Source organism: Modestobacter sp. KNN46-3 (assembly GCF_011039295.1).
The window spans coordinates 1-40,771 of record NZ_JAAKGN010000030.1 but is presented as its reverse complement, the minus strand read 5'-3'; the positions used below and the strand labels follow the sequence as shown (position 1 = coordinate 40,771).

The following is a 40,771-nucleotide window of genomic DNA, read 5'->3' as shown; positions in this document are numbered from 1 at the left end:
GACCGGGACCTGCAGCTCCCCGGTGAGCTCGGAGGTGGCGCGGGCGGTCTGCAGCGCGTCCTCGTCGGGCGTCACCGACGCCGTCGCGGTCAGCCGGTCGAGGTCGGCGTCGAGATCCAGGCCGGCCGTCCGGTACAGGGCCTCCACCTGCGCCCGCTCGTCGGCGTGCTCCAGCAATGTGCGGTAGTCGACGCCTGCGTTCCAGGACGGGTTGCCGCCCACCGTGTTCTCGATGTCGACCCGCGCCGGGTAGGTGAAGCCGAGTGCGGACGTGAACTGGGCGACCTGTGCGTCGACCTGCGCCTGGTGGTCCCGGGGACCGGGCTCGGCCTCACCCGGGGCCCAGCGCGGCAGGTGGTACAGCGCGGCGGCGAGCGCGATCCGCGCCCTGCCCGCGGGATCGTCCTGCGCGGCCACGACGGCGTCGGTGAGGGTGCTCGCCGCCGCGTTGACGGCGGCGAGGTCGCCCTCGTAGTCGGCCAGGCGCACGTCGGTGCCCGGTGGCACGAGCAACTGGGCGATCGCATGGGCCCCGTCGAGCTGGTAGTTCAGCAGGTCGACCCCGCCGTGCATGAGCCCGCAGGTCGGCAGCGCACCGTCGACCGGGGTGCCCGGGAGCTCGGCCAGCTGGCCGGTCACCAGGCCGCCCATGGAGGTCCCGACGGCGAGCACCCGCGACGGGTCACCGACGGCCGCGGCGAACGCCTCCAGCGTCTGCAGCTGGTCCTCGGCGGCGGTGTCCAGCGTCCAGCCGCTGCGCTCGTAGGAGGAGCCGACCAGGGCGTACCCCCGGTCCAGGAGGGCCTGCCGGGTCGCGTCGTCCGGGGCGTTCTGGGCGGTGTGCGGGATGGGGGCGAAGCTGGGCCGGTAGCCGTGGCTGTACAGGAGCACGGTCCCGTTCCAGTCGGCCGGGACATCGGCGACCCACGCGGTGGCGCCGTCGTCGACCGTTCCCTCGACGTGCCGCGGGCCCGGGGGCTCTGCGGCAGCGGCGGGTGAGGCGGCGGCGAACGAGAGGGCCAGGGCGCAGGCGAGGCCAGGGACGACGGATCGAGGGGACATCAGGATCCTCACGGTCGGGACTCGGGATGCCGGAGACGCTAGGCCCGCCCTTGACGAGCGTCAACGAATCACCGAGCTTTTTCGTGAGCCACGCCACTCGCCCGGTCATCGCCTGGCGCGTGCGTCCTCCACGAGCGCGGCGAAGGCTGTTCCCGCCCGCGCTTCCAGGGCCTCGGAGGCGCTGCGGTACACAGCCGCCGACCGGCGGCCGGGCCAGTCCTCGCCCAGGTACCGCTCGGGCAGCACCGGGTCGACCCGCAGCAGACGGATCCAGTGGGCACCGAGGAGGACGAACATGGCCAGCGGATCGCTCTCCCGCGGAGCGGGCCGCTCCCACCGGCGAAGGAACTCCTCGTGCTCCCAGCGCAGCGCGTCGACGTCCCAGGCCCGCCGGACGTAGCGGGCGACGTCCGTGCCAGGGGCGGGCGAGGCGAGGAACCCGTCGACCTGCAGCTCATCCACCTCGGCGCCCACGGCGACGACCCGGTCTAGGTCGACGCGGCCCGGCGCCACCCACAGCCCGTCGCGCAGGCAGCCGAAGCCGGCCCAGGTCAGCCGCGACCGCAGCCGGTTCCGGACGTCCCGCCGCGTCTCCGGCAGGGAGAAGCTGAGCAGCGTCCAGTCGCTGCTCACCTGGTGGAACGGTTCGGCCGCCCGCACCCGCTCCCGCCCATCCCGCAGGAGCCTCCGCGAGGTGTCGGTGAGGCCGTAGCTGGCCACCCTCCCGTCCTGGTGGCGGGTCAGCAGACCGCGCTCGGTGAGCCGGGTCAGCACCGATCGGGTGGCGTCGCCGCTGACGCCCAGGGACCCGAGCACGTCGAGGAAGACCCGGGTGGGCAGGGGGTCCTCGTAGGTGTCGAGGATGAGCGCGCCCCCCAGTGCCAGCAGGAGGTCCTGCGGCTTGAAGCGCACCTCGGCTGCGCGGTCTGTCATCTGCCCTCCTGCACCCGGTCCACGGCGCGCCCACACTGCCAGGTCGGCTCAGGGGCGGCCGCGGGGGTTCGCCCTCGTGCCTGCGCGGGGTCCGGCCGGCCCGGGAGGACCCGATGTCCTGGTCGGGAGCCGGTCGGTCCGGCCGGTCACTGGCCGGGAGGACGACCAGGGACGCCGGTGGACCTGCGCAGGATGAGCTCGGAGGGCACCACCAGTTCCGGGGCGTGGTCCCGGGGCTGCTCCATCGAGTTCAGCAGGATCTCCACCGCCGCCCGCCCGACGTCGGCGTGCGCACCGCCGAGCGTGGTCAGGGTCGGCGTGCACAGGTCGGCGGCGAAGATGTCGTCGAACCCGGCCACGCTCACGTCCGCCGGCACCTGGACACCCCGGTCGGCCAGCCGCCGCAGCACCCCGATGGCCAACAGGTCGTTGTGCGCGATGGCCGCGGTCGCGCCGGTGGTCAGCGCTGCATCGGCAGCCGCGCCCCCGCTCGCCACGGTGGGGGCGAAGGGGCCCATCCGCTGCGCGCGCAGACCCAGCTCCGCCGCGGCTCCGCGGATGGCCGCCCAGCGGCTCGCCGCCATCCAGGAGCTGCGCGGGCCGGCGAGGTAGACGACCGAGCTGTGCCCGAGGGACGCCAGGTGGCCGACCATCTGCCGGCACCCCTCGGCGTGCTCCAGGACGACGCTGGCCAGACCGGGCACCCGGCGGTTGACCACGACCACCCGGTGGCCGGCCGCCAGCTGCACCAGGTCCTCCTCCGGCTGACGGCTGGCGGCGAGCAGGAAGCCGTCGACCGACCGGGTCAGCCGGTGGATCTGCTCCAGCTCGATCCGCGGCGACTCCTCCGCGTTGACCAGCACGAGCGTGTAGCCGGAGGCCTTGGCCCGCATCTCCGCGCCCCGGATGAGCTCGAAGAAGTGCGGGTTGGTGATGTCCGAGACCACCATCGCCACGGTCCGGGTCCGGCGGGACACCAGCGCCCGGGCGTGCGGGTTGGGCTGGTAACCCAGCCGGCGGGCCACCTCGAGGACGTGCTCCCGGGTCACCGCCCCGACCCGGTCGGGGTTGCTGAAGGCCCGCGACACCGTGGAGGTCGCGACGCCGGCGGCCTGGGCGACGTCGTAGATCGTCGAGCTCTTCATCTGCACATCACGGTCAGGTTACGAGAGCTTGGCAACCGGTGGCAACCGTTTGCCGTGTGCTGCGCCCGCTTCGTACGGTCCCCCGGTGCTGTGACGGGCAGCACAGAGGCGGAGAGAGGTTGGCGATGACCGGAGCTCACGGCGGGACCACCGCCCGGCGCAGACCGGCGTGGATCTCGGTGATCACGAAGGTGGAGCTCGGGCTGGCCGCGACGGCGCTGGCGGTGCTGTTCCTGCTCGTGCTCGTGCAGGCCGCCCAGCGCTACCTGCCGGTCAGCGGCTGGTCGTGGACCGGCGAGCTGGCGCGGTTCTGCCTGGTGTGGGTCACGTTCACGGTGGCCGGGGTGCTCGTCACCACCGACTCCCACATCGCGCTGCAGCTGGTCGACAACGTGAAGAACCCGAAGGTCGTCCGGTTCGTGCGGGTCCTGGCCAGTGCGATCGTCGCCGTCATCGGCGCCGGCTTCGCGGCGGAGGCGTGGGAGCTGATGTCCTCGCAGGGGCAGCTCAAGTCGCCGTCCCTGCGCATGCCGCTGACCTTCCTTTACCTCTTCCCCTTCCTCGGCTTCCTCAGCACCGCCATCCGGGGCGCCGTGGCCGCGGTGGTCTTCGCCGTCCGCGGTGTGCCGGCTCCGGTCGGGACGACGGAGGTGCGGCCGGCATGAGCCTCCTGCTGCTGACCATCGCGATCGTCGTCCTGCTCTTCATCCGGGTCCCGGTGGCGTTCGCCTTCCTGGGCCCCTCGCTGGCCTACATGCTGCTCACCGGGCAGTCGCTCGGCCTCAGCCTCCGGCTGATCGTCAACGCGACGGCGAGCTTCCCGCTGCTGGCCGTGCCGCTGTTCATCCTGCTCGGCGTCATCGCCAACCGGGGCGGCATCGCCGACCGGCTGTTCGACTTCGCCCTGGCGCTGCTGGGCCGGGTGCGCGGTGGCCTGGGGTACGTGAGCGTCGGCGTGAGCCTCGGCTTCTCCTGGATGAGCGGTTCGGCGGTGGCCGACGCCGCTGCCCTCGGCAAGATCCAGATCCCGGCCATGGTGCGCAACGGCTACCCGCTCCGCTTCGGGTTGGGCGTCACCGGCGCGGCCTCGCTGATCGCCCCGGTGATGCCGCCGAGCATCCCCGCGGTCATCTTCGCCGGGCTGGCGGCGGTCTCGACCGGTGGGCTGTTCGCCGCCTCGGTCGTGCCGGCGCTGCTGATGGCCTTCGGCCTGTGCGTCGTCGTGTTCTTCCTCGTGCGGAAGCAGCCGGACATCATCCGGACCGACTTCTCGATGCGCCAGCTGGTCGTCACCGGACGACGGGTGATCGGCCCGATCCTCGCCCCGGTGATCATCCTGGGCGGCATCCTGGGCGGCTTCTTCACGCCCACCGAGGCCGCCGCCGTCGGCGTCGCCTACATGCTGCTGCTCTGCCTGGCCTACCGGAGCCTGAAGGTCCGGGAACTGCCCAAGGTGCTCACCGAGACCGTGACGACGACCGGGGCGATCATGCTGATCGTCTCCTCCGCGTCGCTGCTCGGCTACATCCTGGCCCGCGAGCGGGTCCCCCAACTGCTGGCCGAGAACGTCTTCGGGTTCACCGAGAACGCCACGGTCTTCCTGCTGATGACCGCCGTCCTCATGCTCATCCTGGGCACGGTGGTGGACCCGACCGCCGTCCTGGTGCTGGTGGTGCCGATCCTGCTGCCGATCAGCGCGAGCTTCGGCGTCGACCCGATCGTGCTCGGCGTGCTGATGATCGTCGCGCTGATGATCGGGCTGCTCACCCCGCCGGTCGGCACCGTGCTCTACGTGCTCAGCTCGGTGGCCGAGACGAAGGTCAGCGAGGTCTTCCGCGGGTGCCTGCCGTTCATCATCCCGCTCCTGGTCATCCTGGGCCTGATCATCGCCTTCCCCGACGCGGTCCTCTGGCTGCCGGGGGTGCTGGGCCTGTGACCGGCTCCCCGCCACCCAGCCCCGCTCCCCGTCGGTCCTTCCTCGCCGGGCTCCTCGGTCAGGGCATCGGGCCGTCGCTCTCCCCCGAGCTGCACGAACGGGAGGGCGCACGCCAGGGCCTGCGCTACACCTACAAGACCGTCGAGCTGCCGGACGACGCCCTGCAGCCGGACCGCCTGCGGGCCCTCTTGCGCGCCGCGGTCGAGCTCGGCTTCGACGGGCTCAACGTCACCCACCCGGTCAAGCAGGTGATGGCCCCGCTGGTCGACGAGCTGGCTCCGGAGGCCGCCGCCATCGGTGCGATCAACACGATCGTGATCGAGGACGGTCGCACCCGGGGTCACAACACCGACGTGACCGGCTTCGGCGCCGCCCTGCAGGCCGGGCTGCCCGGGGTCCCGCTCGATCGGGTCGTCCTGATCGGTGCGGGCGGTGCGGGGGGCGCCGTCGCGCACGCCCTCGTCAGCCAGGGCGTCGAGCAGCTGTCGGTGGTGGACCGCGACGCGGTACGCGCCGAGCAGCTGATCGGCGCGCTGGCGGCAGCCGGCAGCCGGGTGCCGGCGGCGGTCTTCCCGCCGGAGGAGCTGCCGGGCCTGCTCGCCGACGCCTCGGGTCTGGTCAACGCCACCCCGATGGGGATGGCGGCCCACCCCGGCACCCCGGTGCCCGTCGACCTGCTGCGCGCCGACCTCTGGGTCGCCGACATCGTCTACCGCCCGCTGCTGACCCAGCTCGTGCGGGAGGCGACCGCCCGCGGGTGCCGGGTGATGACCGGAGCCGGGATGGCCGTCAACCAGGCGGCCGACTCCTTCGAGCTGTTCCTCGGCCGTGCCGCGACCCGACCGGCCATGTTCGCCGACTTCGACCAGCTCGTCGCCGCCGAGATCGACGGCGACGCCCCGACGCCCGACCCCGCACGACCGCTCGACCAGACCCGCCCGACCGAGCACTGAGAATCCCAACGAAGGGAAAGACCATGCCCAACCGTCCCCTCCCCAAGCGCCCGTTCCTCGCGGCCTCCGCCCTGCTCCCGCTCCTGCTCGCCACCGCCTGTGGCGGCGACGACGCCGGCGGCGGGGACGCCGGCGGTGGCGGCGGCGAGGTGGAGCTGACCCTCGCGCACAGCTACACCGAGGCGCAGCCGCAGCACCGGTGCGGTGCGCAGGTCATCGCCGACGAGGTCGAGGCCGCCGACGTCGGTGTGACCGTGGAGCTCTTCCCGAGCAGTCAGCTCGGTGGTGACGCCGACCGCATCCAGTCGGTGATCTCCGGTGACATCGACCTCGACATCCAGGGCGCCTCGGCGCTCGGGGCGGTCTACGAGCCGATGAGCGTCGTCGACGCGGCCTACGCCTTCGAGGACGGCGAGCACCTCGCCCGGTTCTTCGGCAGCGACGCCTCCGACGAGCTGACCCAGGGGTTCGCCGACTCCACCGGCGCCAGCGTGCTCGGTGCCTGGTCCGCCGGCGCCCGGCACTTCACCGCCGGCCAGCCGATCCGGGAGCCCGCCGACCTGGACGGCCTGCGGATGCGGTTCCCCAACTCGCCGCAGTACCTGATGAACGCCCGCGCCCTGGGTGCGGACCCGACCGAGGTGGCCTACGAGGAGCTGTACCTGGCTCTGCAGCAGGGCATCGTCGACGGTCAGGAGAACCCGATCGTCAACATCGACGCCCAGAACCTCGGCGAGGTGCAGGACTACCTGAGCCTGTCCGCCCACCAGGAGAACTCGAACCTGGTCATCGCCGGCCCGGGGGTCGAGGAGCTGTCCGACGAGCAGCGGGAGGCGCTCGACGCCGCGGTCGCGGCAGCCGTCGAGCAGGTGCCCGAGTGCGTCGCGGAGGACGAGCAGCAGGTCCTCGACGAGTGGACCTCCGGCGGCGAGTTCGAGGTCGTGGAGGACGTCGACGTCGACGCCTTCCGCAGCCAGGCCGAGGAGTACCTGCGGGCCAACCTGAGCGAGGAGCAGCTCAGCGTCTACGAGGCCATCCGCGACTCGGCCGAGTGACCGACCCTCTCCGCACCGACCCCCGGGGCGACTCCGCACAGGAGCGCCCCGGGGCGGTGGTGCAGACCTTCCGAGGCCCGGTGCACCCCGACCAGCTCGGGACGACCCTGGTGCACGAGCACGTCTTCGTCGGCAGCCCGGAGCTGGACCTCAACCACCCGCACCCGGAGTGGGAGCCGGACACCGCCGTCGACCGGGCCGTCACCGCTCTGACCCGGCTGCGCGACCTCGGCGTCCGCACGGTGGTCGACCTGACCGTGCTGGGCCTCGGCCGGGACGTCGCCCGGCTGGTGCCCGTGGCCGAACGCGCCCCGGTGCACCTGATCGCCTCGACCGGCTACTACACCGCCAACGTGCTGCCGCCCTTCTTCCGCACCCACGGGCCGGGGCTGCTGGTCGACGGCCCCGACCCGCTCATCGAGTTCTTCCTGCACGACATCGAGGAGGGCATCGCCGGCACCGCTGTGCGGGCCGGGATGCTCAAGGTCGTCACCGACGAGGAGGGCATCACCGAGGACGTCGCCCGGGTGATGACCGCCGCCGCGGTGGCCGCCCAGCAGACCGGCGTCCCGATCACCACGCACAGCCGGCCGGCGCTGCGCAACGGGCTGGACCAGCAGGCGTTTCTGCAGAAGCGCGGCGTGCCGCTCGACCGCGTGGTCATCGGCCACTCCGGGGACACCGAGGACCTGACCTACCTCCGGGTGCTCATGGACGCCGGCTCGACCATCGGCATGGACAGGTTCGGCATGGAGCACGTCCTGCCCGACGAGCGCCGGGTCGCCACCGTGCTGGCGCTGCTCCGGCTCGGGTACGCCGACCGGATGGTGCTCTCGCACGACGCGGCCTGCTTCAGCCGCGTCACACCGCCGTCGTGGCGCGCCGCCCACGCACCGCACTGGCGCTTCGAGAACCTCCCGACCCGGGTGGTCCCGATGCTGCTCGCCGGCGGGGCCACCGAGGACGAACTCCATCAGATGACGGTGGTCAACCCGGCTCGACTGCTCACGCCGCACCCGAGGAGGACGTCATGAGCTCGGTGCTCGTGCTGAACGGACCGAACCTGGACCTGCTCGGCACCCGGAAGCCGGAGGTGTACGGCTCGGCGACGCTGGCCGACGTCGAGCAGCTGTGCCGGGTGCGGGCGGCCGAGCTGGGGCTGGACGTGGAGTTCCGGCAGTCCAACCACGAGGGGCAGCTCATCGACTGGGTGCACGAGTGGGGCCGGCGCGTCCGGGACGGCCTGGCGATCGGGGCCGTCTACAACCCGGGCGCGCACGCGCACACCTCCATCGCCCTGCGGGACGCGATCGAGGGGGCGGAGCTGCCGGTGGTCGAGGTGCACATCTCGAACGTGCACGCCCGCGAGCCGTTCCGGCACCACTCCCACATCTCACCGGTGGCCCGGGGCGTCGTCGTCGGGCTCGGCGTCCTCGGCTACCCCCTGGCGCTGACCGGCCTCGCCGAGCTGGCCCGACAGCCGCGCTGACCGGGGACCCCGGGGGGTCAGCCGGCGGCCAGCCGGCGGGCGCGCGCCCGGGGGTGTTCGAGCATCTCGTCGACCAGGCCGTGCAGCCGGTGCAGCCGGGTGGTGGGGTCGTCGGTGAGCACGCCGACGGAGTCGTCGCCGCCGAGCGCGACGGGGACGTGCGGCGGGAGCGTGGCGAGCAGCCCGGCGGTGGCCGCACCGGCCCGTTCGACCTGCCGAGCGCTGAGCCGGACGTAGCCGAGGGACTCACCGAGCACGTCGACGGCCGCCTCGACCTCGGCCGGGCTGCAGCTGTCCACCGGCACGTCCAGGACGACGCCGCCACCGCTGGGACGCACGACGGCCGCCGCACCGGCGAGCAGGTCCGGGCGGTCGACCGGCAGCGGCGCGAGCAGCGGCAGGAGCCGGTACGGGCGGGCCTGCTCGACCAGCCGGCCGAAGACGTCGACCTGCTCGGCGAGAGCCTGCTCGGCGGCCGCGTCCGGGCCGAACCTGGCCGTCACGTGGCGGGCCCCGAACCGGGCGCCCAGGTCCAGCACCCGGCCGTGGGTGGCGTGCACGTGGTCGTCGGGCAGGCTGCCGCCGAGCTGGACCCGGCCGACGTCGAGCACCGTCACCCGGGTCTCGAGCAGCTCGTCGACGAGCCGCTGCAGGTTCCGCTCGCCCGCCCCGCCGGACCACCAGGGCTCCACCTCGGCCACGGCGCCGACGTGCAGGCCGATCGAGTCCCAGCCGGTGCCGGCCAGCAGTTCGGTGAGCTCGACGGGACTGCGCGGGTGCACCACGGACTGGTGCACGGCCAACCGGTTCACGACACGTCCGTCCTCTCGATCCTGGCGGAGCCGACCGGCGGCACCGCCGACACCGCCGGCGCGCGCCGCTGACGGCGGTGGGCGGTCATCCGGACCGGCGCATCAGCGTTCCCGTACCCGTCGTAGCCGCCCAGCCGCTGCACGACCATCACGAAGAGCCGGTCGCCGAGCACCTCGGTGGCCAGGTGCAGGCAGGCGCCCTGTGCGTCCTCCTCGTACATCAGGCCGTGCTCGCGGACGGCCGCCAGCAGGTCGGCCGGGAGGTCGAAGCGGGCATCGAGGTCGTCGGCGTAGTTCTCCGGCAGCCGCAGCAGCGGGGCGCCGGCGGCCCGCAGCCGCTCCGCCGTCGCCACGACGTCGTCGGTGGCGAAGGCGAGGTACTGGGGTTCGGGGACCCGGGGAGCCCAGCCGCCGCGGCGCAGCGAGGAGGCGGAGAGGGTCAGCCGCACCGCCCGGTCGGGCCCGGTCACCGCCCGGGTGCGCACCAGCCCGAAGGGCGCCGCCAGCTCGGTGACCTGCTGCGGCTCCAGGCCGAGCACCGCCCGGTAGAACAGCCCGGCCTCGTCGAAGGCGTCGAAGGGCTGGGTGAGGGCGACGTGGTCGATGCCGGTGAGGCCGGCGCCCGGCGCAGCCGGGGCGCCGGTGGGCAGGAAGTCGGCCGGCCACCCGTCGGGCCCGGTGCGGGTGAAGAACACCTCGGTGCCGTCGGGCGCGGCGACCGCGGACAGCTCGGCCTCGGCCGCGCCACGCGTCCGCGGCAGCACCGGCGCGCTCATCGCCTCGGCACGCACGGCCGAGCGCCCCGGGTCGCTGCTCTCCAGCCCCAGCGCGGAGACCGCGGCCTCCCCGGGCGCACCGGGCCGGACGACGGAGGCGTTGAGCAGCACCCGCGCCGCCCCCTGCTCCCAGAGCTGGACCGGCTTGGACCGGTGCTGACCGGCGTGGGTGAACCCGAGGGCGGTCAGCGCCTCCCCGACCTGCGGCCCGGAGACCCCGTCGACGGCCAGCTCGGTGAACGACCAGCCGGAGAGCTCCGGTGCGGCCGGCGGTGGACGGAGACCCGCAGCGGGGTCGACCAGCGCGAGCGCCTCCTCCAGCCACTGCAGCGAGCGCATGGCGTCGACGGCGGTCCGGGCCGGGTCGGACTGGCGGTACACGTCGTTGAACACCTCCAGCGACAGCGGCCCGCGGTAACCGGTCGCGAGCACGGCGCCGAGGAAGCCGGGCAGGTCGAAGGCGCCCTGCCCGGGGAAGAGCCGGTGGTGCCGGCTCCACTGCAGCACGTCCATGGTCAGCTGCGGGGCGTCGGCCAGTTGGAGGAAGAAGACCTTCTCCCCCGGCACCGCGGCGAAGCCGCTCGGGTCCCCGCCGCGGGAGAGCACGTGGAAGCTGTCCAGGCACAGCCCGAGCGCAGCGGCGTCGGCCCGGCGGACGGCGTCCCAGGAGGCGTCCCAGGTCGAGACGTGCCGGCCCCAGGCGAGCGCCTCGTAGGCGATCCGCAGGCCGCGCAGCTCGGCCCGGGCAGCGGCGGTCGACAGCTGCTCGGCGAGCTGGTCGACGTCGGCGACGGCGTCGGGCGCGACCGAGGAGCAGACCAGCACGGTGTCCACGCCGAGCGCGCCCATCACGTCGAACTTCCGCTCGGCGCGCCGCAGGTTGGCGGCGAACCGCGCGGGATCGGTCGAGTCGAGGTCCCGGAAGGGCTGGTACAGGTCGATCGACAGGCCGAGGTCGGCGCAGCGGGTGGCCAGTTCGGCCGGCGACCACGGGGAGGCGATCAGGTCGGGCTCGAACACCTCGATGCCGTCGAAGCCCGCGGCCGCGGCCGCACCGAGCTTGTCCTCCAGGGTCCCGGACAGGCAGACCGTGGCGATCCCCCGGCGCGGCCGCGCGGAGGGCGCGGTGCCGTCTGCGGGACGGGCTGGCGGCATGGACCCTGCTCTCGTATGTACCAAGCGGTGAGTTACCGACACCCGACCACATCGGACGCCGGTGCGCCAGTCCCCCGCGGGAGCCCGGCCTCCGGGGTGCTGCCCCCGGTCGCCGCACCCCCTCGGCGCGGGGTGTGCATAGGCTCCGCCGGACGCCCGCCCACGCAGGAGGAGACCGTGACCGCGCCCCGCCCGGACAGCGAGCTCGGCACCGACACCGCCGCGGTGCGCCCGGCGGAACGCACCCGGGACGCCGACCGGACCCGGGCGGAGATCCTCGCCGTGGCCACCGCGGAGTTCGCCGACCGCGGGTACGCCGGGGCCCGGGTCAACGAGATCGCCGACAAGCTGAGCACCACCAAGCGGATGATCTACTACTACTTCGGCGGCAAGGAGCAGCTCTACGTCGCGGTGCTGGAGCAGGCCTACGGCCGGATCCGCGCGCTGGAGCAGCAGGTGGACGTCGAGCACCTCGAGCCGGTGGCGGCGCTCCGCGAGCTGGCCGAGCTCACCTTCGACCACCACGAGGCGCACCCGGAGTTCATCCGGTTGGTGAGCATCGAGAACATCCACCGGGCCGAGCACCTGGCCGGCTCCCCGGCGCTGGCCGGCCTGGCCGCCCCGGCGGTCGACGTGCTGGGCGCCATCCTGCAGCGCGGCCGGGACGACGGGCTGTTCCGGGACGACGTCGACGCGCTGGACGTGCACCAGGTGATCAGCGCGTTCTGCGTGTTCCGGACCGCCAACCGGCACACCTTCCGGGCCATCTTCGACCGCGACATGCTCGACCCGGCGACCCGCGCCCACCAGCGGAAGCTGCTCGGCGACCTCGTCGTCGCCCACCTCACCACGCGCTGAGCCCCGGGCGGTGCGACGCTCGGCGGGACACGTGCACGGCCCAGGCGGCCACTCGCCGGGCCGTCCGACGCGTGCACGACCGACAGGGGACACCGAACACGTGACTGCAACAGCCCGACCGCGACAGGCGCTCGTCGTGGGCGCCACGGGGATCGTCGGCCAGAACCTCGCCGAGCGACTGACCGCCCAGGGGTGGGAGGTCCACGGGCTCTCCCGCAGCGGTCGGGCCCCCGGCGCGGGCGTGCACCCCGTGCAGGCGGACCTGGCCGACCCCGCGGGACTGGCCACCGCGCTGGCGGGCCTGACGCCCGAGCTCGTCGCCATCACCGCCTGGACCCGGCAGGCCACGGAGGCGGAGAACATCGCGGTCAACGGCGCCGCCGTCCGCAACGTGCTCCAGGCGCTCGAGCCGGCCGGATCGGTGCGGCACGCGGCCCTGATGACCGGGCTGAAGCACTACCTCGGCCCCTTCGAGGCCTACGCGCAGGGCGAGATGCCGGACACGCCCTTCCACGAGGACGAGCCCCGCTTGGACGCGCCGAACTTCTACTACGCGCAGGAGGACGAGCTGTTCGCCGCCGCTGTCCGCGCCGGGTTCACCTGGAGCGTCCACCGGTCGCACACGGTGTTCGGCTTCGCCGTGGGCAACGCGATGAACATGGTGCTGACGCTGTCGGCGTACGCCGCGATCTGCAGAGGACGGGCCGGCCGTTCGTGTTCCCCGGGTCGAGCACCCAGTGGAACAGCGTGACCGACGTGACCGACGCCGACCTGCTGGCCGACCAGATCATCTGGGCCGCCGCCAGCGAGGCGGGTCACGACCTGGCCTTCAACACCGCCAACGGCGACGTCTTCCGCTGGCGCTGGCTGTGGCCGCAGATCGCCGCCCACTTCGGCGTGGAGTGGGAGGGACACGAGGGACGGGTCCGCCCGCTCACCGAGAGCATGGCCGGCACCGAGGGCGTCTGGGCCGAGATCGCCGAGGAGCACGGGCTGGTCGAGCCCGACCTCGGCCGGATCGCCTCCTGGTGGCACACCGACAGCGACCTCGGCCGGGAGATCGAGGTGCTGACCGACATGAACAAGAGCCGCAAGGCCGGCTTCACCGAGAGCCGGGACTCCCGCGACAGCTTCTTCCGCTACGTCGAGCGGTACCGCGCGGCGCGCATCATCCCCTGACGGGTCCGGCGGGCGTGGCGCGCCGGGACGGGAGCCGGGGCAGGCAGACGCGGACGGCGGTGGCGACCAGGCGGCGACGGGCCGGCGGTGGGAGTGCTCTGGCGACTCGCAGCATCGTGGCCGCGATGGACGTCGGCGCGGACCCGACGTCCAGGTAGGCGACCCACGCCTGCTCCGGCAGGCTGAAGAAGGCCCGGAAGAAGGCATCGGTCTCTGACTCGTCCAGACCGAGGAGGACCTCACGCCCCAGGCCGAGCATGCCGAGGGTCGCGCGTTGCCGCGCACTGCGGACCAGGGCCCGCACCGCGGCCGCATCGGCCCCGGCCAGCACGGCGTCGGCGATCGTGCTGCCCGCCCGCAGTGAGGCGGCGACGCTGTACCCGGTCGCCGGGTGGACCAGCCCGGCTGCCGCTCCGACGGGCACGCCGACGGATCGTCGGACGGCAGCGTCCAGGGGGATCGCCACCCGTTCCGGACGGTCGGCGATGCGCAGACCGGTCTCGGCGATCAGCCGGCGCAGCCGGTCCCGCAGGTGCGGCAGCGCCACTGGCGGGCGGGCGGCCAGGGAGGTGGCCTCGAGCAGGGTCGTGCCGTCGTCCAGCCCCATCCCGTAGAGGAAAGCGGGTGGCTGTGCGACTCCCCCCTCGCGCAGCACCGCCCAGTCCATCAGCAGTGCACCCCCGTCCGGGACCAGGCCGCCGAGGTCACCGGTGACCCGTTCCCCCCAGGCCCGCTGGTGGGCGCTGCCGGGACCGCCACCGCGGGCGTCGACGACGATGCCGCCGGTGAGGGTGGTCCCGTCGATGAGCGTCACGACCTGACCACCCGGATCCTGGTGGACGGCGGCGACCGACCCCGTGCGGGTCGCACCGCCACCGGCGCGCAGCCGACCGAGCAGGAGACCGTGCACGACGTCGTTGTGGAGAAGGGCGTAGGCACGACCGATGTCCCGGCTCCCGGCGGTGGTCCGCACCACGGTGACCGGGTACCGCCGACCCAGCGGCGGAGGCTCCTCCGTCCGGGCCGTGTCGCCGAGCAGCGCCGCGGACACGGCATCGAGCTCGTCGGCCCACATGCCGTAGGTCTGGTGCCAGGGCCGCAGGTGCGGGGCGACCACGACCACGCCCAGCCCCCGCGCGGCGCACGCGGCAGCGACCGACAGCCCGGCCGGTCCGGCGCCGGCGACGACCACGTCCCAGCGCCGTTCCGGCGAAACCGAGTTCACGAGCACTCGACGTGCGCAGGCGAGGAGGTGCGCAGGCTGGACCGGACATGCGCGTCCCGTCGGGAACGACGGTGCACGGCACGGCGGGGCAGCCAGCGGGTCACGGGTGGCCTCGTCTCCTCGGTCGGAGGACACGCTAGCCGCACGCCGCGGCTCGGCTGCGCACGACCATTCGCCGCCCGAGATGTCCGCCGCTCCCTACGCTGACGTGATGTTCTTCCTCTTCGGTCTCGGCACCAAGCGGCAGCACCTCGGCCCCGGCGAGACCCGCACCTGCCCGAACTGCAACAACACCACGCAGTGGGCTCGGGTGAGGCAGTACGAGCAGTTCTCGCTGTTCTTCGTGCCGGTCGCCCGGTGGAAGCGCCGACAGATGGAGGTCTGTGGCATCTGCGGCACCACCGTCGCGGTCTGAGCCACGCCCCGGGGAGCCAAGAGCTGTCAGCGGGCCGTCGTCCGGACCGTCACGAAGAAGTCCCTGCCCGGTGAGGTGATCACCTCACCGGTCCACGGGTCCTCCAGGTGGCCGTCGTCGTCCTCGTCGACGCGCCGCAGGGCTCCCCCGCTCGGCACGCGGAGAACAGGTCGAGCGACTCCTCCGTCGTGCACCACCTGCACGTCGACCACCCGTCCCCGGACCCGTTCGTCGACGGGGAAGTCGTGGGGGGACTCGACGAGGCGCTCCTGACCGTCCCCTCCCCTGTGCCGGATGCACTGCAGGTCGACGAGCTGGTCCCGCTCGATGGCCTCTCCACAGCACTCGTGTTCCCAGCCACCCACCTCGACGACGACGTCCACCACGGGTACAGATCCTCCTGCGGCGTCGGCGGGCACCGCACCAGCTACGAGCCCACCGGGGAAGGAGCCCGGACGGTGAGCACCACGGCGGTGGCCACCGCGCCGATCGCCACGGCGGCCAGGACGACCGGCAGGTACTCCCCGGTCGCGCCGATCACCGCGCCCGCGGCAGGAGGTCCGAGCGCGGACCCCACGGCGGCCGACGTGTACAGGACGCCGAGCAGCCCACCGAGTCCCCGCACCCCGAACAGGCTGGCGACCAGCGCCGGACTGAGCGCGACGAACCCGCCGTACCCGATGCCGAGCAGCACGGCGAAGACCACGAGCCGCGGGTAGCCGGGCGCGCCGAGCCAGAGCAGGAAGCTGCCGGCCATCAGCGCGAAGCAGGCCTGGTACGTGCGGAGCACTCCGGTGCGGGCAGCGGCGGCGCCGAGGGCCAGCCGCCCGACGACGCTGGCCGCGCCGATCACCCCGACCAGCGTCGCCGCCGCCACGTCACCCGCGCCCCGGCTCGCGGCGTAGGCCGGCAGGTGCACGAACGGGACGAACAGCACGATCGAGAGCAGCAGCCCGCTCACGTAGAGGCGCAGGTACGCCGGGGTGCGCAGGCGGGAGAGCAACGGCGCCGGCTCGACGTGCGTGGCCACCGGGGCAGCGCGGACGAGCAGGGCGCATCCGACGAGTGCGACGGTGCTGACCGCCGCGAGCAGGAGGTAGGCCTCGCGCCAGCCGTGGCGGGCGATGAGGTCGGCGGCCAGCGGGGCGACGAGCAGCGTGCCGAGCCCGATGCCGGACACCGCGATGCCGACCGCGAGGGTGCGTCGCCGGGTGAACCAACCGCCCACGACGGCCACCAACGGCACGTAGCTGCAGGCCACCCCGAGCCCGACGCCGAGGCCGTGTCCGAGGTAGGCGTGCCACAGCGCCGTGGCGCGGGAGGTCAGCACGAGGCCGAGCCCCATCGCGAGGGCCCCGACGAGCACCACCCGCCGGGGCCCGAACCGGTCGACCGCCGGTCCGGAGAGGGCACCCAGGCCGAAGATGGCCAGGGTGGTCAGGGAGAAGACGGCGGCGGTGCCCCCGGGCCCGGAGCCGAGCTCCGCGCTCATCGGGAGCAGGAACGCCCCGAAGCTGTAGGCCACCCCGAAGCTGGTGAACATTGCGACGAAGGCCGCTGCCACGACCGACCAGGCCCGCGGACCGTCCTGCAGGTCGAGTGCGCCCGGTACGGCGTTCACCTGGACACGCCTGAGAACCGCCCCGATGAGGACGACCCCGCACCGTCTGCCCCGGGCGCGGGGAACACCACTCGCACGTTCAGGCCGCCCTCCCGCGGCGCGGACAGCTGCAGGGCCGCGCCGTGCACCTCGGCCACCCGGGCCACGATCGCCAGCCCGAGCCCGCTGCCGGGCTGAGCGGGGTCCTGGCTCCCGGCACCGCCGACCGACGTCCGTCCTCCGCCCCGGACGAACGGCTCGGTGAGCGTGCCCAGCACGTCCGTGGGCACGCGCGGGCCGGTGTTGGTCACCCGCAGCTCGGCCCGGCCCTCGCTCGTGCTGCCCGTCGTCACGTGCACGGTCCCGCCCGGGCCGGTGTTGTGCCGGATGCCGTTGAGCACCAGGTTGGTCACCAGCTGCCGGACGAGCGGCTCGACCCCGTCGAGGTCGCCCTCGCCGAGATCGGTGTGCACGCCGATGCCGGCCCGGTCGGCCAGTGGGGTCAGGTCCCGGACGACGCCCGCGGCGAGCTCGGCGAGGTCGACCGGGGTGCGCGGCGGCGTGCGCCCCTGGTCCAGGGCCGCGAGGGCGAGCACCGCCTCGACGGTCTCGGTGCCCCGGCGGTTGGTCTCGTCCAGCCGGGCGAGCAGCCGGGGCACGTCCACGGTGGCCGGGTCGGCCAACGCCACGTCGAGCATCGCGCGCTCCACGGCGTAGGGGGTGCGCAGTTCGTGCGAGGCGTTGGCGGCGAAGCGGCGCTGTTCGTCCAGCGTGGCCTGCAACCGGTCGAGCATCGTGTCGAAGGTGTCCGCCAGTTCGCCGAACTCGTCGTCCCGCCCGGTCAGCCGGACCCGGCGGTCCAGCGACCCGGCGGCGACGTGCCGGGCGACGGCGTGGACCTGGTGCAGCGGCCGGAGCATCCAGCCGGCCAGCAACCAGCCCCCGCCCGTCCCGACCACGAGGAGCACGGCCAGCACCTGCCAGATCCGGGGCCAGAGGGCGTCCAGCAGGTCGCTCCGGTCGGGCAGGAACGGGGCGCCGGGTGCGCTGAGGTTGCCCTCGGGCACGAACCGCAGGATGTACACCAGCAGGGCCACCAGGGCGGCGGAGGCGACGAGCAGGAAGCCGGCGTAGCTCAGGGTCAGCCGCAGCCGGGCACTCACCGGAGGCCGGGACCGTTCGCGGCGTCGTCGGCCGTCGGCCCGCCCACCCGGTAGCCGGTGCCGGGCACGGTGTGGATCAGCCACGGGTCGCCGAGGCGCTTGCGCAGCGAGGAGATGGTGATCCGGACGGCGTTGGTGAAGGGATCCGCGTTCTCGTCCCACGCCCGCTCGAGCAGCGACTCCGCGCTGACCACCCCGCCGCGGGCGGCCATCAGCACCTCCAGCACCGCGAACTGCTTGCGGGTCAGCCCCACGTACCGGCCGTCGCGGTACACCTCCCGGCGGAACGGGTCGAGGGTGAGGCCGGCGAACTCCACCACCGGGGGCGCGCCCTCGAGCGGACGGCGGCCCAGCGCACGCAACCGCACCACCAGCTCCCGCATCGCGAAGGGCTTGGTGAGGTAGTCGTCGGCGCCGAGCTCGAAGCCGGCGACCTTCTCCTCCAGCCGGTCGGCCGCGGTCAGCATGAGGATGCGGCACGGCAGGTTCTCGGCGACGATCCGCCGGGCGACCTCGTCCCCGGAGGTGCCGGGGAGGTCACGGTCGAGCACGACGACGTCGTAGCTGTTGACGGCCAGGTTCTCCAGCGCGCTGTCCCCGTCGTGGACGACGTCGGCGGCGATGGCCTCCAGCCGGAGCCCGTCCCGGATGGCGTCGGCCAGGTAGGGCTCGTCCTCGGCGATCAGCACGCGCATGCGGCGAGGGTAGGGAGCCGGGTGTCTCCTCGACGTATCGGCGCGCAGGGCGGAGGACGGGGCGACCCGCCGGGCGGGCACCCGGCGACGCGCGTGGGCCTCGGCGGCGAGTTGCCGGGCCGCGACGACGCTGGCCGGTTCGCGGGTGGCCGTCACGCGGTCAGCCGGCGGTGGGGTCGGCGGCCGGCGGCGGGCACTGACCGCCGCGCTCGACGGCCAGCTCGTAGTGCCACATCTCGTTGCCGTAGGTCTGGCAGAGGCCGTAGTCCGACCCGTACCGGGACAGCCAGTACATCGCGTCCGTGGGCCCGACGTCGACCGCGTCGCCGGTGACGTGGGAGGACTCGTCGGGACGCAGCACCCACTCCCGGGCTGCCTCGGGGCTGCCGTACCGGTGCACCGCGGCGTCGAAGAGCGCCTGCTGGTAGGCCGCACTGCGCCATCCGCTGGACACGTGGAGGTCCACCCCGTCGGCAGCCGCATCCCGGGCCGCGTCCTGGACGGCGGTGCGCAGCGCGCTGTCGAGCCCGGTGATGGCCGGGACGTCGGCGAAGGCCGACAGTTCCTCGCCGTCGGCGACGTAGCCGTTCTCGACGGTCATGGCTCCCCCGCCAGACGCACCCAGAGCCGGGGTGTCGGCGACACCGGCCAACACGCTGGACCCCGGAGGGACGGAGGGATCGGCCGACGAGCAGCCGGCCACGCCCGCGATCAGCAGGGTCGCGGTGACCAGCGCAGCGCCGGTCCCCCGCCGGGGACGGCGCGCGCCGCCTCGCCGGGAGCGGCGCGCGACGACCAGGCAGATGGTGGTGAGCGCGACCCCGACCAGCGTGCCGGCGGTGTTGGCGGCGACGTCGACGAGGTCGGGGACCCGGCCGGGCAGCGCGGTCTGTGCCAGCTCGATCAGCACCGAGGTCGCGCCCCCCAGGGCCAACGGGAGCACCGGACCGGAGCGCCGCAGGACCAGGGCGGCCAGCGCACCCACCGGGACGAAGAGCAGCGCGTTCGCCACGGCCTCGACCTGGGCCCGGCGCACGGTGCCCGGCCAGGGCGCGGCGAGGGTCTCGACCCCGGCCACCACCGCCCTGCGGGCGTCGGCGACGAACCCGGTCGGACCGAGCGTGATGCAGCCGACCACGAACAGCACAGCGGCCGCGGCCAGCAGGAGAGGACCCGTTCGCCGCGGACCCGACGGGGCGCCGGGCGCCCCGTCGGCGGACAGGTGGTGGGTGGTCGTCATGGGAGTGCTCCTCCCCGCGCGGCAGAGCCGGTGCGGCATCGAGAACTGGTGGACAGCTCTCAGTGCAGGCGAACCGCCGTTGCCCCGGCGTCTCCGGTTCCGCATACGCCCACGACATCCCCGGGCACGGTCGGCGGCCGGGAGCTCGACCCGGCGCCGGGCTGCGGTCAGGTGGCCCGGGCGTACGTGCTGACCTGGGTGCCGCCACTGAGGGAGCGCTCGTCGACGACGTCGAAGGGTCGGGCCTCGGCCGCACCGGCGCCGAACAACGGGATGCCGGCGCCCAGGACGATCGGGTACCGCTTGAGGACCAGGACGTCGATCTCGTCCAGGAGCGCACCGGCCAGCACTCCCCCGCCGGCCAGCCACACCCCGGCGCCGAGTTCGCTCTTGAGTCGGCGCACGAGTTGGACCGGGTCCCGACTGACCTGCACCGCCGGGTCGATGTCCGCGGGCAGCGTGGTCGAGACGACGTGCTGGTCCAGGTGGGCATAGGGACTGGTGATCTGGGCCTGCAGGGCCGGCTCGTAGGTGGCTCGCCCCATGACCACGGCGTCGAACCGCGTGCCTGGATCGGCGATCTGCAGCTGGCCGCGGACGTGCGTGGGCAGCGTCTCGGGGAACTCCTGGGCGATGAACTCCAGCAGCGGCTCGGTCACCGGGAAGAAGTCGTAGGAACCGTCCGGGGCGGCGATGAACCCGTCGAGGGTCACCCCCACGTAGTAGGTCAGCGCACGCACGGGCGCGATCCTGTCAGGCGCGCGTGACCAGGGCGTGCTCGCGCCACTACTTCATGGTGGCGAGCTGGATCAGGTTGCCGCAGGTGTCGTCGAGGACGGCGGTGACCACCGGTCCGAAGTCGGTCGCGTCCTGGGTGAACTGCACGCCCAGCCCCTTGAGCCGCTCCACCTCGGCGTGCACGTCGCCGACGGCGAACTGGGTGAACGGGATGCCGTCGGCCGGAGAGCACGCCGCGGCAGGAGCGGTTGCGGCCGAGCCCCGCGGCGGTGATCGCCACGTGGCGCGTCAGACAGCCGCGGTACGCGACCTGTCGGTGGCCAGCTTCACCGCCAGGGCTCCGAGCACCCCGCCCATGAGGTAGCGCTGGACTCGCATCCAGGTCGGCCGGACGGAGAGGAACCGGGCGAGCCCCCCGGCGAAGACGACGATCAATCCGTTGACGCTGAGCGCGATCGCGATCTGCGTGAGGCCCAGCACGAGGCTCTGCAGCGCCACGGGTGCGCCGTCGGGGTCGATGAACTGCGGCAGCAGCGACACGTACAGCACCGCGATCTTCGGATTCAGCAGGTTCGTGAACAGCCCCATCGCGAACAACCGGCGGGGCCGGTCAACCGGGAGCTCACGCGGCGCGAAGACGTTCGTGCCGCCGGGCCGGACGGCCTGCCATGCCAGGTAGAGCAGGTAGGCCGCCCCCGCCACCTTCAGCGCCGTGTAGGCAGCCGGCACGGCGACGAAGACGGCGGCAAGGCCGGCTGCGGCCGCCGCGAGGTAGACGAAGAAGCCGGCCGCCACCCCCAGCAGTGAGATGAACCCAGCCCGCCGCCCCTGGCTGATCGACCGCGACACCAGGTAGATCATGTTCGGCCCGGGGGTGAGGACCAGGCCCAACTCGACCAGAGCGATGCCGAGCAGGGCAGAGCTGGAGACCACGAGGGTCCGTCCTTCCACAGTCGATGAGGTGCGCCGACGGAGACTGGCACGCTCCTGTGGCCATGCCCGTCAGCCGTCGGGGCGAGAGGGCTGAACTCGGCGGGTCCGCCGCGGTTCAGCCCTGGGCAGCCAGGTCCAGCTGCACCTCGGGGTAGAGCGGGTGGGCGTCGACCAGCTCCGTCGCCCGGGCCCGCACCCGCTCGGCGACCGCCGGCTCCAGCCGGTACCGGACCTTGGAGTCGCCGTCGGACTGCGTGCTGGCCAGGACGTCGACGATCAGGTCCCCGACCTCGGCCAGGTCGGCCTCACCCAGCCCGCGAGTGGTCAGCGCCGGGGTGCCCAGCCGGATGCCGCTGGTGTACCAGGGGCCGTTCGGGTCGGCAGGCACGGTGTTGCGGTTGGTCACCAGGCCGGCGTCCAGCAGCGCGGCCTCGGCCTGCCGCCCGGTCAGCCCGAACCCACCGACGTCCACGAGCACGAGGTGGTTGTCGGTGCCGCCGGTGACCAGCCGGGCACCGCGGCGCAGCAACTGGTCGGCCAGCGCCCGGGCGTTGGCCACCACCTGCTCCGCGTAGGTGGCGAACTCCGGCCGCCGGGCCTCCGCCAACGCCACGGCCTTGGCGGCCATCACCTGCGGCAACGGACCGCCCAGCACCATCGGGCAGCCGCGGTCGACCGACGGGGCGTACTCCTCGGTGCACAGCACCATGCCGCCGCGCGGGCCACGCAGTGACTTGTGCGTGGTGGTGGTGACGACGTCGGCGTGCGGCACCGGGTCGAAGTCGCCGGTGAGCACCTTGCCGGCGACCAGCCCGGCGAAGTGCGCCATGTCCACCAGCAGCGTGGCGCCCACCTCGTCGGCGATCTCCCGCATCGCGGCGAAGTCGACCCGGCGCGGGTACGCGGAGTAGCCGGCCAGCAGGATCAGCGGCCGGAACTCCCGGGCCCGCGCGCGCAGGGCGGCGTAGTCGATCAGCCCGGTCGCCGGGTCGGTGCCGTAGCTGGACTGCTCGAACATCTTGCCGGAGATGTTCGGCCGGAAGCCGTGGGTGAGGTGGCCGCCGGCGTCCAGCGACATGCCGAGCATCCGCTGGTCGCCCAGGGCCCGGCGCAGCTGTGCCCAGTCGGCGTCGGTCAGCGCGTCGACGTTCTTGACCCCGGCCTCGGCCAGGGCCGGGGACTCCACCCGGTGGGCCAGGATCGACCAGAAGGCGACCAGGTTGGCGTCGATGCCCGAGTGCGGCTGAACATAGGCGTGGTCGGCGCCGAACAGCTCGCGGGCGTGCTCGGCGGCCAGCCGCTCGACGGTGTCGACGTTCTGGCAGGCAGCGTAGAAACGCCGTCCCGGGGTGCCCTCGGCGTACTTGTCGCTGAACCAGTTGCCCATCGCCAGCAGGACGGCGGGCGAGGCGTAGTTCTCGCTGGCGATCAGCTTCAGGCTCGAACGCTGGTCGGCGAGCTCCTGCCCGATGACTGCCGCGACCCGCGGCTCGACCTGGGCGATGACGTCCAGGGCGCTGGCGAAGGCGGCGGTCTCGCGGGTGACGGTGCTGGTCACGGGCTCTCCTCGATCGACGGGAGCCCAGGCGCGCGGCAGGCGTCGAGTCGACGGGGCCGCTCCCCGGTGGTCGATCCCACCTGCGATGCGCCAGTCACGGCCCGCGTCGAAGCTAGCGGGGCCCCCGACAACACACAAGCGGCTGCACGCGGCGAGTGGCGCGCCTGGTCGCACACCGTCGCAGCCGGAGGCAGACGGACAGTCCCGTGTCAGGTGTCGGATCGCGTGGTCGATCGCTCGGCGAGCTGCTTGAGGTTCAGCAGTTGCCGACGTGCCATGACGAGGTCCCCGACAGACAGCGGCGGGGCGATCCAGCGGCTGTGTGCGCCGACGACCTTCAGCAGGAGACGAGTTGGCCCCTCGGTGGGCCCGCCCGTGGACAGGACGACATAGGACATGACCGCACCCATGATCTGGCCGGTGAGTTGCACCCCGGACTCGACGCTCAGGATGCGCCCGGCCGGCCGTCCGCCAGCGGTCGTGAACTGCTGGCCGGGGGTCGGTTCGGCCAGGTCTCGCAGTTCCTGCGGCGAGCGTCGCCCGAGGTTGTCGATCCAGTCGTAGGAGTACGGCGCGAGTCGGATCTGAGCGACCCACCGCCACACGTCCCTGCGAGGGGCGTGCACCGTGACTCCGCGCCAGGCCCGCCAGACCGGAGCCGGCACGAAGCCGTCGCATGGGTAGTGCCGAGCGACTTCCTCGTCGCTCACGCCCCAACGATCACCGATCATCGGGCCTCCCTCTCGCATGTCACCACCACCGGCCCCGCGCCGCTGGACGTCGGGCGCCCCGGCGACCTGATCGTGGTGCACGGACTCGCTTCAGGACAGGGCGACCACAGGTGCCTGGAGGACCACCCCACCCTCTGCGGTCAGCGTCTGCCGGTAGACCCCTTCCGTACGCAAGCCGTTCTGCTCCAGCCGTGCATCGAGCGTGATCCAGGCATCGCCGATGCTGCGAGGTGCGCTCTCGTACCGGACCGTCACTCCGCGCTCCGATGAGGGAACGGCGACGAGCGCGAGCTCGTGGCCCAACTCCAGGTCCGCGGCGGGTACCCCGGCCGTCACGGAGATCGCCTGCTCGTCCGCCATCCCGTCGTAGGCGAGCACGATCTCTGCATCGTCACGGCGGAGCTCGGCCAGCTGAGAGCGCAACGCACGGGTCAGCTCGGCCACGGCCACACCGATCTCGGACTCGTCACCCACGGACGTCTGCAGGGCCACCAGTTGCAGACCCGGGAGCGGACCCAGTTCGAGGGAGTTCATCACCGTTCGCTGTCCTCCTTCCAGGGAGTCGAGGCGTCCACGCACCTCCTGCAGACGCGTCGTCGCCTCGGAGACCTGCGCCATCAGCTCGACCTCCCGCGCACGGAGCAGCGCCACGAGGCGGGCCTCGGACAGGTCGGAGCTGAGGAGATCAGCGATGGCCTCCAGCCCGAAGCCGACCGCACGGAGGGCCGTGATGGCGCGGACCCGACCCGTCTGGCTCGCGCTGTACTTCCGGTAGCCGGTCCGCTGATCCACCTCGGCCGGCGCCAGGAGGCCGATCTCCTCCCAATGACGCAGCATGCGCCGCGAGGCTCCCGTGCGATGCGCCAGCTCCCCGATGCTCAACATGTCGCCACGCACCAGACCCACTCACACGGTGTCAAGGTCAAGCGGTGACGGCGGCGCCGCAGGAGAAGGGCTCCAGCGCGGCCCGCGCCACAGCTGCGAGCCTGATGGTGCGGTATGCGGTGGGCGACCTGGAACTGCGGCACCATGCCCACGTGGTCGATCACCGGTACCCGCCGATCGAGCCCCATGAGACCGGGATGCTCGACGTCGGCGACGGCCACTCGCTGTACTGGGAGCAGTGCGGCAACCCGGACGGGAAGCCGGCTGTGGTGCTGCACGGCGGCCCGGGATCGGGCTGCCGTCCGGGCATGCGCCGGCAGTTCGACCCGGCGCGCTACCGCGTGGTGCTGTTCGACCAACGCAACGCCGGGCGCAGCACCCCGTGGGCCGGCGAGCCGGAGGTCGACCTGTCGGCGAACACCACCCCGCACCTGATGCGCGACATCGAACGACTGCGCCAGCACCTGGGCATCGACCGCTGGCTGGTCTGGGGCGGCTCGTGGGGCGTGACGCTCGGCCTCGCGTACGCGGAGGCGCACCCGGAGCGGGTCAGCGAGCTGGCGCTGGCCGCGATCACCAGCCCCGACCGGTGGCTGACCCACTGGATCACCCGCGACATGGGCCGGGTCTTCCCGCGCGAGTGGGAGCGGTTCCGAGACGGCGTCCCAGCCGCCGAACGGGAGGGCGACCTCGCCGCGGCCTACAGCCGGCTGCTGCACTCCCCCGATCCAGCGGTGCGGGCGAAGGCCGCCCAGGACTGGTGCGACTGGGAGGACACCCACGTCTCCCTCGCCCCGGACGCCGAGCCGTCACTGTCGGTGGCGGACCCGGCGTCCCAGTTGGCCATCGCCCGGGTGGTCACCCACTACTGGGCCCACGGCTGCTTCCTCGACGACGGCCAACTGCTCCGCGACGCGCACCGGCTGGCCGACATCCCGGGGATCATGGTGCACGGCCGATACGACGTCAGCGGGCCACTGGACGTCGCCTGGCAGTTGTCGAAGGCCTGGTCGGACGGCGAGCTGGTGGTCGTCGGCGATGCCGGGCACTCGGGCGGCGGCATGACGCCCGTGATGATCGAGTACCTGAACCGGGTCGCCGACCGCAGAGCAGGTGCGGAGAAAACGACTTGCCCGGAGTCCGGACCAGGCAGCTGAATGCTCCCGTGGCGGCGTTCTCGGTACGGCCCATCGTCCAGTCCGAAGCCGCCGACTACCTGAGGGTCCTGCCCTTCATCAACGGTCTCCCGCAGTGGGAGCCCGCCCCGGCCGCCTGGCACGGCGGCGCCGGCGTCTGGCCCCGCCCTGGACGCCCTGCGTCGGCGGACGAGCTGGAGCAGGCGACGCGCGAGGTCCTGGCCGATCACGTCCACACCCAGGCTGCGTTCGACGGTGACCAGATCGTCGGGGCATCGGCGATGTTGTCCCTGACGATCACGGTGCCCGGCCTCCGCGCCGTCCCCGCGGGTGGGGTCACCTCCACCGGGGTGCGGGCGACCCACCGCCGCCGCGGTGTCCTCCGCGCGATGATGCAGGCGATGTTCGACGCCGCCCTGGCCCGGGGTGAGCCGCTCGCGGCGCTCAGCGCCAGCGAGGGCGGCATCTACGGCCGGTTCGGCTTCGCCCCAGCGACCATCCGCACCCGATGGGAGATCGAGCGAGCCGACACAGGCCTGCTCCCCCACCCTGAGCCCGCGGGCAGTCTCGTCCTGGCCGACGCCGAGGAGGCGCGAGCGGCGTGGCCGGTGGTCCACCGGCAGGTCCACGCCACCAGGAACGGCGAGGTGTCCTCGACGGCCGGCCACTGGCGGTCCCTCACCGACGACGCCGACGGGGACGACGGGCCACTGCGCTACCTGCTCCACCGCGACGGGGACGGCCGCATCGACGGCATCGCGGACTACCGGCTGCCCTGGTCACCCCACATCGAGGACGCCGGGACCCTCGTCGTCGAACGGCTCGAGGCGACGACCGACGACGCGTACCGGTCGATGTGGGCACTGCTGCTCGACTTCGACCTGACCAAGCGGGTCGTGGCCGCCGGCCGACCCACCGACGAGCCGCTGCGCTGGATGCTGCGCAACCCCCGGGCCCTGCGCGTGACCAGGCAGTCCGACAACCTGTGGCTCCGCCTGCTCGACGTCCCCGCCGCGCTCACCGCGCGGGCCTACGACCTCGACGCAGATCTCACCTTCACCGTCCCCAGCGACCCGATGTGCCCGGACAACGTGGGGACCTGGCTGCTGGACACCCGTGGACCGACACCCACCTGCCGGCGCGTCCAGCGCGACCCCGACCTCACCATCGACGTCGCGGCCCTGGGCGCGCTCTACCTCGGCGGCAACTCCGCAGCCCTGTTGACCTCCGCCGGCCACATCCGGCCGCACACCCCGGACGCCACGCACCTGCTGTCGAGGCTGTTCCGCACCGACCCGCCGCCCCACAACGCGATCGGGTTCTGACCGCGCCCAGGACGTCCGAGCTGGCGCAGGAGTCGATCTGGCGAGTGGGCGATGCTCACCGACGGACTGGGGGCGGTCGCCCTCCGACCCCCGGACGACGGCCGGGTGATCAACACGGTCACGCCGAGAGCTCCAGGTGGTGCCCCGCTCCCTCCCCACGCCCGTGCGACGACTTGCCGAGCGGCGGGATGAGGAGCACGTTGAGCGACACCCCGGTGACGGGAGCTCTCGGGCGCCCGTTGCCGAGCCCGGGACGTGAACGCCGACTCCCGGGCCGTCCCGCCACTCGGCCGGAGGGACCGCACCCGTTCGGGAAGGAGCCCAGCCGCACGGCAGCGACCCGGACGCCACCGCCTCCGGGTCGGCGGGCCCACACCGCCGTGGGTCCCTGGAGAGACCCGGGGCAACGACGCCTCGGACCGACCACAGGATCGAGCAGCCATGCACCGCATCACCTCCTCGTCACCGCGCGCCCGGGCCGTCGGACGGGGCCTGCTCGTCGCCGGCCTGGTCACCGCCTCCTGGGGCGCGGCCGCCCCGGCGGTCGCCGCCCCGGCCCCGGAGCCGGCGAGCACCCCGGCCGACAGCGGCGGGGAACGCGCCGTGAGGCCCGTACCGCAGGTGAGCGGTCCGCTGCCCTCCAGCGACGAGTCGCACCCCTTCGGTGGCGCCGCCCACCAGGAGGTGCCCGAGGACCTCGGCGCCATCGGCTACACCGAGGAGGAGTTCCTCGCCAGCGGCACCTCGAACGTGTACAGCTGGCCGGAGGACGCCCCCGCCGTGGTCCGCACCGCGGACGCCCCGTACACCACCCGCGTGCTCGTACGCCGTCCCGCCGACGCCGACGACTTCAGCGGCAACGTCGTGGTCGAGATGCTCAACCCCTCGAACCTGTTCGACCTCAACATCGGCTGGGCCCTGGCCCGCGAGGAGATCATCGACAACGGCGACGCCTGGGTCGGCATCACCGCCAAGCCGATCGCCGTCGACGCGCTGAAGACCTTCGACGCCGAGCGGTACGGCTCCCTCTCCTTCGCCAACCCCCTGCCCGTGGACGACCCGGCCAACTGCTCCGTCGTCGACGCCGACGCCGACCCGGCCACCGAACCGACGCCCCTGCCGGCCGACACCACCCAGGCCACCGAGAACGGGCTGGTCTGGGACATCTACACCCAGGTCGGCAACTGGCTGCGCAGCGACGAGACCTCGAACCCGCTGACCTACGGCACCGGCGGGACGGCGGTCGAGCGCGCCTACGGCTTCGGCTACTCCCAGACCGGGGGCTACCTCGTCAACTACATGAAGGCCGTCCACCCGCTCGTGGTCGCCGAGCAGGGTGCGCCGACCTACGACGCCTACCTCGTCGGTGTCGCCGGTGGCGCCTTCGCCGGGGCCTACCCGATGAACCAGTGCGAGCCGGCGCCCCCGGTGGACGACCCGCGGCGTGACCTCTACGGCATCGGCGTGCCGGTCATCCAGGTCATGTCCCAGTCGGACTACCTGCGCGGCATCGGCTCGCGCCGCCCCGACAGCGACATCGCCCCCGACCAGTTCCGCCACTACGAGATGGCCGGAGCCGGGCACGCCACGCCCTTCGAGCTGTACTACTCGGCGTCCTCGGCGGACATCGTCGCCGCGGGCCGCGAGGTGCCGCCGCAAGCCTGCAACGAGGGCCCGCGGAGCCGGTTCCCCAGCTCGATCTTCTTCAACGCGGCCCTGGACAACCTCGACCGCTGGGTCCGCGACGGCGTGGCGCCGCCCCGGTCCAACCCGATCGTCGTCGAGCGCGGCGAGCCGGTGCTCGACGAGTTCGGCAACGTGCAGGGCGGGCTGCGCTCACCGTTCCTCGACGTGCCCACCAGCACCTGGTTCGGTACGGCCACCGGCGCCTCGTTCTGCTTCATCGCCGGGTACGAGGTGCCCTTCGAGCAAGCCCGGCTGGACGAGCTGTACAGCAGCCACCGCGACTACGTCACGCAGGTGACCGACAACGTCATCGAGCTGCAGGCCGCCGGCTTCCTGACCTACTACGACGCCTACGAGCTCATCCGCCAGGCGAAGGAGTCCGACGTCGGCTGACGCGAACGCTCCCCGGCGGTCCCGGTGGCCTCGCCACCGGGATCGCCGCGCCGGGACGACCGTCGAGGCTCCCGCCGCGTTGCTCAGCTCGGCGGGGTGCGCCGGGGTCGAGACGGTCGCCGCGCCCGGACGGCGATGCGTGCGGCCCCACTCAGCGCCCCTGACCAGCCGTCGCAACGGGGCGGGTCCGGACCTCGCCCCGGGAAGCGGCGGTGACGGCGCGCAGGGCCTCGCCCAGCGTGGCGACGTCTGCCAGTGGAGTGGCCGAGCTGCAGCTCACGCGCACCGCGCCCGGCAGCCGGTCGGCCCGGTCCACCCGCGCGTCGTCGTGAAACTGCTGCACCTCGCTCGGGGTGAGCCCGAACAGACGGCTGAGGTAGGGGTGGGCGCAGAAGCACCCGCTGCGGACCCCGATGCCGTGCTCGCGGGACAACCGGTCCGCGACCTCGCCGTGGGGCATGCCGTCGATGACGAAGGCGGCCACCGGCAGACGGTCGCCGGTCGTGGGGCCGAGGCGACGCAGTCCGGGAACGGTGGCGAGTTCGTCGTCCAGCGCCCGGACGAGCAGGTCCTCGTGGACCCGGTTCCGGGCTCCGGCGGCGAGCAGCTCCTCCGCGGCGGCAGCGAGGGCCACGACGCCGACGACGTTGGGCGTGCCCGCGTCGTCCCGGTCGGGGGTGTCGGCCCAGACCACCTCCTCGTGCGAGACGGCCTTCACCGCGCCACCCCCGACGAGGAAGGGCTCGCCGTCGGCGAGCAGCCGTCGGTCGACGACCAGCCCGCTCGCGCCGAAGGGCGCGAACATCTTGTGGCCGGACCATGCGAGCACGTCGATCCCGAGCGCGGCCATGTCCACCGGGCGGTGCGGCACCAGTTGCGCCCCGTCGACCACCACCAGCACACCGCGGGCCCGGGCCGCTGCGGCGATCGCGGCGAGGTCGGGCAGCCAGCCGGTGACGTTGGACGCCCCGGACACCGCGAGCACGCGCGGCGTGGGCCGCGCGTCCAGGGCGGCGACCACGGCGGCGACGTCGTAGGTCCCGGACCGGTCGACGTCGACGACCCGCACCTGCGCATGGCGCTGCCAGGGCAGCAGGTTGGCATGGTGCTCGACCGCGGTGGTGACGACGACCTCGTCCCGGGTCAGACCCAACCGGAAGGCGGTCAGGTTGAGGCCCTCGGTGGTGTTCCGGGGGAACAGGGCCACGTGCGTCGCCGGATCGGCTCCCACGAACCGGGTGAGGGTCTCGCGAGCCTGCTCGTACCGGGCGCTGGTGTACTGCGACTTCGCGCCGGCTCCGCGGTGGACGCTGGAGTACCACGGCAGGAACTCCTGCACGGCCCGGACGACGCCCGCCGAGGCCGACGTGGTGGCTGCGGCGTCGAGGTCGATGTACCGACGCTGCTCGCCGCCGACGGAGATCCGCAGGTCGGCGCCGATGAGGGGGTCCAACTGGGCCAGGTCTCCCGTTCCGAACAAGGACGTCATTGCCATCGAGCTCCCGTCGCGACCGGTCCCCGTTCGGGCGACCGCGCGGAAGCTTCCCATCGCCGACCCGCGACGGCGGACGACGACACCACACATCCGGGCATCCATCCGATGGGGAGCCCGACAGGCGCGTCGTCCACCCGATGGACAGGGCCCGGAGCCCCGCCGCTCAGTTCGCGATCAGCACGAAGAAGAGGAAGCTCACGAACGACGTGCGGCCGGCGAACTGTGGTGGCAGCAGCTCCGCCGGGGTGTCCGGCGACCACGGGGGCTCACTGACGACGGCGACCTGGAAGCCCGCGTCCGAGAAGGCATCCGTCATGGCGTGCAGCGGCCGGTGCCAGTACGACAGCACAGCCGACTGGCCACTGAAGGTGTACTCGTCCGTCCACTCGGTGACGGCGAAGTAGTCCGCCTGGGGGTTCAGCATCTTGTGGAGCAGCGGGTGGTTGACCGACAGCACGAGTCGGCCACCCGGCCTCAGGACTCGACGCAGCTCGGACAGCGGTGCGGTCCAGTCGCGCAGGTAGTGCAGGACGAGCGACGCGGTCACGTCGTCGAAGCCGCCGTCGGCGAAGGGAAGTGGCGCGGACAGGTCGGCGACGTGCACGTCGGCGTCCTCGCCGAGCCGGTCCCTCGCCAGCCCGACCATGACCGCACTGGAGTCGAACCCCGTCACGACAGCGCCCCGGTCGCGCAGCGCCGCAGCGAGCGGTCCGGAGCCACACCCGGCGTCGAGGATGCGGCGACCGCGTACGTCCCCGGCGAGGTCCAGCATCGCGGGTCGCTCGTAGTGGGCGTTGATGAGGTTGACCTCGTTCTCCGCCGAGTACGCCGCGCCGAAGCTGTCGTAGTCGTTGACCTCCACGTGCGGCCTCACCTCCGGTGACCGTCGAGCGGGCGCCAACGTACCGGAGCCGCGGCCGGCGACCTCGGACGTCGCCGGGGGTCTCCCACTGGACGACCGCCCCGCGGATCGGCTCGACTGTCTCGAACACGTCCGCATCCCCGAGCACTGCACCGAGTCCCACCATGACGTCGCCGGCCCGGAAGGAGCCCTCCCGTGACGAACACAAAACTGCCCCAGATCCTGCGGTACACCGCCTTCAGCGCCACGCCCGACGGCGGCAACCCGGCGGGCGTGGTGCTCGACGCGCGCGGCCTGACCGCCGAGCAGATGCTCGCGATCGCCGCCGACGTCGGGTTCTCCGAGACCGCCTTCCTGGTGCCGCGCGGTGACCGCTTCGACGTCCGGTACTTCAGCCCGCGGGCCGAGGTCAGCTTCTGCGGGCACGCCACGATCGCCTCGGCCGTGGCCTGGGCCGAACGGCACGGCCCCGGCCGGCTGACCTTCGACACACCCGCCGGCGAGGTCGGCGTCGTCACCAGGGCCGTGGACGACGGGACCGTCCGCGCGACGCTCACCAGCGTGGCGCCACGGACGGTCGAGCTGGCGGACGACGACCGCCGGGACCTGCTCGTCGCGCTGCGGTGGTCAGAGTCCGACCTCGACCCGGCGCTGCCGCCGAGGGTGGCCTGGGCGGGGGCGTGGCACCCCGTCCTGGCTGCCGCGACCCGCGACCGGCTGCGGGCGCTCGACTACGACTTCGACGCCCTCGCCGCGCTGATGGACGCGCGCGGGTGGACGACGACCCACCTGGTGTGGCGGGAAGGACCCAGCACCTTCCACGCCCGCGACCCCTTCCCCCCGGGCGGGGTCGTGGAGGACCCGGCCACCGGCGCCGCCGCCGCGGCCTTCGGCGGGTACCTGCGCGAAGGCGGGCACATCGAGGTGCCCGCCACGGTCACCGTCCTGCAGGGTGCCGACATGGGACGCCCGGGGGTGCTGGAGGTCGGCATCCCCGTCGGGTCCTCGAGTGGCATCGAGGTGACGGGGACCGCCGTCGCGCTGGAGCCGGCGAGCCGGCTGCGCTGAGAGCGCATCACCGACGCCCACACCGGCCCTGCCCGGATCAGCACACCCCACCCGCGTGCTGCCCCAGGGGTCAGGAGTCCGATCGGTCCCAGCCGCCGACCGTGGAGACCGGCCGGTACCTGAGGTTGACCTCCTCGACCGGGTCGCCGTTGAGGAACTCCAGGGGCACCGGGGCACCGCCCTGGTTGTCGTACAGCCGCACCCCGTCGCCGAGCAGCACGGGCAGGACGTGCAGGTCCATCTCGTCGAGCAGGCCGCGCTCCAGCAGCTGCCGGCCGATGGTCGGGGACAGCACCTCGACGTTCTTGCCGCCCGCGGCCTGCCGGGCGATCTGCACCGCCTCGGCGACGTCGCAGCTGAGGAAGGTCACCCCGTCGGCGGGTCCGGCGTCCTCAGGATGGTGGGTCAGCACGAAGAGCGGCCCGCTCCAGGCACCGCCGTACACGGCGCCCGCGTCCGGGAAGACGTCCCAGCCGTCGCGTCCGCCGAGGACCGCTCCGGTCGTCTGGACGTACTCCTCGATCAGACCCGGCCGGTTGGTCGCCTCGGGCATCCAGTCCATGCGGTGACCGGGACCGGCGACGTACCCGTCGAACGACATCGAGAAGTGCCACAGCACCTTGCCTGCGGCTGTCCGGGGAGATGTGTCGTGCATGGGGACCACTCCTTCGCGCTGACATGAGTCGGTCGACTCACCTCTCTGACGGTAGGGGTGCAAGAGAGGTGAGTCAACCGACTCATGTCCGTGTCAGACTGGCGTCATGACCCGCGAGCTGCCCGAGTACCACCAGCGTGTGGCCGATGAGAACCGCGCGGCCGTCCTCGCCGCCGCCGAGGCCCTGTTCCTGGAGAGCGGCTACGACCGGACGTCGCTCGCCCGGGTGGCCGAGCGCGCGGGGGTCTCCAAGGCCACCCTGTTCAAGCAGTTCCCGACCAAGGCCCTGCTGTTCGAGGCGACCGTGCTCGCCGTGGGCCAGACGCCGGGAGGGAGCGTCCCCGTCCCCTCGGCCGGCGACCTGCACGCCGGCCTCCTGGCGCTGGGGCGGGCGTACGCCGAGGTGCTGGTGCAGCCCCGGACCGCCGACCTGCTCCGGCTCCTGATCGCCGAGGCACCACGCTTCCCCGAGCTGGGCGAGCGGACCTTCGACTTCGGCACGCTCCCCGCCCTCGTCTCCCTCGGCCGCTATCTCCGGGCCGAGCACGAGGCGGGGCTGGTCACGGTGGACTCCCCCGAGACCGCCGCCACGCAGTTCCTCGGCATGATCGCGAGCGCGGTCTTCTGGCCCCGACTGGTCCACGCCACCTGGTCGATCGACCAGGACGGGGTCAGCCGCGCGGTCGAGGAGGCCGTACGGACGATGGTCGCGCGCCTCGGCGCCCCAGGACCGCGCCCGTGACCACGCGCGCTCCGAGGCCACGAGGCGGCGGTGGTCCAGGGGCGCGGCCGCGCGGGATCGTGGGCACACCCTCTCGGGGTTCTGCCAGGGTGCCGTCCGTGGAGACGTTCGCGGAGATCGCCGACGAGCGCCGGAGGCTGGCGGCCCTGGTGTCGGGACTGACGGAGGAACAGCAGGCGACACGGAGCCTGTGCGGCGAGTGGAGCGTTCGCGACGTGGTCGCGCACCTCGTCGTGCCCCTGGAGGTGGGCATGCCGAGGTTCCTGCTGACCATGCTGGCGAGCCGCGGCAGCTTCGACCGGGCGAACGTCCGCCTGGCCCGCGAGCAGGCACGCCGGCCCTTCGACGAGCTCGTCGAGGTCCTGCGGCGCAAGGCGGACTCCCAGTTCACCCCTCCGGGGTCGGGCCCCGAGGCACCCCTCACCGACCTCGTGGTGCACGGCCTGGACATCCGTTGGCCGCTGCGTCTGCAGCGCGCCGTCCCCGAGGAGCGCCTGCACAAGGTGCTCACCTTCCTGACCGCCGCCCCGGTCGGTGGCATCGTGCGCAGAGGTGCGCTGGACGGGTTGCGCTTCGAGGCGACGGACCTCGACTGGGCGCACGGCCGCGGCCCTGTAGTGCGCGGCCCCGCCGAGGCGCTCCTGCTGGGTATCACCGGCCGCCCGGCCGCACTCGACCACCTCGGCGGCGACGGCGTACCGACCTTGCGACGCCGCCTGGCCTGACAGCGGCTGCGCAGTCGCTCGAAACGGGGCCGCCACCCGGGCCAGGCGGGCGGTGGGAAGCACCGACACCGGTCGCGGTGTTGTCCTGCCGTACTCGACAGAGAGGCAGGCACCCATGACCACTGAGACCGCGATCCTCGCCGGCGGCTGCTTCTGGGGCGCGCAGGACCTGTTGCGCAAGCGCCCGGGGGTGCTCTCCACCCGCGTCGGCTACTCGGGAGGCGACACCCCGAACGCCACGTACCGCAACCACGGCGACCACGCCGAGGCGGTCGAGATCGTCTTCGACCCGGATGTGATCTCGTTCCGCGAGTTGCTGGAGTTCTTCTTCCAGATCCACGACCCGTCGACGAAGGACCGTCAGGGCAACGACGTCGGTCGCAGCTACCGCTCGGCGATCTTCTACACCAGCGAGGAGCAGCAGCGCGTCGCGCTCGACACCATCGCCGACGTCGACGCCTCGGGCATCTGGCCCGGCGAGGTCGTCACCGAGGTCGAGGCGGCCGGCCCGTTCTGGGTGGCCGAGGACGAGCACCAGGACTACCTGCAGAGGATCCCGTTCGGGTACACCTGCCACTACGTGCGGCCCGACTGGGTGCTCCCGCGCCGCGAGGCGCAGACCACCCGATGACCTGAGGTCGGGCGCGGACCCGAGCTGCAGCGGAGCTGGTGGAGGCGTGGGGCCTCCGCGGCGTCAGGTCCTGCCCACGTCGTGGGTGGGCCACGATGCTCGCGCGAGGTCCACTCGCACGTCGTCGCCGCGGTGCAGCAAGGGAGTGGACTCCTCGAGGAACTGCTCGAGTGCCTCCTGGGCCGCGCCCTCCACCGGCCGCCCCCTGGCGTCCACCACCCGCCACCACGGCACGTGGTGACCGCTGTTGCGCAGGACCTGACCGACGGCGCGCGCGCCCGTGCCAGCCGCCTCGGCGACGTCGCCATAGGTCATCACGTGCCCGCTGGGGATCGAGGAGACGGTGCTCAGGACCCGCTCGGCCACGTCGTTCATGATCGCCCCTCCCTGCCTCCGTCGATCGGGTGTCCCGTGGAGTTCGCGTCGACCATCCCGACCGACTCCGGTCCACCTCCGGCAGAGTCGGCGGCGTGGTCATGACCGTCCTCCTGCCCGTCTGCCCTTCCCAGGACGAACCCCTCGGGTGGAGAGAGGACCCCGTTCGCCTGCACGGTGACGTGGTGCGGCCCCGGGTGGTAGGTCCGGGTGGTGATGGGGCGGAAGGAGTGGGTCTTCGTGACGACGCTGCTCCCGCCGGCGGGGATGCGTCGTGACCCGAGCTTGAACGTCTTCGCGCTGACGGACCCGTTGGCGCGTCGGAACCCGATGGAGTAGTCGATCGCCACGGTCGCCTCCGTCTCCCCGTCGTTTGTGACGACGGCCGTGAACGTGAGGTCCCCTCCCCAGGGGACGACGTCGGCGGGGATCCGCAGTCTGGCCACGCGCAGGCTGCTCCCGGTGAACCCGACGAGTGCCAGTGCGCTGGGATCGGCCTGCTTGATCAGCGTCCTCAGGCCGTGCCGCAGCACCCAGGGGGTGTTGGCGTCCGGCTCGCCGGCCCACGCGGCGGCGGCGTCCGTGACGACGGAGGGCTCGACGCGACTGAGGTCGTTGAGGTGGTTGGCGACCGAGCGCCGCACGTACTCGGCAGGGTCCCGATAGGTGGCGTCCAGGATGGCTCGTGTCGCACGAGGATGGCCGAGCAGCCAGGGCACCCGTTTCGCCCAGGGCAGGTAGGCGCGAGAGCCCTCGGTGGCGAGTCGCCGCACGTGCTCGCTGTCATGCCCCGTCCAGGTCTGCATGATGCGGAGGCCCCGCTCGGGGCGCGCGTTGAGGAGCTCACGGACGGCGAACTCGCCCGTCAGACCGACGGTGAGCCGGGCCAGGAGCGCCATGGCGGCATCGAAGTCCCGCGTCGACCCGGTCTCGAGTGCTCTCGACGCGATGAACTCCGTGGTGGGCCAGATCATCCACCCGCCGAAACGCGGCTCGTCCACGACGTCGAGCACCACTCGCTCGGCGGCGGCGAACCCCGCCGGGACGTCGCTGAGGAGAGCATCGCGGACGACGTCAACCCGCTTCCGTAGGCGGACGTCCCGTACGGCACCTTCCGCCTCGACCAGAGCGGGGAAGTCGCTGCTGGGCGCAACCGCCGCCAACGCAGCCCGAAGCCGTGCAACGACGACTGGGCTGATCAGTTCGTCCATGGTGCCCACAGCTGCTCCTCTCCCGCAGAGACGCACGGTTGCTCGCGGCGGCCTGGATGCTCGTCGGTCTAGGTCGTCGGGACGGTCCCACCGTCGATCACGTACTCCGCACCGACGATCGCCGACGCCTGGTCGGACACCAGGAAGCCCACCAGATCGGCGATCTCCTCCGTTCTCGCGAAACGGCCGAGAGGAACTCCGCCGAGGGAGTCGAGGATCTTCTGCTTCGCCCCCTCCCGGCTCAGGCCGTTCCCCTCCGCGATCCGGTCCACGAACCTCTCGTAGGCCTCGGTCTCGATCCCACCAGGACTGATCGCGTTGACCCGCACACCGTGCGGCGCGAGCTCGTTGGCCAGGCCCTTGCTGTAGGTGCGCAAGGCGGCTTTCGCAGCCGCGTAGGCGAGAGACGCGTCGTACTGGGGCATCTGCCGCTGGATGGACGTGAAGTGCAGCACGACACCGTGCCCGGACCGGACCATCGACGGCAGCAGCGCTCGATCGAGCCGCACGGCGCCGAGGAAGTTCAGCTGGAGCTCGGTCGCCCACTGCTCGTCCGTGATCGCCGCGAACCCCCCGGACGGCGTGGACGCACCTCCCACGACGTGCACGAGGACGTCGACGCCACCGGCCTCCGCGATGCTCGACGCGACGAGCGCCGTGCCCTCGGCGGTCGAGGTGTCGGCCGCGATGAAGCGGTCCGGGTGTTCGTACCCCTCGGGCATCGTCCGGGCCGTCACGTAGACGTCGGCACCGAGCTCGCGAAGCCGTTGAGCCACGGCTGCACCCGATCCCTTCGACCCGCCGGTGACCAGCGCTCGACGCCCGTCCAGGCGCCCGCGATCCACACTCCCCATCTCTGCTCCTCCGTCGTCGTCTTCCACGGCCGTGCCTCTACGACGCCTCTCTGGTCTCGTCCCGCAGCTGCTCGACGGCGGTCCGGGCGTCCTCGAGGACCAGGTCGACGTTGATCGCGGTGGCGGCGGCCATCCCCTGCGCCGCCGAGGCCATCACCTGTGCCGTCACGTCGGCGGCGTTGCCGGCCACCCAGACCCCGGGCGCCTCCGTCAGGCCGGTCGGGTCGGCGGGCACGCGGGTGCCGCGGACGGCGCCGTGGACCAACTGGTCGACCGGCTCGATGCCCAGGCCGGCGAGCAGCCCGGCGTTGGCCGTGAGCCGCGGTGCCACGACCAGCGCTGCGCGGGCGACCACCGCCCCCGTGGCCAGCCGGACCCCGGCGAGCGCACCGTCGGTGACGTCGAGCGCGGCCACCTCGCCCTCGACCACCCGCACCCCGCGGGCGGCGAGCAGTTCGCGCTGCTCCGGCGTGGGCGCAGCGCCGGTATGCGGGAAGAGGACGACGTCGTCGCTCCACTGCCGCCAGAGCAGCGCCTGCACCGTGCTCTGCGGTCCGGAGCCGAGCACGCCGATCGCCGCGTCCCGCACCTCCCAGCCGTGGCAGTAGGGGCAGTGCAGCGCGCTCCTCCCCCACAGCTCCGCGACGCCCGGGACGTCGGGCAGCTCATCGGTCAGCCCGGTCGCCACCAGCAGCCGGCGCGCCCGCACCGACCGCCCGTCGGCCAGGTCGACGCGGAACCCGCCGTCCACCCGGCTCAGCGCGGAGACCCGGCCCTCAGCCACGGTGCCCCCGTAGCCCTCGACCTCGCGGCGACCGATCGCCAGGAGCTCCACCGGCGGCGTCCCCTCGCGGCCGAGCACGTTGTGCACGTGCTCCGCCGGGGCGTTGCGCGGGCTGCCGGCGTCCACCACCAGCACACTGCGCCGCGCCCGGGAGAGGGCGAGGGCCCCGCTCAGGCCGGCGGCGCCACCGCCGACGACCACCACGTCGTACCGCTCGTCCGTTGTCATGTCGTTCCTTCTCTCGTTGCGTCAGGGAGGTGGCAGTCCGCCCACCGGGGACGGGCCGACCGGAGGTCGCCGCCCGCGCGCCCGCGGACCGCGCCAGTGGCGCTGCAGGGCGAGCACGCGGACGACGAAGACGGCGCAGGCGACCCCCGCGCCGAGCGCGGGTCCGTCGGCGTCGGAGGTCGAGGCGGTGCCGACGACGAGCGCCCCGACCAGCGCCGGCACCGCGTAGAGCTCGGAGTCCGCCCGGAACAGCGCCGGGGTCTCGCGGGCGAGGACGTCGCGGAGGACGCCGCCCCCCACGGCGGTCGTCACGCCGAGCAGGGCGGCGGCCACGGGCGCGAGCCCGTGGTCGAGCGCCTTCTCGGTCCCCGCGACGCAGAAGAGCCCGAGTCCGGCCGCGTCGAAGACGAGCAGGGGTCTGCTCAGCCGCCCGAGCCAGGGGTGGGCGACGGAGGTGACCGCGGCCGCCGCCAGGGCCACGACCAGGTACTGCCACCTGGTGAACGCGGGGGGTGGCGTGTCGCCGAGCACCAGGTCACGGGTGATCCCGCCGCCCAGCGCGGTGACCACCGCCAGGATCGCGATCCCCACCACGTCGTGGTCGCGGCCGATCGCCATCAGGGCGCCGGAGACCGCGAAGGCGAAGACGCCGATCAGGTCGAGGACCTGCATGTCGTCACCGGCCTCCTGTCGGCTGGGTGGCGGCGCCGTCCCGACCGCCCCGCTCCGTCCGCTGGATCCCGGAGTGCGGCGGGACGGTCGTGGTTCGGCGGATCAGCCCGCCGTCGCGCGGGCGGCCTCGACGATCAGGTCGGCGACCGCGCCGGGCCGGGACACGGCGACGGCGTGGGAGGCGTCGACCTCGACGGCCGTGGACTGCGCGCGCTGCGCCATGAAGGCCTGCGCCTCGGCCGGGACCGCGAGGTCCTGCCGCGTGACCAGCGTCCAGGACGGGATCGTCCGCCAGGCCGCCGCCGTCGCCTTCTCCTCCAGTGCCTCGCTGGTGATGGGCCGCTGCGTCGCGACCATCAGCTCGGCGACCTCCGGGGGGACGTCGGCGGCGAACACCTGCCGGAACTTCTCCGGCTGGATGTACAGGTCGGTCACCGTGCCGCCGTTCCCGTCGGGGACGGGAACGGACTCCAGGGCGGACCCCAGTTCGTTGCCGGGGAACCTCCCGGCCAGGTCACCGGTGCTCTCCCCCTCCTCCAGCAGGAAGCTGCCCACGTAGACCAGCGCCCGGACGCCGGGGTGCCCGTCCGCGGCCACGCTCATCACCGAGCCGCCGTAGGAGTGGCCGGCCAGCACGATCGGGCCGCGCACCTGGTCCAGGACGCTGCGCAGTTGCAGGGCGTCGTGGCGCAGGCTCCGGAGCGGGTTGGCCGCGGCGACGACCGGGTAGCCGTCGCTCCTGAGCTGCTCGATCACCCCGTTCCAGCTCGCGGACTCGGCGAAGGCGCCGTGCACGAGCACCACGGTGGGCTTCTCCTGGTCCGGCCGGCGCTCGTCGCTGTCGATGGTCATCGTCGTTCCTCTCGATCCGCAGCGACCGGGACGACCGGATCGGTCGCGTCAGCGCTGATGGACCGACCGTAGGAAGCGGTGCCCCCTGCTCGCGTACGTCAGATGACCGTCGCACCGACGGTGGATCGGGCGGCTTCCGGGCCGATCGCGGCACGCAGGGCCACGCGGGAGGTGATGCCCAGCTTCGGGAAGATGCGGTGCAGGTGCGTGCCGACCGTCCGGTGCGAGAGGTACAGCCGTGCGCCGATCTCCCGGTTGGTGAGGCCTTCCGCAGCGAGCTGCGCGATCAGCAGCTCCTGCGGGCTCAGCTGCTCGCGTGCCTCCGGGGTCCGCGGCCTGCTCTGCTCCCCGGAGGCGCGCAGTTCCTGCCGCGCCCGGTCGCCCCAGGCAGCGGCGCCCAGGGCGTCGAACGTGTCCCGCGCGGCCCGCAGCGGGGCCCGGGACTCCGCCGCCCGCCGGCACCGCCGCAGCCAGGCCCCGTGGGCCAGTTGCAGGCGGGCACGGGCGAAGGGCCAGGGACCCAGGTCGGCCGCCAGGGCGG

43 protein-coding genes, 1 pseudogene and 1 riboswitch are annotated in these 40,771 nt (G+C 73.3%); of the genes and pseudogenes, 17 read left to right on the top strand and 27 right to left on the bottom strand.

The annotated features are described in order from the left end of the window. From G5C62_RS09365 to G5C62_RS09355, 3 genes are all read right to left on the bottom strand, one after another. On the bottom strand, positions 1-1,062 hold a 1,062-nt coding region (locus tag G5C62_RS09365), incomplete at its 3' end, for an alpha/beta hydrolase (protein ID WP_164700764.1). Positions 1,063-1,167: 105 nt separating this feature from the next. Continuing rightward, positions 1,168-1,995, bottom strand: coding sequence for a PaaX family transcriptional regulator C-terminal domain-containing protein (locus G5C62_RS09360; RefSeq protein ID WP_164700763.1), 828 nt, complete (start codon positions 1,993-1,995; stop codon positions 1,168-1,170). Positions 1,996-2,141: 146 nt separating this feature from the next. Beyond that, on the bottom strand, positions 2,142-3,140 hold the full coding sequence (locus G5C62_RS09355) for a LacI family DNA-binding transcriptional regulator (protein ID WP_036338521.1): 999 nt from the start codon (positions 3,138-3,140) through the stop codon (positions 2,142-2,144). A gap of 125 nt (positions 3,141-3,265) precedes the next feature. On the opposite strand from G5C62_RS09355, the gene G5C62_RS09350 reads away from it, so the two are divergent. Genes G5C62_RS09350 through aroQ form a run of 6 tightly spaced genes read left to right on the top strand, consistent with a single transcriptional unit; the run spans position 3,266 to position 8,573 of the window. Next, positions 3,266-3,805 carry a TRAP transporter small permease gene (locus G5C62_RS09350; protein WP_164700762.1) on the top strand — a complete coding sequence of 180 codons (540 nt, stop codon included), beginning with the start codon at positions 3,266-3,268 and terminating at the stop codon, positions 3,803-3,805. Beyond that, positions 3,802-5,076, top strand: coding sequence for a TRAP transporter large permease (locus G5C62_RS09345; RefSeq protein WP_164700761.1), 1,275 nt, complete (start codon positions 3,802-3,804; stop codon positions 5,074-5,076). The genes G5C62_RS09350 and G5C62_RS09345 overlap by 4 nt, the downstream gene beginning before the upstream one ends. After that, entirely contained in the window at positions 5,073-6,029 is a 957-nt protein-coding gene (locus G5C62_RS09340; RefSeq protein ID WP_164700760.1) for a shikimate dehydrogenase, read from the top strand. Before G5C62_RS09345 ends, G5C62_RS09340 begins: the two co-directional genes overlap by 4 nt. A gap of 23 nt (positions 6,030-6,052) precedes the next feature. Then, positions 6,053-7,084: a DctP family TRAP transporter solute-binding subunit gene (locus tag G5C62_RS09335; protein ID WP_164700759.1), complete on the top strand. Its 1,032-nt coding sequence runs from the start codon at positions 6,053-6,055 to the stop codon at positions 7,082-7,084. Continuing rightward, positions 7,081-8,118 (top strand): phosphotriesterase, encoded by a 1,038-nt coding sequence (locus G5C62_RS09330; protein WP_206330551.1) that lies wholly within the window; start codon positions 7,081-7,083, stop codon positions 8,116-8,118. Before G5C62_RS09335 ends, G5C62_RS09330 begins: the two co-directional genes overlap by 4 nt. Beyond that, on the top strand, positions 8,115-8,573 hold the full coding sequence (aroQ, locus tag G5C62_RS09325; protein WP_036338530.1) for a type II 3-dehydroquinate dehydratase: 459 nt from the start codon (positions 8,115-8,117) through the stop codon (positions 8,571-8,573). The genes G5C62_RS09330 and aroQ overlap by 4 nt, the downstream gene beginning before the upstream one ends. A gap of 17 nt (positions 8,574-8,590) precedes the next feature. On the opposite strand, the gene G5C62_RS09320 is transcribed toward aroQ, so the two are convergent. Next, complete coding sequence (locus tag G5C62_RS09320; RefSeq protein WP_164700758.1) at positions 8,591-9,385, bottom strand: hypothetical protein; 795 nt, start codon at positions 9,383-9,385, stop codon at positions 8,591-8,593. Then, positions 9,382-11,316 carry a bifunctional sugar phosphate isomerase/epimerase/4-hydroxyphenylpyruvate dioxygenase family protein gene (locus tag G5C62_RS09315; RefSeq protein WP_164700757.1) on the bottom strand — a complete coding sequence of 645 codons (1,935 nt, stop codon included), beginning with the start codon at positions 11,314-11,316 and terminating at the stop codon, positions 9,382-9,384. Before G5C62_RS09315 ends, G5C62_RS09320 begins: the two co-directional genes overlap by 4 nt. A gap of 177 nt (positions 11,317-11,493) precedes the next feature. On the opposite strand from G5C62_RS09315, the gene G5C62_RS09310 reads away from it, so the two are divergent. From G5C62_RS09310 to G5C62_RS28015, 3 genes are all read left to right on the top strand, one after another. Further along, on the top strand, positions 11,494-12,174 hold the full coding sequence (locus tag G5C62_RS09310; protein WP_241175802.1) for a TetR family transcriptional regulator: 681 nt from the start codon (positions 11,494-11,496) through the stop codon (positions 12,172-12,174). Positions 12,175-12,310: 136 nt separating this feature from the next. Beyond that, positions 12,311-12,925 carry an NAD-dependent epimerase/dehydratase family protein gene (locus tag G5C62_RS28020; RefSeq protein WP_241175801.1) on the top strand — a complete coding sequence of 205 codons (615 nt, stop codon included), beginning with the start codon at positions 12,311-12,313 and terminating at the stop codon, positions 12,923-12,925. 5 nt (positions 12,926-12,930) lie between these two features. Then, positions 12,931-13,353 (top strand): hypothetical protein, encoded by a 423-nt coding sequence (locus tag G5C62_RS28015; protein ID WP_241175800.1) that lies wholly within the window; start codon positions 12,931-12,933, stop codon positions 13,351-13,353. On the opposite strand, the gene G5C62_RS09300 is transcribed toward G5C62_RS28015, so the two are convergent. After that, positions 13,343-14,578: a lycopene cyclase family protein gene (locus G5C62_RS09300; protein ID WP_164700756.1), complete on the bottom strand. Its 1,236-nt coding sequence runs from the start codon at positions 14,576-14,578 to the stop codon at positions 13,343-13,345. The genes G5C62_RS28015 and G5C62_RS09300 overlap by 11 nt on opposite strands. 211 nt (positions 14,579-14,789) lie before the next feature. On the opposite strand from G5C62_RS09300, the gene G5C62_RS09295 reads away from it, so the two are divergent. Next, positions 14,790-14,993 carry a zinc-ribbon domain-containing protein gene (locus G5C62_RS09295; protein ID WP_164700755.1) on the top strand — a complete coding sequence of 68 codons (204 nt, stop codon included), beginning with the start codon at positions 14,790-14,792 and terminating at the stop codon, positions 14,991-14,993. Positions 14,994-15,019: 26 nt separating this feature from the next. Here G5C62_RS09295 and G5C62_RS09290 read toward each other — a convergent pair whose 3' ends face one another. The 11 genes and pseudogenes from G5C62_RS09290 to G5C62_RS09240 form a co-directional block, all read right to left on the bottom strand. Then, positions 15,020-15,379, bottom strand: coding sequence for a hypothetical protein (locus G5C62_RS09290; protein ID WP_241175799.1), 360 nt, complete (start codon positions 15,377-15,379; stop codon positions 15,020-15,022). 41 nt (positions 15,380-15,420) lie between these two features. After that, positions 15,421-16,614 carry an MFS transporter gene (locus G5C62_RS09285; RefSeq protein WP_164700754.1) on the bottom strand — a complete coding sequence of 398 codons (1,194 nt, stop codon included), beginning with the start codon at positions 16,612-16,614 and terminating at the stop codon, positions 15,421-15,423. Next, positions 16,611-17,756 carry a HAMP domain-containing sensor histidine kinase gene (locus G5C62_RS09280; protein WP_164700753.1) on the bottom strand — a complete coding sequence of 382 codons (1,146 nt, stop codon included), beginning with the start codon at positions 17,754-17,756 and terminating at the stop codon, positions 16,611-16,613. Before G5C62_RS09280 ends, G5C62_RS09285 begins: the two co-directional genes overlap by 4 nt. Beyond that, on the bottom strand, positions 17,753-18,451 hold the full coding sequence (locus G5C62_RS09275) for a response regulator transcription factor (protein ID WP_036338537.1): 699 nt from the start codon (positions 18,449-18,451) through the stop codon (positions 17,753-17,755). Before G5C62_RS09275 ends, G5C62_RS09280 begins: the two co-directional genes overlap by 4 nt. Positions 18,452-18,611: 160 nt before the next feature. Beyond that, positions 18,612-19,691, bottom strand: coding sequence for a VanZ family protein (locus G5C62_RS09270; protein ID WP_164700752.1), 1,080 nt, complete (start codon positions 19,689-19,691; stop codon positions 18,612-18,614). Between the two features lie 167 nt (positions 19,692-19,858). Continuing rightward, complete coding sequence (locus G5C62_RS09265; protein WP_164700751.1) at positions 19,859-20,431, bottom strand: dihydrofolate reductase family protein; 573 nt, start codon at positions 20,429-20,431, stop codon at positions 19,859-19,861. A gap of 46 nt (positions 20,432-20,477) precedes the next feature. Then, a pseudogene (locus G5C62_RS28655) lies at positions 20,478-20,654 on the bottom strand (VOC family protein); the annotation flags it as partial. Between the two features lie 63 nt (positions 20,655-20,717). Then, a complete protein-coding gene (locus G5C62_RS09255; protein WP_036338543.1) occupies positions 20,718-21,362 on the bottom strand; it encodes a LysE family translocator in 645 nt (214 codons plus the stop codon). 115 nt (positions 21,363-21,477) lie between these two features. Then, complete coding sequence (locus G5C62_RS09250; RefSeq protein WP_036338546.1) at positions 21,478-22,920, bottom strand: glycine hydroxymethyltransferase; 1,443 nt, start codon at positions 22,918-22,920, stop codon at positions 21,478-21,480. Between the two features lie 15 nt (positions 22,921-22,935). Next, a riboswitch (ZMP/ZTP riboswitch) is annotated at positions 22,936-23,028 on the bottom strand. A gap of 101 nt (positions 23,029-23,129) precedes the next feature. After that, the gene (locus tag G5C62_RS09245) at positions 23,130-23,630 is read right to left on the bottom strand and encodes a hypothetical protein (protein WP_197058551.1); all 501 of its coding nucleotides are present in this window, start codon (positions 23,628-23,630) and stop codon (positions 23,130-23,132) included. A 111-nt stretch (positions 23,631-23,741) separates the two neighbouring features. Further along, the gene (locus tag G5C62_RS09240; protein WP_206330550.1) at positions 23,742-24,536 is read right to left on the bottom strand and encodes a MerR family transcriptional regulator; all 795 of its coding nucleotides are present in this window, start codon (positions 24,534-24,536) and stop codon (positions 23,742-23,744) included. A 44-nt stretch (positions 24,537-24,580) separates the two neighbouring features. Here G5C62_RS09240 and pip point away from each other — a divergent pair, with 44 nt between their 5' ends. From pip to G5C62_RS09225, 3 genes are all read left to right on the top strand, one after another. After that, positions 24,581-25,693, top strand: a complete 1,113-nt coding sequence (pip, locus tag G5C62_RS09235; protein ID WP_231558466.1) for a prolyl aminopeptidase — start codon at positions 24,581-24,583, stop codon at positions 25,691-25,693. 8 nt (positions 25,694-25,701) lie between these two features. Then, positions 25,702-26,997: a GNAT family N-acetyltransferase gene (locus G5C62_RS09230; RefSeq protein WP_206330549.1), complete on the top strand. Its 1,296-nt coding sequence runs from the start codon at positions 25,702-25,704 to the stop codon at positions 26,995-26,997. A 441-nt stretch (positions 26,998-27,438) separates the two neighbouring features. Continuing rightward, a complete protein-coding gene (locus tag G5C62_RS09225) occupies positions 27,439-29,076 on the top strand; it encodes an alpha/beta hydrolase domain-containing protein (protein ID WP_164700750.1) in 1,638 nt (545 codons plus the stop codon). A 151-nt stretch (positions 29,077-29,227) separates the two neighbouring features. Here the strand turns inward: G5C62_RS09225 and G5C62_RS09220 are convergent, their stop codons facing one another. Together G5C62_RS09220 and G5C62_RS09215 are read right to left on the bottom strand one after the other, a co-directional pair. Continuing rightward, complete coding sequence (locus tag G5C62_RS09220) at positions 29,228-30,565, bottom strand: aminotransferase class V-fold PLP-dependent enzyme (RefSeq protein WP_164700749.1); 1,338 nt, start codon at positions 30,563-30,565, stop codon at positions 29,228-29,230. Between the two features lie 169 nt (positions 30,566-30,734). After that, positions 30,735-31,445 carry a class I SAM-dependent methyltransferase gene (locus tag G5C62_RS09215; protein WP_036338553.1) on the bottom strand — a complete coding sequence of 237 codons (711 nt, stop codon included), beginning with the start codon at positions 31,443-31,445 and terminating at the stop codon, positions 30,735-30,737. A gap of 183 nt (positions 31,446-31,628) precedes the next feature. Between G5C62_RS09215 and G5C62_RS09210 the strand changes: the two genes are divergently transcribed. Then, positions 31,629-32,501 (top strand): PhzF family phenazine biosynthesis protein, encoded by an 873-nt coding sequence (locus tag G5C62_RS09210; RefSeq protein ID WP_206330548.1) that lies wholly within the window; start codon positions 31,629-31,631, stop codon positions 32,499-32,501. Between the two features lie 70 nt (positions 32,502-32,571). Here G5C62_RS09210 and G5C62_RS09205 read toward each other — a convergent pair whose 3' ends face one another. Then, positions 32,572-33,156: a dihydrofolate reductase family protein gene (locus G5C62_RS09205; protein ID WP_164700748.1), complete on the bottom strand. Its 585-nt coding sequence runs from the start codon at positions 33,154-33,156 to the stop codon at positions 32,572-32,574. Positions 33,157-33,262: 106 nt separating this feature from the next. Between G5C62_RS09205 and G5C62_RS09200 the strand changes: the two genes are divergently transcribed. The 3 genes from G5C62_RS09200 (at position 33,263) to msrA (ending at position 35,254) form a co-directional block, all read left to right on the top strand. Then, positions 33,263-33,898, top strand: coding sequence for a TetR/AcrR family transcriptional regulator (locus G5C62_RS09200; protein ID WP_164700747.1), 636 nt, complete (start codon positions 33,263-33,265; stop codon positions 33,896-33,898). A gap of 98 nt (positions 33,899-33,996) precedes the next feature. Next, positions 33,997-34,623, top strand: coding sequence for a maleylpyruvate isomerase family mycothiol-dependent enzyme (locus G5C62_RS09195; RefSeq protein WP_197058553.1), 627 nt, complete (start codon positions 33,997-33,999; stop codon positions 34,621-34,623). A gap of 115 nt (positions 34,624-34,738) precedes the next feature. Continuing rightward, the gene (gene msrA, locus G5C62_RS09190) at positions 34,739-35,254 is read left to right on the top strand and encodes a peptide-methionine (S)-S-oxide reductase MsrA (RefSeq protein WP_036338565.1); all 516 of its coding nucleotides are present in this window, start codon (positions 34,739-34,741) and stop codon (positions 35,252-35,254) included. Positions 35,255-35,317: 63 nt separating this feature from the next. On the opposite strand, the gene G5C62_RS09185 is transcribed toward msrA, so the two are convergent. From G5C62_RS09185 to G5C62_RS09155, 7 genes are all read right to left on the bottom strand, one after another. Beyond that, positions 35,318-35,629 carry an MGMT family protein gene (locus G5C62_RS09185; protein WP_036338568.1) on the bottom strand — a complete coding sequence of 104 codons (312 nt, stop codon included), beginning with the start codon at positions 35,627-35,629 and terminating at the stop codon, positions 35,318-35,320. Further along, positions 35,626-36,849 carry a hypothetical protein gene (locus G5C62_RS09180; RefSeq protein WP_064972450.1) on the bottom strand — a complete coding sequence of 408 codons (1,224 nt, stop codon included), beginning with the start codon at positions 36,847-36,849 and terminating at the stop codon, positions 35,626-35,628. The genes G5C62_RS09185 and G5C62_RS09180 overlap by 4 nt, the downstream gene beginning before the upstream one ends. A 59-nt stretch (positions 36,850-36,908) precedes the next feature. Continuing rightward, positions 36,909-37,694: an SDR family oxidoreductase gene (locus G5C62_RS09175; RefSeq protein WP_081975542.1), complete on the bottom strand. Its 786-nt coding sequence runs from the start codon at positions 37,692-37,694 to the stop codon at positions 36,909-36,911. Positions 37,695-37,731: 37 nt separating this feature from the next. Next, complete coding sequence (locus G5C62_RS09170; protein WP_164700746.1) at positions 37,732-38,706, bottom strand: NAD(P)/FAD-dependent oxidoreductase; 975 nt, start codon at positions 38,704-38,706, stop codon at positions 37,732-37,734. A 21-nt stretch (positions 38,707-38,727) separates the two neighbouring features. Next, on the bottom strand, positions 38,728-39,378 hold the full coding sequence (locus tag G5C62_RS09165) for a trimeric intracellular cation channel family protein (protein ID WP_164700745.1): 651 nt from the start codon (positions 39,376-39,378) through the stop codon (positions 38,728-38,730). A 102-nt stretch (positions 39,379-39,480) separates the two neighbouring features. After that, a complete protein-coding gene (locus G5C62_RS09160) occupies positions 39,481-40,230 on the bottom strand; it encodes an alpha/beta fold hydrolase (protein ID WP_052091481.1) in 750 nt (249 codons plus the stop codon). A gap of 98 nt (positions 40,231-40,328) precedes the next feature. After that, positions 40,329-40,771 (bottom strand): LuxR C-terminal-related transcriptional regulator (locus G5C62_RS09155; RefSeq protein WP_164700744.1); only part of this gene is annotated, 443 nt, incomplete at its 5' end.

What these genes read in the sequence shown, in the direction of transcription:
- G5C62_RS09360 (WP_164700763.1), bottom strand. Translation starts at nt 1,995, where the DNA reads ATGACAGACCGCGCAGCCGAGGTGCGCTTCAAGCCGCAGGACCTCCTG.
- G5C62_RS09355 (WP_036338521.1), bottom strand. Translation starts at nt 3,140, where the DNA reads ATGAAGAGCTCGACGATCTACGACGTCGCCCAGGCCGCCGGCGTCGCG.
- G5C62_RS09350 (WP_164700762.1), top strand. Translation starts at nt 3,266, where the DNA reads ATGACCGGAGCTCACGGCGGGACCACCGCCCGGCGCAGACCGGCGTGG.
- G5C62_RS09345 (WP_164700761.1), top strand. Translation starts at nt 3,802, where the DNA reads ATGAGCCTCCTGCTGCTGACCATCGCGATCGTCGTCCTGCTCTTCATC.
- G5C62_RS09335 (WP_164700759.1), top strand. Translation starts at nt 6,053, where the DNA reads ATGCCCAACCGTCCCCTCCCCAAGCGCCCGTTCCTCGCGGCCTCCGCC.
- aroQ (WP_036338530.1), top strand. Translation starts at nt 8,115, where the DNA reads ATGAGCTCGGTGCTCGTGCTGAACGGACCGAACCTGGACCTGCTCGGC.
- G5C62_RS09315 (WP_164700757.1), bottom strand. Translation starts at nt 11,316, where the DNA reads ATGCCGCCAGCCCGTCCCGCAGACGGCACCGCGCCCTCCGCGCGGCCG.
- G5C62_RS09295 (WP_164700755.1), top strand. Translation starts at nt 14,790, where the DNA reads ATGTTCTTCCTCTTCGGTCTCGGCACCAAGCGGCAGCACCTCGGCCCC.
- G5C62_RS09275 (WP_036338537.1), bottom strand. Translation starts at nt 18,451, where the DNA reads ATGCGCGTGCTGATCGCCGAGGACGAGCCCTACCTGGCCGACGCCATC.
- G5C62_RS09270 (WP_164700752.1), bottom strand. Translation starts at nt 19,691, where the DNA reads ATGACGACCACCCACCACCTGTCCGCCGACGGGGCGCCCGGCGCCCCG.
- G5C62_RS09240 (WP_206330550.1), bottom strand. Translation starts at nt 24,536, where the DNA reads ATGTTGAGCATCGGGGAGCTGGCGCATCGCACGGGAGCCTCGCGGCGC.
- G5C62_RS09225 (WP_164700750.1), top strand. Translation starts at nt 27,439, where the DNA reads ATGCACCGCATCACCTCCTCGTCACCGCGCGCCCGGGCCGTCGGACGG.
- G5C62_RS09220 (WP_164700749.1), bottom strand. Translation starts at nt 30,565, where the DNA reads ATGACGTCCTTGTTCGGAACGGGAGACCTGGCCCAGTTGGACCCCCTC.
- G5C62_RS09205 (WP_164700748.1), bottom strand. Translation starts at nt 33,156, where the DNA reads ATGCACGACACATCTCCCCGGACAGCCGCAGGCAAGGTGCTGTGGCAC.
- G5C62_RS09200 (WP_164700747.1), top strand. Translation starts at nt 33,263, where the DNA reads ATGACCCGCGAGCTGCCCGAGTACCACCAGCGTGTGGCCGATGAGAAC.
- msrA (WP_036338565.1), top strand. Translation starts at nt 34,739, where the DNA reads ATGACCACTGAGACCGCGATCCTCGCCGGCGGCTGCTTCTGGGGCGCG.
- G5C62_RS09185 (WP_036338568.1), bottom strand. Translation starts at nt 35,629, where the DNA reads ATGAACGACGTGGCCGAGCGGGTCCTGAGCACCGTCTCCTCGATCCCC.
- G5C62_RS09175 (WP_081975542.1), bottom strand. Translation starts at nt 37,694, where the DNA reads ATGGGGAGTGTGGATCGCGGGCGCCTGGACGGGCGTCGAGCGCTGGTC.
- G5C62_RS09170 (WP_164700746.1), bottom strand. Translation starts at nt 38,706, where the DNA reads ATGACAACGGACGAGCGGTACGACGTGGTGGTCGTCGGCGGTGGCGCC.
- G5C62_RS09165 (WP_164700745.1), bottom strand. Translation starts at nt 39,378, where the DNA reads ATGCAGGTCCTCGACCTGATCGGCGTCTTCGCCTTCGCGGTCTCCGGC.
- G5C62_RS09160 (WP_052091481.1), bottom strand. Translation starts at nt 40,230, where the DNA reads ATGACCATCGACAGCGACGAGCGCCGGCCGGACCAGGAGAAGCCCACC.